The organism is Neisseria basseii, assembly GCF_962707005.1.
GTDB classification, from domain to species: Bacteria; Pseudomonadota; Gammaproteobacteria; order Burkholderiales; family Neisseriaceae; genus Neisseria; species Neisseria bergeri.
Genome location: NZ_CAUIXH010000013.1, coordinates 1 through 55,832, shown reverse-complemented (window position 1 = coordinate 55,832; position 55,832 = coordinate 1). Strand labels below are relative to the sequence as shown.

Here is a 55,832-nt window from a genome sequence, read left to right as displayed (position 1 = left end):
TACTTTCTTTTTATATTCATTAACTTGTTAAATTGTTGGCTGCCGAGTGTCAGTTTTTCCGACAAAATCCGTCTAATGGGGTATCAACAGAACCAAAATAGGAATACTTATGAAAATCGGAACAACTTGGCAGACGGCATCCGCTATGCTGGTTTTGCGTCTGTTTGCCGCATATGAATTTTTGGAATCGGGTTTGCAAAAATGGAACGGGGAGAATTGGTTTTCCGAAATCAACGATCAATTTCCATTCCCGTTCAACTTGCTGCCGGACGCGTTAAACTGGAATCTTGCGATGTATGCGGAGCTTTTGCTGCCCGTACTGTTGCTTTTGGGTTTGGCAACGCGCCTGTCGGCATTGGGGCTGATGGTCGTTACCGCCGTCGCCTGGGCTGCGGTTCACGCCGGTTCGGGTTACAATGTCTGCGACAACGGTTATAAAATGGCTTTAATTTATATCGTGGTATTAATCCCGCTGCTTTTGCAGGGTGCGGGCGGATGGTCGCTGGATACGCTGCTGAAAAAACGGTTTTGCCCCCGATGCCGTCTGAAACAAGATTGATTCAGTCGTGGAATCTGACTTTAAACATTCCAACCTTATCTCGTTAACTTGATATTCTGAAAAGGAAATAGAAATGAACAAAAACATTGCTGCCGCACTCGCCGGTGCTTTATCCCTGTCTTTGGCCGCCGGTGCCGTTGCCGCCGACAAACCTGCAAGCAACGCAACAGGCGTTCAAAAATCCACCCAAGGCTCTTGCGGCGCGTCCAAATCTGCCGAAGGTTCGTGCGGCGCGGCTGCTTCTAAAGCAGGAGAAGGCAAATGCGGCGAGGGCAAATGCGGTGCAACCGTAAAAAAAGCCCACAAACACACCAAAGCATCTAAAGCCAAAGCCAAATCTGCCGAAGGCAAATGCGGCGAAGGCAAATGCGGTTCTAAATAATCCCGTCCCTTCAAACCAAGCCGCGTTTTTCAGTAAAATGCGGCTTTTTTAACGGCAAACAAAGATTTTTTTAAACCAGCACATTATTCTTTTGTGCCATCCGAACCGGGTAAAAATATGATTCAACACGCAGGCTTAGGCTACCGCCGCGACTTGGCGGAAGACTTTCTTTCACTTTCAGACGACAGCCCGATATGCTTTATCGAAGCCGCACCGGAAAACTGGCTGAAAATGGGCGGCAGGGCGCGCAAACAGTTTGACCGCGTGGCGGAACGGCTGACACTGGCGTTGCACGGATTGTCTATGTCGCTGGGCGGGCAAGCCCCGCTGGATACTGATTTGATAGACGGCATCAAAGAAATGATGCGCCGTTACGATTGCACGTTTTTCTCCGATCATTTGAGCTACTGCCACGACGGCGGTCATCTTTACGATTTGTTGCCGCTGCCCTTCACTGAAGAAATGGTGCATCATACGGCGCGGCGTATCCGCGAAGTGCAAGACCGTTTGGGCTGCCGCATCGCCGTGGAAAACACGTCCTACTACCTGCATTCTCCGCTTGCCGAGATGAACGAGGTCGAGTTTCTCAACGCGGTTGCCCGTGAAGCCGACTGCGGCATTCATCTGGACGTGAACAATATCTACGTCAACGCCGTCAATCACGGTCTGCTGTCGCCTGAAGCCTTTTTAGAAAATGTGGATGCAGGGAGCGTGTGCTATATTCATATTGCCGGGCATGACGTGGAAACGCCGGAATTGTTGATTGATACCCACGGTGCCGCGGTTTTGCCGACTGTTTGGGACTTGCTCGAACTTGCCTATGCCAAGCTGCCGACGATTCCGCCCACCCTGTTGGAACGCGATTTTAATTTCCCGCCTTTTGCCGAACTCGAAGCCGAAGTTGCCAAAATCGCCGATTATCAAACGCGTGCCGGAAAGGAATACCGCCGTGCAGCCTGAAACCTCCGCCCAATACCAGCACCGTTTCGCCCAAGCCATACGCGGGGGCGAAGCCGCAGACGGCCTGCCGCAAGAGCGGTTGAATGTCTATATCCGCCTGATACGCAACAATATCTACAGCTTTATCGACCGCTGCTATACCGAAACGCTGCAATACTTTGACAGCGAAGAATGGGGCCATCTGAAAGAAGGTTTCGTCCGCGACGCGCGCGCCCAAACGCCTTATTTTCAAGAAATCCCCGGCGAGTTCCTACAATATTGCCGAAGCCTGCCGCTTTCAGACGGCATTTTGGCACTGATGGATTTTGAATATACCCAATTGCTGGCAGAAGTTGCACAAATTCCGGATATTCCCGACATTCATTATTCAAATGACAGCAAATACACGCCCTCCCCTGCGGCCTTTATCCGGCAATATCGATACGATGTTACCGATGATTTGCAGGAAGCGGAAACAGCCTTGTTAATATGGCGAAACGCCGAAGATGATGTGATGTACCAAACATTGGACGGCTTCGATATGATGCTGCTGGAGATAATGGGTTCCTCCGCGCTTTCATTTGACACCCTCGCCCAAACCCTTGTCGAATTTATGCCTAAAGCCGATAATTGGAAAAATATTTTGCTTGGGAAATGGTCAGGCTGGATTGAACAAAGGATTATCATCCCCTCTTTATCCGCCATATCCGAAAATATGGAAGGCAATTCCCCGGGCCAAAACCATCTATCCGCATAAAATTACCTTGTTCCCGATACTATGCCGCTACCCGACCTGACCGATGCCGAATTAATGGAGTCGCGCAAACTGCTTCTGCATTTTGCGCGGCTCCAATTGCCCGACCACCCTGATTTGGCTGAAGATTTAGTGCAGGAAACATTGCTGTCCGCATACAGCGCAGGCGACAGTTTTCAAGGCAGGGCACTTGTCAACAGCTGGCTTTTTGCCATATTGAAAAACAAAATTATTGACGCATTACGTCAAATCGGGAGACAAAGGAAAGTCTTTACCGCACTGGATGACGAGCTGCTGGATGAAGCATTTGAAAGCCATTTTTCCAAAAACGGGCATTGGACGCCGGAAGGGCAGCCTCAACATTGGAACACTCCGGAAAAATCATTAAATAACAACGAATTCCAAAAAATTCTGCAAAGCTGCCTATACAACCTGCCTGAAAACACCGCACGGGTATTTACCCTGAAGGAAATACTCGGTTTTTCATCCGACGAAATACAACAAATGTGCGGTATCAGCACGGCCAACTACCACACCATTATGCACCGCGCCCGAGAATCATTGCGCCAATGCCTGCAAATCAAATGGTTCAACCAAGAAAACCCGAAGTAACGTTATGAAAAAATGCCGCGATATTGCCCTGCTTCTTTCCAAACATCAGGAACAGGAAACCACCCTGGGCGAGAAGATTTCTATATATATGCACCTGCTGTTCTGCCCGCATTGCCGGGAATATAAAAGACAGCTTCAAACCATCAAAATATCACTGGCAAAAACAACCCGAACTTCAAAATAAATGCCGTCTGAAAGGGCTTCAGACGGCATAAGCTGACGGAAACAAATCAAACCGATTTACTGTTATCGGCAGTTCATCCATAATACACGCTTCAAAAGCAGCATATTCCTCCATACGGAATGTATAAATACGCAAAACACGAAGGCTGCATCAATTTGCCATATTTGCCTTATTTCACAGACGGCACTACCCCTCCCGCCCAACCCGTTCTTTCTGAATGAGCGGATTTCAATGATTAAGGAAACCCTAATGCGCCCAATCTTCCTATCTTTCGTTTTACTCCCTATATTGCTAACCGCCTGCAGCACACCGGACAAGTCTGCCCGATGGGAAAATACCGGCACGATCTCAAACGGCAATATTCATACATATATCAATAAAGACAGCGTGAGAAAAAACGGAAATCTGATGATTTTCCAAGATAAAAAAGTTGTTACCAATCTAAAACAAGAACGTTTTGCCAACACCCCCGCATACAAGACTGCCATTGCAGAGTGGGAAATCCACTGCAACAACAAAACATACCGCTTAAGTTCGCTACAGTTGTTTGATACAAAAAACACAGAAATTTCCACACAAAGCTACACAGCCTCTTCCCTCCGCCCGATGAGCATCCTGTCCGGGACATTAACCGAAAAACAATATGAAACCGTATGCGGAAAAAAACTCTGATTGTAACTTATACACAAACTTATCCACAAGCCTTATCATAAAAATGCCGTCTGAAATACTGAAATATCAGCATTTCAGACGGCATTTTGCCATTTCCCTGAAAAGTTATCCCTGAAATTATCCACATTATTTTTTTAAACCGGCTTTCATCCGAAATATAAACCCGCTATACAACTTCATTATCCAAACGTAAATTGTTCCATTGATACACAAAACTGCTTGCCCCCATAATTTTGATAAAGCATTTTTTGCATTTCCGGCTCCGTCCCGTAACCAACACAGCCTCTAAAAAATAATCGCTTGTTTTGACACCGATACACTCATACAGATACAGAAATTCAAGAAAATAACCTTGTGTATTGACCATCTCAAGCAATTCAGAAAAATCAAGAAATTTTCTGACCGTAAACAAACGTTTCCCTAAAAAGACGATGTCTTCAAAAATATCGACCAAATAATCGTCTTCGGCGTTTCCATTTTCATGGGTTAAAACAACACGGGAAAAATCTGTTTTTAGATGCTTGCCCGCTTGATTGTTTGGATTGTTGTTCAGAACGATAAAACCGTCCTCAAAATCAAAGCAGACGTTGTGTCCTTCTACCTTTATCTCTGTGCAATAACAATCATGTAGAGAAATACCATCCGAAAAATTTTTTCTTTGTGTATGCAAAAAAGTTTTCATTCAAGCACCCATATCTAACGCAAACGTTTACCTGTTTCCCCGTCAATAATCTGACTCGGCAATTTCTGCCTGCCGATTCTCCCACCAACAATCCACACATCGCGTCCGAATTGCCTTCTGACTTCCCTCTCCGTCCGACACGCGCGTTTGCCTGCGCGGTTGCACGAAGTCGAGACCAAAGGCGTTTGCAAAGCCTGACACAAGCGGCGCGCACCTACATGGGCGGGAACCCTGACCGCCAACTTGCTGCGCTGTTTCCCGCGTAACTCAGGTAATACGCAGGATTTGGCAGATAATAGGAACGTTTTAGGGGCGGGCCATTCTTTTCTAAGCATAGCCTGCAGATTTTCAGACGGCATTTGAAGTAAAGGCTGCAACTGTTCAAATTGATTCCCGATGACAATCATACCCTTGTGTTGCGGCCTTTTTTTCAAATGAGCCAACTTACCGAGTGCTTTGGCTAATGTCGGAAGACACCCCAAACCATAACAAGATTCGGTCGGATAAGCGACCAAACCGCCTTTTTTCAAATAAACGCTTAACTTACGTTGCGCTGATGCTGCGATAATTCTCGGAAATAACATAATATCAAATGCCGTCTGAAGCGTATCAGTCACTTGGCTTCAGACGGCATCATCCTCTTTCTAATTAACGGTTAATCGCTTTATCGGCAATGTCTTTACGGTATTGCATCCCGTCGAAGCTGATTTTTTCCAACGCGCCATATGCCTTGGCTTTCGCTTGCGCCACATCATCGCCCAATCCTACGACACACAATACGCGTCCGCCGTTGGTCAATACGTCGCCTTTCCCGTTTGCCGTTGTGCCAGCATGGAAAACTTTGCCTACTTGGTTGGCAGCATCCAGACCGGAAATAACATCGCCTTTTTTAGGCGTTTCGGGGTAATTTTGCGCCGCCAGCACCACGCCTACGGCAGTTTGCGGATTCCATTCTGCGGCTACACTATCGAGTTTGCCGTCTATTGCTGCTTCGACCAAATCCGCCAAGTCGCTGTTCAAACGACTCATAATCGGCTGGGTTTCTGGATCGCCGAAACGGCAGTTAAACTCAATCGTATAGGGTGCGCCGTTTTTATCAATCATCAAACCTGCGTACAGGAAGCCGGTGAACTCGTGCCCTTCCGCTTTCATACCCGCTACGGTCGGCAAAATAATCTCGTTCATCGCGCGCTCGTACACGGCAGGCGTTACCACAGGCGCGGGGCTGTACGCACCCATACCGCCCGTATTCGGGCCTTTGTCGCCATCTAAAAGACGCTTGTGATCTTGGCTGGTCGCCATAGGCAATACATGATTACCATCAACCATAACGATAAAGCTCGCTTCTTCGCCTTGCAGAAAATCTTCAATCACAACGCGTGCGCCTGCATTGCCCATTTTATTGCCCAACAACATATCATCAATTGCAGCATGCGCTTCATCCAAAGTCATTGCCACAATCACGCCTTTACCTGCCGCCAAACCATCGGCTTTGATGACGATGGGCGCACCTTTCTGATTGACGTAATCGTGTGCAGCATCGGTATTTTTAAAGGTTTGATATTGCGCGGTTGGAATGTTGTATTTCGCCATAAATGCTTTGGCGAAATCTTTAGAACTTTCCAACTGCGCCGCATATTGTGTCGGACCAAATATTTTCAGCCCTGCGGCACGAAAATCATCCACAATACCTGCCGCCAAAGGCGCTTCAGGGCCAACGACGGTAAAAGTAATATTTTCTTTACGACAAAATTCAATTAAATCCTGATGCGCAGTCAAGGCGATGTTTTGCAACTTGGGTTCAATCGCCGTACCGGCATTACCGGGCGCAACAAATACTGTTTCCACTTTGGGCGACTGCGCCAATTTCCAAGCCAGCGCGTGTTCGCGACCACCATTACCGATAACCAGCAGTTTCATGCCATCTCCTTGACAAATATGTACTTTTAACGAAAACTCAATACAAAGGGACTTTTGTCCCGTTTAAAGAAATTTTGGTGAAATTAAACAAAAAACCGTTTCATTCCACTCTGCAACCTATTCAACTTATTCACAAATTAAAAAAGGACAAGCAAACATACAAAAACGTATTGATGAAATCCAAAGCAAATACCGCGAATGGTGTTATTTACTACCGCAATTAGAAGAAAACATCCGCCGTTGGAAATATGCCGTCGCTTTAATTCGCGATATGGCTAATTTCTACACCCACGAATATCAGGCGTGTCATCAGGCTATTGAAGACGGGGCGGAACTGGATTTAAGTACGGAAGGCGAATACAGCATTATGAGTGAAGATGCACTATGGAACGCGCTTGGCGAATTCCATCAATTGGCTTGGCTATATTTGCGCTCCAGCGTCGATGCCTTGGACAGATATACGCAAGAAGATTAATCAGCGAAGAGGTCGTCTAAAAACCCTAAGATGTGGATTTTCAGACGACCTTTTCATTCAAAAGGCTTTTCCGTATTTACTTTAATCTGCCGTGTATTCTTCCAAGCCGCAACACAGGCCTCATAATTTGCCAACGACAAACTTACCGTCAATCGGCAATCCAACTGCAAATCCTGCTCCAATATATCCGCCTGATATTGTTTGGCAATGCGTATCGCTTCATTCAAAAACGGATATTCACATTTCAGCCAAACGGTTTTTTCAATATTCTTTTCAACCACTTCTGCAACTGCCAACACTTGAGCCGTCGCCTCTTTGTACGCATGTATCAGACCTGGAACGCCCAATAAAGTACCGCCGAAATAGCGGACGACCACAACCAAAACATCGGTGATACCCACCGAATCAATCTGTCCCAAAATTGGTCGTCCAGCACTTCCTGATGGCTCTCCATCATCGTTGGCACGAAATTGCATACCATCTACACCCAAACGATAGGCATAGCACCAATGCCGCGCTTTATGATGTTCTTCCTTTAACGGATCGAGGTATTTTTTCACATCAGACAATATCCGAATCGGATAGGCAAATGCAATAAAACGGCTGCCTTTATCTTTAAACTCAGCCTGCGTCGGGGAAGTAATGGTTTTATAAGTCGTAATCATGCTGAAATGTTTTCAGACGACCTCATTAATAACGATGTCGTCTGAAAGTTTCACGTGAAACATTAATTTTTCAATGCTTCTGTTAATTGTGGAACGATTTCAAATAAATCACCTACTAATCCATAATCGGCTACATTGAAAATCGGCGCATCAGCATCTTTATTGATTGCAACAATCACCTTACTGTCTTGCATACCGGCAACGTGTTGAATCGCACCTGAAATACCGATTGCAAAATACAGCTGTGGCGCAACCACCTTACCGGTTTGTCCAACTTGAGCATCGTTTGGCGCATACTCAGCATCTACTGCTGCACGGGATGCACCGATTGCCGCACCCAACGCATCCGCCAAAGGAGTTAACACTTCATTGAATTTTTCAGCACTACCCAACGCACGACCACCGGAAACAATCACTTTTGCCTGAGTCAACTCAGGACGATCGGAATGAGAAAGCTTGCGGTTCACAAAACGGCTCAGGTTTTGAGCAGGGGTTGCTTCAACATTAATTGCCTCGGCATGACCACCTTGTGCAGGAGCTGCATTAAAAGCCGTTGCTCGGAAGGTCAGCACCAACTTTTCTAAATCAGCTTGCACGGTTTCAAATGCATTACCTGCATAAATCGGACGTACAAAAGTCGTGTTATCTACAATCTCGGTTAAATCAGAAATTTGCGGTACGTCTAATAAGGCGGCTACGCGGGGCAGAAGGTTTTTACCGAATGTGGTTGCCGTTGCTGCAACATATCGGTAATCCGCCGCCAATTTAACAACCAGCGGAGCCAACTCTTCAGCCAAACCTTCAGCATAATGAGTAGCATCTGCAACCAAAACTTTTTCCACTCCCGCTACTTGCTTCGCGAATTCCACGACGGACGATGCGCCGTTTCCGACAACCAATAAATCGACTTTGCCCAGTTTGGCGGCAGCGGTAACAGCATGCAAAGTAGCAGGATTCAACTGTTTGTTGTCGTGTTCGGCAATAATCAATACACTCATTTCAGTCTCCTCAAATCACTTTGGCTTCGTTTTTCAATTTTTCAACCAATTCGGCAACGCTTGCTACTTTTACACCTGCCTGACGCGCCTTAGGTTCGGCAAATTTCACCGTTTTCAGACGAGGGGAAATATCGGCAACTAAATCGGCAGGAGCCAGTTTTTCCAAAGGTTTTTTCTTTGCCGCCATAATATTGGGGAGTTTGACAAAGCGCGGTTCGTTCAAACGCAAATCTGCGCTGATGACTGCAGGCAGTTTCAACGCAATCGTTTCTTCGCCGCCATCAATTTCGCGCACAATCTGCACTTCGTTGCCTTCAATCTGTACTTTGGAGGCGAACGTACCTTGCGCCGCATTCAGCAAAGCTGCTAGCATTTGCGCCACTTGGTTGGCATCATCATCGGTTGCCTGCTTGCCCAAAAAGAAAATTTGCGGATTTTCTTTGTCCGCAACAGCTTTCAGCAGCTTAGCAACGGCCAGCGGCTCCAATTTCGCATCGGTTTCAACATGAATTGCACGGTCGGCACCCATCGCCAAAGCAGTACGCAACGTTTCTTCGCATTTTTTCTCGCCCAAAGAAACCGCTACGATTTCGCTTACTTTTCCGGCTTCTTTTAGTCGGACGACTTCTTCCACAGCGATTTCGTCAAATGGGTTCATCGACATTTTGACATTACCGATATCCACATCCGAACCATCGGCTTTTACACGAACTTTGACGTTGTAGTCCACTACGCGCTTTACTGCGACCAGTGCTTTCATTGAATTCTCCTAAAAAGAACGTCGCTTTCACTATCAAGCAAAACCAAACCTTCTTCTCTATAAAATCAAATCCGTTTTCCTTAGAAACGAATTCATTCAGAAATCTTTCGGATAATGCTTGCCGATTATACCATTTTTAAAGCATTTACTCAGGCTGGTGGATATACATTCCTACATTCAACGAACTGTAAATACCATGCCGTTATATCAGTTTCAGACAACCCTTTAGCCTTTGTCTGCTGCAACACAATCCATCAGCGTTTGATAAACCAAATCTGCGGTCGGAATCTGCCCGATATTGCCCAAATTTTTTGCAATTAGCGAAACCTGAACGCCTGTTTTAATCGGATCGGTATCGGTATAAATACCGACCACAGGTTTTTCTAAAGCATTTGCCAAATGCAGCAAACCGGTATCCACGCCGACAATTCCGACCGCGTGTTTCAACAGGTATGCCGCCTGTAATAAATTCATTTTAGCGCACACTATGGCAAACGGCAGCCCGTCTGCAATTTGTTCGGCACGCGTTTTTTCAGCTTCATTTCCCCATGGCAGGTAAACATTGCATTGTTGTTTTTCATTCAGCTTTTGCAGCAAGGCCCGCCAGTTTTCCATAGGCCATAACTTACTGTCCCGGCTGGTCGCGTGCAAAACCGCATAATACGGCTGCTCTAAATTTTTCAGACAACCTGCTTCAGGAACAATCAAACCAAATACCTGCGTTTCAGGCATTACATACCCAAACACTTGGGTAAACAGCTCACGGTTGCGCCAAACGGCATTTCTACCTTTCGGTACAGCATACTTTTTATCATACGCCAAAGCAGCCCATCCCTCGCGCGCACTGTTTTTATCTAAACCATAAATAGGGGATTTTGCCATTTTGGCGAAACACGCGCTTTTAATCAGACCTTGACTGTCCAATACAAAATCAAATGCTTCCTGCCGCAAGGCCTGTTTCAGACGACCTATTTCCTGCCAAGTTTCTGCTTGAAAAAGATGTTTGCGCCATTGCCGCCATTTCATCACATGGATTTTTTTTACGAACGGATGCAGGCGCGCAATATCCGCAAATCCGGCTTCACACAACCAATGGAGTTCCACATCAGGGCATTGTCGCACCAAATCTTCGATTGCGGGCAAAGTGTGAATTAAATCGCCCATACTGGACAAGCGGACAAGCAAAATTTTCATATTTAAGAAGTGTGTTTCACGTGAAACAATTTTAACTTATTGATTATTAATATATTTTTTTAATTTCTTCAGCGTTTTTTAAGATAATTGCACCGGCAGAACGCATTTCCTGCCATGCCGTTTCGATGGTATCCGGCGCAATACCCTGACAAGCCGCTTCATTGACGATAACCTGCCAATTGCCGCCTTTTAACAACTGCAAAACCGTTGTTTTCACACAATAATCCGTAGCCAACCCGCCAACAATGACCGTATCCGTATTTTGACAACGCAGCCATTCGATCAACCCTGTGCTCAGTTTTTCCTCAAGATCGTGAAAACACGCGCCGTAAGGATGCAATTCAGGATCAACGCCTTTCCAAACGCAATAATCGTATTCCTTGGCAGAAGGCAGTCCGTCCAACAATTCATAGCCGCGAGTACCGACCATCGCATGAGCCACCCAAGTCAAATCCGCATCGGGCAAACCTGTCGGCTTTAACATATCAACAGGATTATCCACAAGCCATTTCGCTGCCGCATGATGCGCATCTTTCGTCATCACGCGCAAATCCGCCAAAGCGGCTTGGGCATTCAACTCTTCGACAATCAAATGCCCCTCGTTTACAGGCAGCTCTTTAGGACACAAAGGCGTAAAAGTTTTTTGTGCATCAACATCAATGGAAACAATCATCTCATTACTTCTTCACTTAAGATCGTCATTCTCTATTTTACGAATAACAAAACTCTTACCTTCTTTATTTAAGGAGTACAATTCATCTAGGTGAATATGATATGTCATATCCACCTCCTCCATTTTAGCTATACCTAAGATGCTCCTTGCTAGAAGCTGTAATCCGATTTTATTACCCAAAATTTCAATCTCACCTCCTATAGGTGAGATATGAAAGGAAAGATAACAACCTGACTTGGGTGCAATATACGGGATTCCCTCTTCGTTATAGCGAACCGTTATGCTTCTTTTTTTTATCAATGCTCCAATGCCTTTTTAAGAGTGTCTTGGACACAAGGATTCTGTGCTACTTTATTTCAACGCGATTAAAATGCCCTGTATTATAACAAATTACTGCCCGAAAGCGGTAAAACCGGCTGTGATAAGATAGCGTTTTTCCAAAAAACTTATCCACAACCTTATGACTTATACCATTACCCCCATCGGCACCGCCCGCTCGCCCTACAAACAGAAATTCGGCATCGCCCGCCAGCCCGGTTTGGTCTCCGCCGCAGAAGTATGCATCGAGCTGAATCCCGAATTTACCGCAGACAGCGTGCGCGGACTAGAACACTTCGACTATGTGTGGATAAGTTTTATTTTTCACGGCGTATTAGATGAAGGCTGGGTACAAATGGTGCGTCCGCCACGGCTCGGCGGCAAACAAAAAATGGGCGTATTCGCCACGCGCAGCCCCCACCGCCCCAACCATCTCGGACTCTCGCTCCTGAAACTCGAACGCATCGAAACCGACAAACCCGTCCGCCTCTATTGCAGCGGCGCAGACCTGCTGGACGGCACACCGATTGTGGACATTAAGCCCTACATCCCCTTTGTCGAATCCAAACCCGATGCCGTATCCGGCTTTGTCAGCGGCAAACCCGAAGAGTTGGAAGTCGTTTGGCAGGAAAACATCGGCGCGGAAAATTTATCTGAAAGCACCAAAAATCTCATCAGCCAAAGTATTGCCCAAGACCCGCGCCCCGCCTATCAGGATATTCCCGAACGGATTTATGTGATGAATATTGCGGATTACGAAGTCAAGTTTCAAATCGAGGAAAACCGCGCAACCGTTATTGATCTTTCCCCAACCCCGCTTTAAATCGGGCAAAAATCCGGTTTTGCCGCATAGCAGATGAACAAACGGCTGTTGTTTGTTCGCCATAAGCCGCAATATCAAGTTACAGACAAACAATGCCGTCTGAACGCAATGTGTTCAGACGGCATTTACTTATCCACAGGTTTGTTCAAGCCTTAGATTTTGCCTGCAAAGTATTCCAAAGTGCGGACGAGTTGGCAGGTGTAGGACATTTCGTTGTCGTACCAAGCGACGGTTTTCACCAGTTGTTTGTCGCCTACGGTCATCACGCGGGTTTGGGTGGCGTCAAAAAGCGAGCCGTATTCGATGCCGACGACGTCGGAAGAAACGATTTGATCTTCGGTGTAGCCGTAAGATTCGTTGGCGGCAGCTTTCATCGCGGCGTTGATTTCTTCTTTGGTTACAGGGCGTTCGAGGACGGAAACCAATTCGGTCAGCGAGCCGGTGGCAACGGGAACGCGTTGGGCGGAGCCGTCGAGTTTGCCGTTCAATTCGGGGATAACCAGACCGATGGCTTTGGCGGCGCCGGTGCTGTTGGGCACGATGTTGAGTGCGGCGGCGCGGGCGCGGCGCAAATCGCCTTTGCGGTGCGGCGCGTCAAGGGTGTTTTGGTCGCCGGTGTAGGCGTGGATGGTGGTCATCAGGCCTTCGACTACGCCGAATTCCTTTTGCAGGACTGCCGCCATCGGGGCAAGGCAGTTGGTGGTGCAGGAAGCAGCGGAAATGACGGTTTCGCTGCCGTCCAAAATGTCTTGGTTTACGCCATATACGACGGTTTTCACATCATTGCCGCCAGGTGCGGAAATCACGACTTTGCGCGCGCCGGCACGGATGTGTGCTTCGGATTTGGTTTTGCTGGTAAAGAAACCGGTACATTCAAGGACGACATCCACACCCAACTCGCCCCAAGGCAATTCTTCGGGATTCGGATTGGCGAAAACTTTGATTTCTTTGCCATTTACTACGATGGCATCGTCTTTCAATTCGGCAGTACCTTGGAAACGGCCTTGTGTGCTGTCGTATTTGAAAAGGTGCAGCAGCATTTCGGCAGGGGTCAGGTCGTTGACGGCGACGACTTCGATGCCGTGGGCTTTTTCAATTTGACGCAATGCGAGGCGGCCGATGCGGCCGAAACCGTTAATCGCTACTTTAATGCTCATGTTTATACTCCAAGCTATGAAACGAAATTTCAATGCCTGCATTGTATTCTGAAATAAAGTTACATTCTACTATTACACCCAACTACTTGACGCTTATTTGATATAGATGAATTTTGCTGTTTTCACAGATTTCCAAAACTTTTATTATCAATATTTGAATTTAAAATTTTAATGATGATTTTGATGATTGCCGACCTGCTTGTGTATAAGTAGCAAATATCCAATATTTTCATTAACTTTTTGTCAAATAAGTTTGAGTTTAAGGCTTGCCGTATAAGACAGATAAGCGTGGATGTTTTTTGACTTAATAATATTCTTGTGGATAACTTTGCTGTTTTCCTATTTGTCTCCACAACTTTATTGACAGGCTTACGGTCAGTCTCATTCCGTCGAAGACAAAACCTTTTGCTACAATACCGTTTTTCTAATGATAAGGCAGCCCCATGTCCAAATCCTCCGTTTCCCCGATGATGCAGCAGTATCTCGCCATCAAATCGCAGCACGCCGACAAGTTGGTGTTTTACCGTATGGGCGATTTTTACGAGCTGTTTTTGGATGACGCAGTGGAAGCGGCGAAGCTGTTGGATATCACCCTGACCACGCGCGGGCAGATGGACGGCGTGCCGATTAAGATGGCGGGCGTGCCGTTTCACGCGGCGGAGCAGTATCTGGCGCGGCTGGTGAAGATGGGCAAAAGCGTGGCGGTGTGCGAGCAGGTGGGCGAAGTTGGCGCGGGCAAAGGGCCGGTAGAGCGCAAAGTCGTGCGCATCGTTACACCCGGCACGCTGACCGACGCGGCGTTTTTGGAAGATAAGGAAACCAACCGCATCGCGGCGGTGAATGCGGATAAAAAACACATCGCCATCGCGTGGGCATCTTTGCAAAGCGGCGAATTCAAAACCAAGCTGACGACGGCGGAGAAACTCGCCGACGAGCTGGCGCGTTTGCAGGCGGCAGAAATCCTGTTGCCCGAAGGCAAAAGCCTGCCTGATGGTTTTCAGGCAACCGCCGCCAACATCACGCGCCTGAACTCATGGCAGTTTGCCGCCGACGCGGGCGCGAAATTATTGACCGAATACTTCGGCTGCCAAGACCTGCACGGCTTTGGTTTGGACGGCAAGGAACACGAAGCCGCCGTCGGCGCGGCGGGCGCGCTGTTGAACTACATCCGCCTGACGCAGAACCTGATGCCGCAACACCTCGACGGCATTTCGCTCGAAACCGACAGCCAATATATCGGCATGGACGCCGCCACGCGCCGCAATCTCGAAATCACGCAAACCCTCTCCGGCAAAAAATCGCCGACCCTGTTTTCCATACTCGACGGCTGCGCCACCCACATGGGCAGCCGCCTCTTGGCACTCTGGCTGCACCACCCCTTACGCAGCCGCGCCCACATCCGCGCCCGCCAAGAAGCCGTTGCCGCGTTGGATTCGCAATACGAAACCCTGCAAGGCCGTCTGAAAAACATCGCGGACATCGAACGCATCGCCGCCCGCATCGCCGTCGGCAACGCCCGCCCGCGCGACCTCGCTGCCCTGCGCGACAGCCTGTTTGCCCTGTCTGAAATCGAATTGTTCGCCGAGGGCAGTAGTCTCTTAGAAACCCTCAAAGCCGTTTTCCCTGAAACCCTGCCCGTTGCCGAAACCCTCAAAGCCGCCGTGATGCCCGAGCCTGCCGTCTGGCTCAAAGACGGCGGCGTTATCAACCAAGGCTATTGCGCAGAACTCGACGAGTTGCGCCACATCCAAAACCACGGCGACGAATTTCTGCTTGAGCTTGAAGCGCGCGAACGCGAACGCACCGGCCTTTCCACCCTCAAAGTCGAGTTCAACCGCGTCCACGGCTTCTACATCGAGTTATCCAAAGTCCAGGCTGAACAAGCCCCCGCCGACTACCAACGCCGCCAGACCCTGAAAAACGCCGAACGCTTCATCACCCCCGAACTCAAAACCTTCGAAGACAAAGTCCTGACCGCGCAAGAGCAAGCATTGGCATTGGAAAAACGCCTGTTTGAAGCCCTCATCAAAGACATTCAGACGGCCTTGCCGCAGCTTCAAAAAGCAGCCAAAGCCGCCGCCGCCCTCGACGTACTCTCCACCTTCGCCGCCACCGCCGCCGAACGCGGCTTCGTCTGCCCCGAGTTCGCCGACTACCCCGTCATCCATATTGAAAACGGCCGCCATCCCGTCGTCGAGCAACAAGTGCGCCACTTCACCGCCAACCACACCCGCCTCGACCACAAACACCGCCTCATGCTCCTGACCGGCCCCAACATGGGCGGTAAATCCACCTATATGCGCCAAGTCGCCCACATCGTCCTCATTGCACACACCGGCAGCTTCGTCCCCGCCGATGCCGCCCAAATCGGACCCATCGACCAAATCTTCACCCGCATCGGCGCCTCCGACGACCTCGCCTCCAACCGCTCCACCTTCATGGTCGAAATGAGCGAAACCGCCTACATCCTCCACCACGCCACCGAGCAATCCCTCGTTCTCATGGACGAAGTCGGTCGCGGAACTTCGACTTTTGACGGCCTCGCCCTCGCGCACGCCATCGCCGAACATTTGCTGCAAAAAAACAAATCCTTCAGCCTCTTTGCCACCCACTATTTCGAACTGACCAAACTACCCGAAGCCCACGCAACGGCGGTCAATATGCACCTCTCCGCACTCGAACAAGGACAAGACATCGTCTTCCTCCACCACATCGAACCCGGCCCTGCCAGCAAAAGCTACGGCATCGCCGTCGCCAAACTTGCCGGCCTGCCCAACCGCGCCCTCAAAGCCGCCCAAAAATATCTGGACGAACTCGAAGCCCAAGCCGCCGACGCACAACCGCAGCTCGATATTTTCAACTTTGCGCCGGAAGGCCGGGCGGGTTCGGATACCGGTGCTCCGGCAGACGACGATGCAGGCAGCCGTTCAGACGGCATCCTGACCGAAACATTAAACCGGCTCGATCCGGACAAACTGACCCCGCTGGAAGCCTTGTCCGAGTTGTACAGATTGAAAGAATTGGCCGGATCCTCCTCATAAGGTTTGCTTCCAAACCGGTTTGCCCGCCCCGAAATAAACGCAGGGCTTCCCGGGAAGAAGGTTTGCCCTTTTCCGTACGGCGGGAATACTGTTGTTTTATGTCCGACGTGCCGTCCGTTTATTGGCAAAAATCATCTTCCGAAGGGTAAAAAAGCTGTGTTTTAATATGCCGTCGATACCTGCCTGCCGGTCGGACAAAACGCCTTTTATTCCGCGAAACCGTTTTTTACCCAAACGGAAATAGCCGGCTTTCCTCTTTTAAACGTGTGAAACCAATAGATTATTCAAATATATACGAAAAATCCGCCCGCTTCCGCAGACGGCGTCCGCCATGCAGCCCGAAAAGATATGAAGGGCATTTTATCCACAATATTGCCCACACGCGCAAAACCGCAGCGATTCGATTCTCCGTTTGCCGTTGTGGAAAACTTTATCTGCCGTGTTCCATTAAAAAAGGGCGCATTGCTTTTCGCAACCATCCTTTTGACAGTCGGAAAAAAGTGAGGGCAACATCGGCAAGAACGTAATATTTTCTTGTTTTTATGGATTTTTCAAAAAATAAAATTGCTCTATTTTGCGCTTTTACCCAATCGGACAAAGAAGGGCGCACCTTCCCAGGATTTTTTTGCCGCAGTATTTCAAACCGTCCGAACGCGTACCGAATGTCGGGGCGAATGACCGGATTATCCGTTTAAACCTACCGGACATTCGGACTTTGCGGATAACTTTTCAGCGGCCAAAACCCTCATTTCCAACATCGCCGCCGCAATGCCCGCATATTTTATCCACAAGTACGGCGTTAAACCGCGCCCGATTCGGATTGGCAATCTCCGCGTGTTCCGCCTCCGAAGCCGCTCCACCATTGTTTTCCACAAAATCAGGATGCTGCGGTTAATTTCCCGCCGCTTTTGTCCCGCCCGCGCCGTAAACCGCATTCCAAGCCTTGTTCAAGCGCAATCCCGCCTGCCTCAATTCCTCTTCCTGACGCGCTTTCACCGCCATCGCCTTGGGGATTTCCGCTTCCAAACGGGCGATGTCTGCCTGAGCCGTCTGCAACCGGCGGCGCGCATCTTCCAAATCCGACTGCATCCCGATGATTTTTCCGTCCAGATTGTTTTGTTTTTGCAGTAAGGCACGATAGCCGGATTGGATGCTGAGCAGATTGTCTTCCGCATCCCCCGCCCATACGCTTGTAGAAAAAGCAAGCATCAGAAAATACAATATTTTTTTCATATTCAACTTCCGTTTGAATGCCGTCTGAAGCCGTATTCCGACATCAGACGGCATTGCCCGCACCTGTGGATAATTTAAGCGCGGATGCGTTTCAACACTTCCTCTTTGCCAATCAATGCCAATACGGCATCGACGCTCGGGGTTTTTGCCGTACCGCAGACAGCAAGGCGCAGGGGCATACCGAGTTTGCCCATTTTGATGCCTTCTTCGTCGCAGAAGGGTTTGAACAGGTCGTGGATGGCTTCGGCGTTCCAATCTTCCAACCCTTCGAGGCGTTCGGCAAAGCGCAACATACGGGCGGCGGCCTCGTCGTCCCAGTGTTTCTGCACGTCCGCTTCGGCAGGCGTTTGTTTGACGTAGAAGTAGAGGCACTCGTCGGCGAGGGTGTTCAGGTCTTGGGCGCGGTCTTTGACCAGTGCCAACACGTCTTCCAACGCAGGTTTTTCGGTTTCATGAATATCGCGCAGCGCAAGGCGGGGTTTGACGAGTTCGGCGAGTTTTTCGTTGGGCGTGATTTTGATGTGTTCGCCGTTGATCCAATAGAGCTTTTTCAAGTCCATACGGCTTGGGGACGGGGAAACGTCTTTCAAATCAAACCATTCGATGAATTGTTCCATCGTGAAAAATTCGTCGTCGCCGTGCGCCCAGCCCAAACGCGCCAAATAGTTGAGCATCGCTTCGGGCAGGATGCCCATCGCGCCGAAATCGGTGATGGCGACGGTATCGCCGCTGCGTTTGGAGATTTTTTTGCCTTGTTCGTTGAGAATCATCGGCAGGTGGCCGTATTCGGGCAGGTTCGCGCCGATGGCTTTCAAGATGTTGATTTGCTTGGGGGTATTGTTTACATGATCGTCGCCCCTGATAACGTGGGTAACGCCCATATCGAAGTCGTCCACCACGACGCAGAAGTTGTAGGTCGGCGTGCCGTCGGCGCGGGCGATAATCAGGTCGTCGAGGGCTTCGTTGGGAATGGAAATTTCGCCTTTGACCAAGTCAGTCCACTTGGTTACGCCGTCCAAAGGCGTTTTGAAGCGGACGACGGGTTGCACGCCGGCAGGGATTTCAGGCAGGGTTTTGCCTGCTTCCGGCCGCCAGCGGCGGTCGTAAGTCGCCGCGCCTTCCTTTTCGGCTTTCTCGCGCATCGCTTCCAATTCTTCTTTGCTGCAATAGCAGTAGTAGGCAGCGCCTTTTGCCAATAGTTCGGCGATGACTTCTTTATAACGGTCGAAGCGGCGGGTTTGGTACACTACATTGTCGGCGTTGTCGTAATCGAGACCGACCCATTTCATACCGTCGAGGATGATGTTGACGGATTCGGCGGTGGAACGCGCCAAATCGGTGTCTTCGATACGCAATAAAAACTCGCCTTTATGATGGCGGGCAAACGCCCACGAAAACAAGGCGGTGCGAACGCCGCCGATGTGCAGGTAGCCGGTGGGGCTGGGGGCGAAACGGGTTTTGACGGTCATGATGGCTCCGAAATCTTTGAAAGCGTTTATTTTACTGGTTTTACCGTGCTTGGGCATCAAAAATGCCGTCTGAACCCTGCCTGCGGATAAAGTTTCAGACGGCATTTTCCTTGTTTTCAATGCTTCGGCACGCGGAACAGTGTATCACGCGCCGCCGACCGGATTCCTTCGGGATTGCGTCCAAAAAAAGGGGCAACGAAACAGCTAATTGAAAAAATCTCGCCCCCATTTTTCCAAACGGTAGAGGGATAACGCATACCCCTCTTGCAGCATAAAGATTTTTTTCTTATTTCCCGCATCAAACCGCGTGGTCGGCGTGGCAGACATATAAACGCGGACACCCAAATCCTCCGCCATTTCCGCCGCCCGTGCCAAATGGTAGGGATCGCTGACAATCACCACACTGGCAATACCATTGGCACGCAAAACCGGACGGATGTTGTTCAGGTTTTCATAAGTGTTGCGCGAAGTGTTTTCAAACAGGATGTTGCGCGCCGGAACCCCCTGCTTGAGCGCGTACCGCCGCCCGACCTCGGCTTCGGTCATATAGCCTTTTTTGGTCCGGCCTCCCGTAAACACGATTTTGCCTACCCTGCGGCTTTGGTAAAGCGCGATGGCGTGGTTGATGCGTTCCCGAAAAACCGGGGAAGGGCGTTTGTCCCATGCGGCGGCACCCAACACCAGCGCGGCATCCGCCCGGACATACGGCGGCAAAACCTGCCCGCCCGTCCGATAAACCGCCCAAACGGATGAGGCAAACACCAGCAAAAGCGGAAAAACACTCAAACAGAAACCGCCCAACAGGTAATAGCGCAAGCCGTTGCGGCTGCAAAACAGCCGTTTGTTCACAATACCGCTTCGATATTTTCCAACGGCCTGCCGACAGCCGCCTTACCGTTTGCCAAAACAATCGGACGCTCCAACAGGGCGGGATGATCGGCGATGGCACGCAGCAGTGCGTCATTGTCCAAATTGGGGTTGTCCAAACCCAATTCCTTATACAAATCATCTTTCACGCGCATCATCCCGCGCGCCGATGCCAAGCCCAATTTGTTGAAAATATCCTTCAATTCGGACAAGTCGGGCGGCGTATCCAAATATTTGACCACTTCGGCAGCAATGCCGCGTTCTTCCAATAGGGACAAGGCGGCACGCGATTTGCTGCAACGCGGATTGTGGAAAATTTTGATTTCAGACATGACATTTCCTTACTTCTCGACAATCCCCTTATTATCGGCTTACGCAGGGTTTTACTCAATATCCCGCCTACAACCGTACCAAACGGTTTACAATACCCGAATCGACATACAAAGGACAAAACGATGAAATACTTGAATCTTGCCGCAATCACCCTTGCCGCCACATTTGCCGCACATACCGCCTCGGCAGACGAACTGGCCGGATGGAAAGACGGTGCCGCGCAAAGCCTGCAATCGCTCAAAGCCCCCGTACGCATCGTCAACCTTTGGGCGACTTGGTGCGGCCCGTGCCGAAAAGAGATGCCCGCCATGTCCAAATGGTACAAAGCGCAGAAAAAAGGCAGCGTCGATATGGTCGGCATCGCGCTCGACACATCCGACAATATCGGCAACTTCCTCAAACAAACTCCTGTTTCCTACCCGATTTGGCGTTACACCGGGGCGAACAGCCGAAATTTTATGAAATCCTACGGAAACACTGTCGGCGTACTGCCCTTTACCGTCGTCGAAGCACCGAAATGCGGATACAGGCAGACCATTACAGGGGAGGCAAACGAAAAAAGCCTGACCGAAGCCGTCAAACTCGCCCATTCAAAATGCCGTTAAACGCCGGATGCCGTCTGAAGCCGCTTCAGACGGCATTTTTCCAGCCCGACCTTCGGTATCCGCCAAACTTATCCACTATCTAAAAACAGGCGGAGTCTTTATAATCGGCACTGTCTTACCTATTGTTCAGACGGCATATCCCTGCGGACGCAACCGCCCGAAACGATATGCCGCCCTTCCTTACAGGACCTCCTATGATCCGTTTCGAACAAGTTTCCAAAACCTATCCCGGCGGTTTTGAAGCCCTGAAAAACGTCAGCTTCCAAATCAACAAAGGCGAGATGATTTTTATCGCAGGACACTCCGGTTCAGGCAAATCCACCGTCCTCAAGCTGATTTCGGGCATTACCAAACCAAGCAGGGGCAAAGTCCACTTCAACAACCAAGACCTCGGCACACTGACCGACAACCAAATCGGCTTTATGCGCCAACATATCGGCATCGTGTTCCAAGACCACAAAATCCTCTACGACCGCAACGTCCTGCAAAACGTCATCCTCCCACTGCGGATTATCGGTTATCCGCCGCGCAAAGCCGAAGAACGCGCCCGCATCGCCATTGAAAAAGTCGGCTTGAAAGGGCGAGAATTGGACGATCCCGTAACCCTCTCGGGCGGTGAACAACAACGCCTGTGCATTGCCCGAGCTGTCGTTCACCAGCCCAGCCTGCTGATTGCCGACGAACCCTCCGCCAACCTCGACCGCGCCTACGCGCTCGACATCATGGAATTGTTCAAAACCTTCCACGAAGCAGGAACAACCGTCATCGTCGCTGCACATGACGAAACCCTGATGGCGGACTACGGACACCGCATCCTGCGCCTCTCGAAAGGACGACTCGCATGAGCATCATTCACTACGTCTCGCTGCACGTCGAATCTGCACGCACCGCACTCAAACAACTCATGCGCCAACCTGTCGGCACGATACTGACCCTCCTGATGCTCGCCGTCGCCATGACGCTGCCGCTGTTTATGTATTTGGGCATCCAAAGCGGACAAAGCGTTTTAGGCAAACTCAACGAGTCGCCGCAAATCACAATCTATATGGAAACCGCTGCCGCACAAAGCGACAGCGAGACCGTGCGCAGCCTGCTGACGCGCGACAAACGACTCGACAATATCCGCTTTATCAGCAAAGAAGACGGTTTGGAAGAATTACAGTCCAATCTCGACCAAAATCTGATTTCCATGCTTGACGGCAACCCCCTGCCGGATGTCTTTATCGTTACCCCCGACCCGGCAACCACTCCCGATCAAATGCAGGCAATCTACCGAGACATTACCAAACTGCCTATGGTCGAATCCGCCAACATGGATACGGAATGGGTACAGACTCTGTACCAAATCAACGAATTCATCCGTAAAATTTTATGGTTTCTTTCACTGACGCTGGGGATGGCGTTCGTCCTTGTCGCACACAACACCATCCGCCTGCAAATCCTCAGCCGCAAAGAAGAAATCGAAATCACCAAGCTGCTCGGCGCGCCCGCATCGTTTATCCGCCGCCCCTTCCTTTATCAGGCAATGTGGCAGAGCATTCTTTCCGCCACCGTCAGCTTGGGGCTTTGCGGCTGGCTACTCTCCGCCGTGCGCCCCTTGGTTGATGCCATCTTCAAACCCTACGGGCTTAATATCGGCTGGCGTTTCTTCTACACGGGAGAAATCTCGCTGGTGTTCGGCTTCGTCGTCGCACTGGGGATATTAGGGGCATGGCTTGCCACCACCCAACACCTGCTCGGTTTTAAAGCCCGAAAATAATCCCGATAAAATGCCGTCTGAAGCCGTTTTCAGACGGCATTTCAATTTGCCAGTATAATGGCGCATTTTTCCAACAAGGAACCTACCATGCTGACCCCGGAACAAGTCAAAGCCATGATTGAAGGCGTGACAAAATGCGAACATATCGAAGTAGAAGGCGACGGACACCATTTTTTCGCCGTCATCGTTTCATCAGAATTTGAAGGCAAAGCACGCCTTGCACGCCACCGCCTGATTAAAGACGGGCTTAAAGCCCAACTGGAAAGCAACGAACTGCACGCACTTTCCATTTCGGTAGCCGCCACACCGGCAGAATGGAATGCCAAAGCACAATAACCGCCACACAAAAATGCCGTCTGAAACAGCACAACGTTTCAGACGGCATTTTGTATATCAAACCGCTTACGCGCCGCGTTTTTCCAAAGCGGCTACGGCTGGCAGCTCTTTGCCTTCCAAGAACTCCAAGAACGCGCCGCCGCCGGTGGAGATGTAGCCGATTTGGTCGGTAACGCCGAATTTGGCAATCGCCGCCAGCGTGTCGCCGCCGCCAGCAATCGAGAACGCTTTGCTTTGGGCAATGGCTTCGGCAAGGGCTTTCGTGCCGCCTGCGAATTGGTCAAACTCGAACACGCCGACCGGACCGTTCCATACCACCGTACCGGCAGCTTTGAGCAAATCGGCAAGCGCGGCGGCGGATTTCGGGCCGATGTCCAAAATCATCTCGTCTTTGGCAACGTCGACAATGTCTTTTACCACCGCTTCAGCATCGGCGGCAAAGGCTTTGGCAACGACAACATCGGTCGGCAGCGGTACGGAGCCGCCTTTGGCCGCCATTTTCGCCATGATTTTTTTGGATTCTTCCACCAAATCATGCTCCGCCAAAGATTTGCCGATGGCTTTGCCCTCCGCCAACAGGAAGGTGTTGGCGATGCCGCCTCCGACGATGAGTTGATCGACTTTGTCCGCCAGCGATTCGAGGATGGTCAGTTTAGTAGACACTTTGCTGCCGGCAACAATCGCCACCATCGGGCGCGCAGGCTCTTTCAGGGCTTTACCCAAAGCGTCGAGTTCGCCCGCCATCAATACGCCAGCGCAGGCAACGGGCGCGGCTTGGGCGACGGCTTCGGTCGAGGCTTGGGCGCGGTGGGCGGTGCCGAACGCGTCGTTGACGAATACGTCGCACAAGGCGGCATAGGCTTTGCCCAGCTCCAAGTCGTTTTTCTTCTCGCCTTTGTTGATGCGCACGTTTTGCAGCATGACGACATCGCCCGCGTTCAGGGCGGGTTTGTTTTCACGCCAGTCATTCAATACTTTCACGTCTTTGCCCAACAGGCTGCCTAAGTGTGCAGCAACGGGCGCGACATCGTCTTCAGGATGGAACTCGCCTTCGGTCGGGCGGCCCAAGTGGGTCATCACGATAACGGACGCGCCGTTGTCCAAGCAATATTGGATGGACGCGAGCGAGGCGCGGATACGGGTGTCGTCGCTGATTTTGCCGTCTTTGAACGGCACGTTCATATCGGCGCGGATGAGGACGGTTTTGCCTTGCACGTCTTGTTCGGTCAATTTTAAAAATGCCATCATAAGTCCTTTTTTCCAAATAGGTTTTGTTATAGGGGAACGAATCATGCCGTCTGAATCGTTTCAGACGGCATGAGGAACCATTTATCCGGAGATGCGCTCGATTGTCGCACCGACTTTACCGAGCTTTTTCTCAATATTTTCATAACCGCGATCCAAGTGGTAAATCTGTTCGACCACAGTTTCACCCCGTGCTACCAAACCGGCGATAACAAGGCTGGCGGAAGCGCGCAAGTCCGTCGCCTTGACGACTGCGCCGGAAAGCTGTTCCACCCCCTGCACAAATGCCGTATTGCCCTCGGTTGTGATGTTCGCCCCCATCCGGTTCAACTCGGGGACGTGCATAAAGCGGTTTTCAAAAATCGTTTCCACCACGCGGCAGCTTCCCTCCGCCACGGCATTCAATGCCATAAACTGCGCCTGCATATCCGTTGGGAAGCCGGGATGGACGACCGTGCGGATGTCCACCGCCTTCGGACGCTGCCGCATATCGATGGCGATCCAATCGTCGCCCGCCTCGATCACCGCACCTGACTCAACCAGTTTGTCCAACACCACTTCCATCGTTTTCGGCGCGGCATTCCGCAAAACCACCCTGCCGCCGGTTATCGCCACCGCGCACAGGAACGTCCCCGCTTCAATCCGGTCGGGGACGACGCTGTGTTCGCAGCCGTGCAGCTCGTCCACCCCTTCCACAATCATGGTTGAGGTTCCTATACCGCTGATTTTCGCGCCCATTTTGACCAGGCATTCCGCCAAATCGACCACCTCGGGCTCGATGGCGCAGTTTTCCAAAACCGTCGTACCTTCCGCCAGCGTCGCCGCCATCAGCAGGTTTTCCGTACCGCCGACGGTAACGACATCCATCGCCACACGCGCACCTTTAAGTTTGCCCTTGGCTTTGACGTAACCGTGTTCGATGACGATTTCCGCACCCATCGCTTCCAAGCCCTTCAAATGCTGATCGACGGGGCGCGAACCGATGGCGCAACCGCCCGGCAAACTGACTTGCGCCTCGCCGAAACGCGCCAGCGTCGGACCAAGCACCAAAATCGAAGCGCGCATCGTCCGGACCAACTCGTAAGGGGCGCAGGTGTTGTTGACTGTACCGCCGTTGATTTCAAATTCGCTGATATTGTCGGTCAGAACACGCGCGCCCATTCCTTGAAGCAGTTTTTGCGTGGTTTTCACATCTGCCAGCATAGGCACGTTTTTCAGGCGCAGCGTACCCGATGTCAGCAAACCCGCGCACATCAGCGGCAATGCCGCGTTTTTCGCGCCCGAGACCGTTATTTCCCCGTTGAGCGGGCCGTTTGCGGAGATTTTCAGTTTGTCCACGTTTGTTCTTTCCTGGTGGGTACTTGTATAGTGAATTAAATTTAAATCAGGATAAGGCGACGAAGCCGCAGACAGTACAAATAGTACGGAACCGATTCACTTGGTGCTTCAGCACCTTAGAGAATCGTTCTCTTTGAGCTAAGGCGAGGCAACGCCGTACTGGTTTAAATTTAACCCGCTATAATATTTCAATACTTGGGACAACGCATAAAGCATCACCCGATGAAGGTTGCAGAGAAGGAATTATAAGGGATTTTCGGGAAAAATACGGAAGCCGCACCAAAGAATTTGACGAAATGCCGCGCTTTCCGAACAAGGATTGTCGGAAGACAAAAAAAGCCAAGTTTTGAAAACTCGGCTTTTTTTATTTTATCTGGTGGGTCGTGAGCGATTCGAACGCTCGACCAACGGATTAAAAGTCCGCTGCTCTACCGACTGAGCTAACGACCCGATAAGCTCGAAATTTTATATATCAAGCCTGATGCTGTCAACCATTTTGTCGGCGTTCAGACGGCATTTTATTTATCAGGCTGTTTTTTCGTATAAATTAACGAGGTCAGTATCGATGCGCCCAACGCGCCGAACACAACCGACAGCGAAACGGAAATCGGGATATGCACCCAATGCATTACCAGCATTTTCACACCGATAAAACTCAACACGAATGCCAAGCCGTATTTCAGGAAGATAAAGCGTTCCGCCACATCCGCCAGCAGGAAATACATCGCCCGCAAGCCCAGAATCGCGAAAATATTGGAAGTCAGCACGATAAACGGATCGGTGGTAACGGCAAAGACGGCGGGGATGCTGTCCACGGCAAACACGACATCGCTCAATTCAATCATGACCAGCACCAAAAACAGCGGCGTGGCGATTTTTTTGCCGTTTTCGACGGTAAAAAATTTCTCGCCGTGAAACGCCGTGCCGACCGGAACGACTTTCTTGACGGCATTCAGCAGCCTGCTGTTTGCCAAATCCTCTTCCTCATCGCCTTCGGGCTTCATCATGTGTATGCCGGTATAGAGCAGGAACGCGCCGAACAGATACAGAATCCACTCGAACTGCCGAACCAGTGCCGCGCCGACGAAAATCATGACGGTGCGCAATACCAATGCGCCCAATACGCCGTACAGCAGCACGCGGTGCTGAAACTGCGGTGCAACTTTGAAGTAGCCGAATATCATCAGGAACACGAAAATATTGTCGACAGCCAACGATTTTTCCAAAATGTAGCCGGTAAAGAATTCCAATACTTTTTCTTTTGCGACTGCCGCGCCGTAGCCGGGATTGCCGGCGAGTTCGAAATACAGCCAGCCCGCGAACAGGCAGGATACGGCAACCCACAAGCCGCTCCATGCCAAGGCTTCTTTGATGCTGACTTTATGGCTGCCGTTTTTCTTCAGCGAAAACATATCCAAGGCAATCATGACCAGCACTGCCGTAAAAAAAACGCCGTAAAACAACGGCGACCCGATGCCGGGATATTCTGTCATGGTTCAATCTCCTGATTTGAAATGTAGTTGTGTTACCAACCGATATAAAACATCGCTTTTGCCAAAAAGACAATCAGCAGCATATGGGTAAAGACGACGGCGTGTATGTATTTCGACCAGCCGACCGTCAGTGTGGAACGCGCCATTTTGACGACGGCGATGGCGAAATGCGCCAACACGCTGAACGCCAACAGGATTTTCAGCGTCAGCATCGTACCAAAGGAAGTGGCAAACGGTTCGCCCAATATAGGAAGGTAGCGGTTTGCCGCCATCACGATGCCGCTGGCGAACAGCAGTCCGACCACAAACGGCATCACCCTGACGGCGCGGTAAGACATTGCCTTTTCCACTTCGCGCCGCGCCTCGCGCGACACCCGTCCCGTGTGCAGGACGGACAAAACCAGCACTTCAAAAAACACGCCGCCGACAAAGGCAATGGCGCAATACAGATGGACGATGTGCGCGACGGCATAAATACTCATACGATGCTCCAACCGGAAAACTCGGATACGGATTGTATCACTATCGCCCCCGATGTCCGCATACCGCTTCCCATACCGCCTCGGCGATTCTCGTGCCCGCTCCGCGATGTTGTGCGATAAAGCCGTCCACGCGTGCCTGCATCTGCATTCCCCCCCCCTCGGACGATAAGGCTTTTTCAACGGCTTCCCGCCACGCATCCGCCGATTCAACTTGAACCGCCGCACCCGATGCCAAGGCGTGCCGGCAGGCTTCGGAAAAATTGTAGGTCGAAAAGCCGAATATCGTCGGAACGCCGCAGGAAAGCGGTTCGATGATGTTCTGACAGCCCGAATCGACCAGACTGCCGCCGACAAAAGCGACATCAGCGCACAGGTAATACGCATACAGCTCGCCCATACTGTCGCCTATCCACACCTGCGTATCGGGTTCGACCGGCAAACCGTCGCTGCGCCGCTGAACCTTAAACCCGAAGCGTTTTGCCGTTTCAAATGCCGTCTGAAAATGCTCGGGATGGCGCGGCACGACGACCAGCAGGGCATCGCCGCGATATTGTTGCCACGCCGCCAGCAGTTTTTCCGCCTCGTCTTCGCCCCGATAAACGCGCGTGCTGCCGCACACAACAACCGGCCGGCCTCCGATGCGTTTTTTAAACTGCCCCGACAGCGTTTTCATCTGTTCAGACGGCATCAGGTCGTATTTGGTATTGCCGCACACCTGCACGGATGCTGCGCCCAATTTCGCCAACCGCGCCGCATCCGCCTCCGTCTGCGCCAAACAGCCCGTCAGCGAAGCGGCGGCAGGACGGATCAGGCGGCGGACTTTCAGATAACCGTTCAGCGATTTTTCCGACAGCCGCGCATTCGCCAAAAACAGCGGCACCCCCGCGCGCCGGCATTCCTTCATCAGATTGGGCCAGATTTCGGTTTCCATCAAAATGCCGAACATCGGGCGGTGTTCGTGCAAAAACTGCCGCACCCACGTTTTTTTGTCATACGGAAGATAGCGGCATTGCGCATCGGGAAACAGAACTTGCGCGGTTTCCCGTCCCGTCGGGGTCATCTGCGTCATCAGCAGCGGCGCATCGGGAAAACGCTGCCGCAACTCGCGTATCAAGGGCTGGGCGGCACGCGTTTCCCCGACCGAAACGGCGTGTATCCAAACCGCGCCGGTAACGGGATTCGGATACGGCTTGCCGAAACGCTCGTCCCGATGCGCCCGATATGCAGGGGCACTTCCGGAGCGTTTGTCCAAATAACGCCGTATCCATATCGGCGCAAGCAGCCACAATACATCATAAAGCCATTGGAACATCTTTCTATTTCCTGCAAAACAAATGCCGTCTGAACGGTTCAGACGGCATTTCGGCAACGGAATCAAATATCGTAGGTTGTCGAAGCGGTATCTCCGCCCTTGCCCGTCCAGTTGGTATGGAAAAACTCGCCGCGCGGTTTGTCGGTGCGTTCGTAAGTGTGCGCGCCGAAGTAGTCGCGCTGTGCCTGCAAGAGGTTGGCAGGCAGACGTTCGGTCGTGTAACCGTCCAAGAACGTAATCGCCGATGCCGTGCAGGGCATAGGGATGCCGCATTCGACCGCCTTGGCAACCACCTTGCGCCACGCCGGCAGGCAGTTTTCCAAAATATTTTTGAAATACGGATCCGTACCCAAGAACACCAAATCGGGATTGTTTTCATACGCGTCGCGGATATTGCCCAAAAACGCGCTGCGGATGATGCAACCTTCGCGCCACAGCAGCGCAGTGTTGCCGTAGTCCAAATCCCAGCCGTAGCTTTCGCCCGCTTCGCGGATCAGCATAAAGCCTTGTGCGTAGGAAATGATTTTGGATGCAAGCAGGGCCTGTCTCAACGCCTCGACCCATTCTTGTTTGCCGCCTTCGACGGGCGTAACGGTTCGGGCGAACAGCTTGCCGGTCTGTACGCGCTGTTCTTTGAACGACGAAACGCAGCGGGCGAATACCGCTTCGGAAATCAGCGTCAGCGGAATGCCCAAATCCAAGGCATTGATGCCCGTCCACTTGCCCGTGCCTTTTTGCCCTGCCGTATCGAGGATTTTCTCGACCAGCGGTTCGCCGCCTTCGTCTTTATAGCCCAAAATTGCCGCTGTGATTTCAATCAGATAAGAATCCAGCTCGGTTTTATTCCACTCGGCAAACACGCGGTGCATTTCGTCGTAGGACAGTCCCAAACCGTCTTTCATAAACTGGTAAGCCTCGCAAATCAACTGCATATCGCCGTATTCGATGCCGTTGTGCACCATTTTGACAAAATGTCCCGCGCCGTCCTTGCCGACCCAGTCGCAACACGGTTCTCCATGCGGCGTTTTGGCGGCAATCGCCTGAAAAATCGGTTTGACGGCTTCCCAAGCGCGCTTATCCCCGCCCTGCATGATGGACGGGCCGCGCCGCGCGCCTTCCTCGCCGCCGGATACGCCCGCGCCGACAAACAAAATCCCTTTTCCGGCAAGGTAATGTGTCCGCCGTGTCGTGTCGGGGTAATTGGCATTGCCGCCGTCGATAATGATGTCGCCTTCTTCCAACAGCGGAAGCAGTTGTTCGATAAAGTTGTCAACCACCGAACCTGCGCGAACCATCATCATGATTTTTCTTGGTTTTGCCAGCTTATCGACCAAGTCGTGCAGGGAGTACGCGCCGATAATACCCGTCCCTTTTGCCGCGCCGTTTAAAAACTCGTCCACTTTATTGGTTGTCCGGTTGTAGGCAACCACCTTAAATCCGCAATCGTTCATATTCAGAATCAGGTTTTGCCCCATAACCGCCAAACCGATTACGCCAATATCGCCTTTCATTGCAGGAAGCTCCGTTATAGATTTAATTTATCGACCGCAACTCTACCCGATTTACACTTGTCTAACAATCCTTAACTTTTTAATTTTTTGAAAAGATGCCTTTACGCTTTGCTGTGCCGTTTTACTGAAAGGTTATAAATAAAATATAAAATTTAAATAATAAACCGATGATTATATTGATATGGGAAGTTTTCTGTGGGTAACTTTTTTTTTATTTTTAAAATCATCGGGATTGCCGTTTTTAAAGGGTGTCGGTAAGGCGGTTTTCCTTTTGTGCATCCCTGTGGATTGTTTTTCGTGGGGAATAGGCTTTGTGGATAGTTTGCTTGTTGTGCAGATGACATCCCGCTTTTCTTTACTGAATGGCTGCCGGTGCCTTTAAGGACGGGAATGCTGTGGAGATTTGAGCAGGAAGTGTGTTTGGAACTTGTGGGAATAAGAAAGTGTCGGCACGGATGTCTTTTTTTCTGCATATTGGCAGAGTGTGCATCCGAGTTTGTGTATAAGTGGTGGAGAAAATGAGATTTGCGGGTAAATCTCGTAATATTTCAAAAAGATAACTTTTGGCGGGTTGTGTATAAGTAAAGTTTCTGATGGGGATACGTATATAAAAATGCCGTCTGAGGCGGGTATTTTATCGATTCAGACGGCATTTGTTTGGAAAAGGGAGCGTTATCCACATTTTTTAATGTTCAGCTCGTGAAATGCGTCGGGCAAATCATCGCTGTCGGCAAATTCCACCCATTCGTAAGCCGTTTCGTCTGCCAAAACCGCGCGCAAAAGGGCGTTGTTGATGGCGTGTCCTGATTTGTAGCCTTCGAATGCGCCGATGAGCGGATGTCCGACGATATACAAATCGCCGATGGCATCAAGGATTTTGTGGCGGACAAACTCATCGGGATAGCGTAAACCTTCGGGATTCAGGACATCCGTGTCGTCAATCACGATGGCGTTGTTTAGATTGCCGCCTAAGCCGAGATTGTGGGCACGCATCATTTCCACTTCGTGCATAAAGCCGAAAGTGCGCGCGCGTGCGATTTCATCGATGTAGGATTTGCCAGCAAAATCGATTTCAAAAGTGGGCGAACTGCGGTTGAAAACCGGATGGTCGAATTCGATGGTTAGGGTAACTTTAAATCCGTCATACGGTGTAAAGCGCACCCATTTTCCCGCTTCTTTGACTTCGACGGGTTTGAGGATTTTCAAAAAACGCTTTTGCGCCTTTTGGTCGACAACGCCCGCATCTTGCAGGAGGTAAATAAACGGCAGGCTGGAGCCGTCCATAATCGGGATTTCGGGCGCGTTCAACTCAATCAGCGCATTGTCGATACCGTAGGCGGACAGCGCGGACATAATGTGTTCGATGGTGCCGACGCGCACGCCTTTGTCGGTAACGATGGTGGAGGAAAGGCGGGTATCGTTGATCAAATAAGGGGTCAGCTTGATTTGTTCGCCCATTTCGCCGTCCAAATCGGTGCGGCGGAAGGAAATCCCGCTGTTTTCAGGTGCGGGGTGCAGGGTCAGTGCGACGCGTTCGCCCGAATGCAGCCCGACTCCGGTAACGCTGATGGATTTCGCCAAGGTTCTTTGCAGCATAAACCGCTTCCTTAAAAATTGCTTATGGTCGGGATAATACGATAAAAGGGAAAAAACAATCCATCAAATTTAATAGTATTTGCCAATACGGATATTTTTTTTGAAAACAAAATGCCGTCTGAAACCGCAATCTGCATTTCAGACGGCATCAGGTGTGCTGTCTTATTCGTACACTTTCAGCAGCTCGACTTCAAATATCAAAGTGGCGTGCGGGGGAATCACGCCGCCCGCGCCGCGTGCGCCGTAGCCCATTTCCGAAGGGATGGTCAGCTTGCGTTTGCCGCCTTCCTTCATTCCGCCGAAGCCTTCGTCCCAACCTTTGATAACTTGTCCGACACCGAGCGTGATGGTCAGCGGCTGGCGGCGGTCGAGGCTGGAGTCGAATTTCGTGCCGTCTTCCAGCCAACCCGTGTAATGCACGGTAATCTCTTTGCCTTTAACTGCTTCTTTTCCGAAGCCTTCCTGCAAATCTTCAATAATCAGGTCACCCATATTTGTCCTTTCGCGTATCTGTTAAAAGAAACAAGGGTAACATACAGGGCAGGGAAATCAAATGCCGCTCAAACGTCAGCCGCACCGGTGCAATGGGAACAGCGGTTGTTGTTTGGCCGTTTTGTTTTTTTCGTAACGGTTCCAGACTTTTTCATGGAAATAGAAAACGACGGTGTTGATTAGGGGTTCGACCAGCGCGACCGCCCCCGATACGCCTATACTGCCCGTCAGTATAGCGGGAGATAGATTTGGCGGGGCTCCAAAGTTGGATAATCTGGTATCCCAGCTTAGCGGAGTTAATTTAAGCAATTATAAAATTCTAGAAAATGAATGGGCAAATGCATTAATGGAAAAGAAACGCGTAACGGTAAATGTCGATATACAATACAAGGGAAATAGTTTAAGGCCAGATCATTTTGTTATTCAATATGAAATTGATGGCATTAAAAAAGTTGAAAAGATTTACAACACAGGAAAGTAAAAATGAAATTTGAAGATAAGATATCAGAAATACAAAAACGTATGCTTAGCTTGGCACTTGAATTTTCAGGAGAGGGGGTTACCGCTGTCTATATATATGGTGCAAGGGAAAGAAACGTATTGTCTTTTGATGCTTTTTTTAAAGTGGATAATAAAATTATGAGAAAGGAGTCTTTTAATACAAAAGAGATTCAATGGCAGTTTCTTAATCTTGGAATGGAAGATTATTCGGAACTATGCTCTGTCTTTGCCGAGAATCATCAGGAAATTCCAACTCAGTTGAAACTCATATATGACAATGTAAATCAGAAAGCATCCGCTAATTATTCATATGAAAAATTTTTCTCGCATAGAGATGATTTAACACCGGGTAATATTTTTGAACAATGGTTTAAAGAAGAAAAGCAAAAAACAGAAAACCCGTATGGCTAATCATGATTCCATAATGCAGATTAAAGGCAGCCCGAAACCCCATTCAGGCTGTCGTTTGCATTTGGGCACGCTGGCTTTCAGCCTGCTGCTCGGTTTCGGTTCGGCTCTGATTGTGCCCGCAGCCGCAGCACGCAGGTGCAGGATGGCAGCAGCGCCGAAGCCGTCGGCAGCTCGCTGACAGCCGGCCGCCATCTCAGCATCCGTGCCACCGAAGGCAACATCGAAGCCAAAGGCGCACAAATCTCCGCCGAAGGCGATGCCCTTAAGCATCATCCTCTCTCGGATTGGACATTGACGGAGGGATGATAAAGATTATCATAAGGCTGTGCGGTTTAAATTTGCTATTCGCTGTTAGTGTAAATAAATCGTTTTTTAAATAAGGATAGAAATTATGAATCATAAAAAGATAGTCGTATTGGATGCGGATACTTTGCCCGGTCGGGTTTTTCATTTTGATTTTCCGCACGAGCTTGCGGTTTACGGTACGACAGGTGCGGATGAAACGGCAGAACGGGTGCGCGACGCACATATTGTCATTACTAACAAAGTGATGATTTCAGAGGATATTATTGCAAACACGCCGCAGCTTGAATTGATTGCCGTCAGCGCGACCGGCGTGAACAATGTCGATATTGAGGCTGCGAAGGCAGCAGGCATTGCCGTATGCAATGTCCGCGCATACGGAAACGAATCGGTTGCGGAACACGCCTTTATGCTGATGATTGCCTTGATGCGGAATTTGCCCGCCTATCAGCGTGATGTTGCGGCAGGATTATGGGAGAAGTCGCCGTTTTTCTGCCATTACGGCGCGCCGATTCGGGATTTGAACGGCAAAACGCTGGCGGTTTTCGGACGCGGCAATATCGGGCGGACGCTTGCCCGATACGCGCAGGCATTCGGTATGGGGGTGGTGTTTGCCGAACACAAACACGCGCCCGACGTGCGCGAAGGCTATGTTTCCTTTGAAGATGCGGTACAGGCTGCCGACGTGTTGTCGCTGCACTGTCCGCTAAACGCCCAAACTGAAAATATGATAGGCGAAAACGAATTGCGGCAGATGAAGCCCGGTGCGGTTTTGATTAATTGCGGACGCGGCGGGCTGGTGGATGAAAACGCGCTGCTTGCCGCACTCAAATACGGGCAGATCGGCGGGGCGGGTGTCGATGTTTTGACGAATGAGCCGCCGAGGGGCGGCAATCCCTTGCTGAATGCACGATTACCCAATCTGATTGTTACGCCGCATACCGCGTGGGCGAGCCGCGAGGCTTTGGATAGGTTGTTTGAAATATTGTTGGCGAACATTCACGCCTTTGTGAAAGGCGAGGCGCAAAACCGAGTGGTTTGAGCTTTGTCGGGATAACGAAAAACAATGCCGTCTGAAGGCCTCAAGGGTTCAGACGGCATTGTTTGAGATTTCTGCCTAGCCGACTTTGTCGCCCGGCTGCGCGCCCGCATCCACATCCAAGAGCCTCAGTTTGCCTTCTGCCGTGGCGGCACTCAAAATCATACCTTCGGATACGCCGAATTTCGCCATTTTGCGCGGGGCAAAGTTGGCGACGGCGATGACCATGCGGCCGTTCAATTCGGCAGGATTTGGGTAAGACGCGGCGATGCCGGAGAAGATGATGCGTTTTTCAAAACCGAAATCGAGGTCGAATTTTAAGAGTTTGGTGCTGCCTTCGACGGCTTCGCAGTTCAATACTTTGGCGACGCGCATGTCGATTTTCATAAAGTCGTCAAAGCTTGCCTGTTCGGCGACTTTTTCGTATTTGCTCTCTTCGGCGGCTGGCGCGGCGGCGGCGATGCTTTGTTTGTTGGCTTCGATCAAATCGTCCACTTGTTTTTGCTCCACTCGTTGCATGAGATGTTCGTATTTGTTGATGGCGTGTTCGCCCAAGGTTTCGCGTGTATTTGCCCAAGTGATGGCTTCCAAATTCAGGAATTTGGCGGCGTTTTCGGCCACTTTCGGCAATACGGGAGCGAGGTAGGCGGTCAACATGGTAAAGGCGTTGATGAGCTCGCTGCATACTTCGTGCAGGCGTTCGTCTTGGCCTTCTTGTTTGGCGAGTTCCCAAGGTTTGTTGGCATCAACGTATTCGTTGACAATGTCCGCCAATGCCATGATGTCGCGCAGGGCGCGGGCGTATTCGCGGTTTTCGTATTGCTCGGCGATGGTGTCGCTTTCGGCGGCGAGTTTTGCCAGCAATGCGCTGCCTGAAACGTCTTTCAGACGGCCTTCAAAGCGTTTGGCGATGAAACCTGAGGCGCGGGCGGCGATGTTGACGTATTTGCCGACGAGGTCGCTGTTGACGCGGCTGATAAAGTCTTGCAGGTTTAAATCGATGTCTTCGATTTTGCTGTTGAGCTTGGCGGCGATGTAGTAGCGCATCCACTCAGGGTTCAGGCCTTGTTCCAAATAGGATTTGGCTGTGATGAACGTGCCGCGCGATTTGGACATTTTTTGTCCGTCCACGGTCAAAAAGCCGTGTGCGTACACGCCGGTCGGGGCGCGGTGGCCGGAGAAATGCAGCATGGCGGGCCAGAACAGGGCGTGGAAATAGAGAATATCTTTGCCGATGAAGTGGTACATCTCGGTTTGGCTGTCGGCTTTGAAGTATTCGTCAAAATCGATACCGATGCGGTCGCACAGGTTTTTAAACGACGCCATGTAGCCGACGGGCGCGTCCAGCCAGACGTAGAAGTATTTGCCTGGCGCGTCAGGGATTTCAAAACCGAAATACGGCGCGTCGCGGGAAATGTCCCAGTCGGACAGGGTGGTTTCTTCGCCTTCTCCCAGCCACTCTTTCATTTTGTTGAGGGCTTCAGGTTGCAGATGGGGCTTGCCGTCGTGCGGGTTGTTGCCGGAAGTCCATGCTTTGAGGAAGTCGGCGCATTCGCCCAGTTTGAAGAAGAAGTGTTCGGATTCGCGTAATTCTGGTTTCGCGCCGGAAACGGCGGAATACGGGTTGATCAGTTCGGTCGGGGAGTAGGTCGTGCCGCAGACTTCGCAGTTGTCGCCGTATTGGTCTTGGGCGTGGCATTTCGGGCATTCGCCTTTGACGAAGCGGTCGGGCAGGAACATTTGTTTTTCGGGGTCGAAAAGCTGCTCGATGACACGGCTTTCGATTTTGCCGTTGGCTTTCAGCGCGCGGTAAATATCTTGAGAAAACTGTTTGTTTTCAGGGGAATGGGTGCTGTAATAATTGTCGTAGCCGATGAAAAAGCCGGTGAAGTCGGCGAGGTGCTCTTCGCGTACTTTGGCAATCATGTCTTCAGGCGCGATGCCTTGTTTTTGCGCGGCAAGCATCACGGGCGTGCCATGGGTATCGTCAGCACAGCAGTAGTGGCATTCGTGGCCGCGCAGTTTTTGGAAGCGCACCCAAACGTCGGTTTGGATGTGTTCGACCATGTGGCCGAGGTGGATGCTGCCGTTGGCATAGGGCAGGGCGGAGGTAACTAAGATTTTGCGTGTCATATTGTGCTTTGCAAACAATGGGTAAAGGCGGATTATACCGCAAATCAAACGGGAAAATGCCGTCTGAAGCCTGAAAAATCGGGCTTCAGACGGCATTTTTGCAAAACGGCGGGCGTTATTCGACGGTTACGGATTTCGCCAGATTGCGCGGCTTGTCCACATCCGTGCCGCGTGCGAGGGCGGTGTGGTAGGCGAGGAGCTGCACGGGGACGGTATGCACGACGGGGGACAATTCGCCGACGTGGCGCGGCGCACGGATGACGTGCACGCCTTCGGTGGCATTAAAATTGCTGTCGAGGTCGGCAAAGACGAAAAGTTCGCCGCCGCGTGCGCCGACTTCCTGCATATTGGCTTTGACTTTGTCCAACAGGCTGTCGTTAGGCGCGATGACGACGACGGGCATGTTTTCGTCTACCAATGCGAGCGGCCCGTGCTTCAGCTCGCCGGCAGGATAGGCTTCGGCGTGGATGTAGGTGATTTCCTTCAGCTTCAACGCGCCTTCGAGGGCAATCGGGTAATGGATGCCGCGCCCTAAAAACAGCGCGCTGGTTTTCTTGGCAAACTGTTGCGCCCAAGCGGCGATTTGCGGTTCGAGGTTCAAAGCGTGCTGCACGCTGCCGGGAAGCTGTCGGAGTTCTTCGGTGTAACGCGCCTCGTCTTCTTCGGAAACCAAGCCGCGTACCTTCGCCAGCGTTACCGCCAAACCGAACAGTGCAACCAGTTGCGTGGTAAATGCTTTGGTCGAGGCGACGCCGATTTCCGCACCGGCACGGGTATAAAGCACGAGGCTGCTTTCGCGCGGCAGGGCGGATTCCATCACGTTGCAGATGGAGAGGCTGTGGCGGTGTCCCAAGGATTTGGCGTATTTCAAAGCTTCCATCGTGTCCAGCGTTTCGCCGGATTGGGAAATGGTAATGACCAGTTGGTCAGGATCGGCAATCACGCTGCGGTACCGGTATTCGCTGGCGATTTCGACGTCGGCCGGGATTTTGGCGATAGATTCCAACCAATATTTGGCGGTCAGTGCGGCGTAATAGGAAGTGCCGCAGGCAAGGATTTTGACGCTGCGGATGCTTTCAAATACGCTTTTGGCGTCTTTGCCGAAGTTTTCGGGGATGAAGCCGCCGTCGAGGAAAACCTCCGCCGTGTCCGCAATCGCGCGGGGTTGCTCGTGGATTTCCTTTTGCATAAAGTGGCTGTACGGGCCTAGTTCCAAAGAAGCAAGGGAGAGTTCGGATACCTTGACTTTGCGTTCGGCGGGCAGGCCGTTTTTATCGGTCAGCCTTTTGATGCCGTCTGAAGCCAGTAGTGCGATGTCGCCGTCTTCGAGGTACGCCACGCGGCGCGTAAAGGCGATGACGGCGGATAAGTCCGAAGCGATAAAGGTTTCATCATCTCCCAAAGCGACCAAAAGCGGGCAGCCCATACGCGCCACCACCATCTCGCCCGGGTTGTCCTGAGCCATGACGGCAATCGCATATGCGCCGTGGAAACGGGCGGATGCGGATTGCACGGCTTCAAACAGCCTGCCGCCGTTTTGCGCGTATTCGTGATTGATGCTGTGTGCGATGACCTCGGTATCTGTTTGAGATTCAAACCGGTATCCCAAACCTTCCAAACGTTCGCGTTCGCTTTCAAAGTTTTCGATGATGCCGTTGTGTACGACGGCAATCATACCGCCGCTGATGTGCGGGTGAGCGTTCGGCTCGGTAACGCCGCCGTGTGTCGCCCAACGCGTATGTCCGATGCCGATGCTGCCTGCTATTCCTTTTTCACGGGCCGCGTCCTCCATCAACTGAACCCGGCCGACACGTCGCACGCGTTTGATTTTGCCGTCGGTGTTGACGGCAATACCTGATGAATCATAACCCCGGTATTCGAGGCGTTTGAGGCCGTCGGTCAGAAAATCGACGACGTTGTGATGGGCGCGGATGGCGCCGACGATACCGCACATAACTGTTCCTTAGTATCCGGTTGAAAAAAAACAGATGCGGACGGCTCCCGTGCCGCACCTTCCGCTTCGGATTATAAACCGCCTAGTGTCGGAAAACAGCAAAATGCCGTCTGAAGGCTTGGGCTTGCTCAAAAAAGGAGGGATTTCCCTGTTTATCTGGGATGGGTGTTCAGACGGCATTACCTGCCGTCGGTTTATAGTTTTTGCAAATCAATATTGACAAGTTGAAAAAAAAAAACAATATACTCACCCGGTCTTAATGTTAACGGAGTATGGAAATGAAACAAATGCTTTTGGCCGTCGGCGTGGCGGCGGTGTTGGCGGGCTGCGGTAAGGATGCCGGCGGTTACGAGGGTTATTGGCGCGAAAAGTCGGACCAAAAAGAGGGTATGATTGCCATCAAAAAAGAAAAAGGCAATTACTTCCTTAATAAAATCCACGTGGTTACAGGCGAGGAAGAGTCTTTGCTTTTGTCTGAAAAAGACGGCGCGCTTTCGATAAACACAGGGATAGGGGAAATCCCGATCAAACTTTCCGACGACGGGAAAGAGCTGTATGTTGAACGCAGGCAGTATGTGAAAACCGATGCGGCGATGAAGGACAAAATCATCGCCCATCAGAAAAAGTGCGGACAAACGATACAGGCATACCTCGACGCACGAAAGGCGTTGCCGTCAAACCAAACGTATCAGCAGCATCAGGCGGCACTCAAGCAATTAAAACAGCAGTTTGAAGCCGAGTTCGACGAATTGGAAAAAGAAATCAAATGCAACGGCAGACCCTCGGCATTGTTGCTTTAGCAGAGGACAACCGGGAGGATGCCGCCGTCCGAATCAGATGTGTGGTTTCCGTACCGGTATGGGCGGGCGGGAATGTCCGCCTTTTTTTTGTTCGGACGCGTTTGAATACCCGTCCGATTCCGACCGTTTGCAAGGGGGTATTTCCGTTCGGGCGGAAATTATAGTGGATTAACAAAAACCAGTACAGCGTTGCCTCGCCTTAGCTCAAAGAGAACGATTCTCTAAGGTGCTGAAGCACCAAGTGAATCGGTTCCGTACTATTTGTACTGTCTGAGGCTTCGTCGCCTTATCCTGATTTTTGTTAATCCACTATAATTCCGTCAAATAAGAAAAAAGGCATTTTGTCCAGTCGGCTTGTGCCTGCGGTATCGCAAAACTTCGCCTTAATGCGCCCGATTGGCCGTGATGGGCTTCAGACGGCATTGTTTTGCCGGTTTACGGCCGGTATTCGGGTTTCATGCCGTTGGGCAGGAGCTGCCAGACGTAACCCGGTTCTTTCATTTTACCTGCCGTTTCCCCTGCTTCGTCGCCGTAGCCCCAAAAATAATCCACGCGCACCGCGCCTTTAATCGCGCTGCCGGTATCCTGCGCCATAATCAGGCGGTTGAGTGCTTTACGGGTAACCGGGTGGGCGGTGGCGACAAATAAGGGCGCGCCCAAGGTAATGTAGTGCCGGTCTACTGCGCCGGCATATTCCCCCATCAGCGGAGTGCCCAGTGCGCCGACGGGGCCGTCATTGCTGCTTCCTGCAAGCTCGCGGAAAAAGACATAGCTGGGGTTTTGCCCCAAAACTTCGGCGAGGCGTTGCGGATTTTGCCGCATATAGGCTTTGATGCCCTGCATCGAGGTCTGCCCGAGCTTGAGGTAGCCTTTGTCTGCCATATAGCGTCCGATGGAAACATACGGATGCTCGTTTTTGTCGGCATAGCCGATGCGGATGTATTTGCCGGACGGGGTTTTCAGACGGCCGGAGCCTTGGATGTGCATAAAAAAGAGTTCGACGGGGTCTTCGGCGTAGCCGAGAATGGGGGCTTTGCCGTTAAGCGCACCGCCGTTGATTTGGTTTCGCGTGTGGTAAGGAAGGAAGCGGCTTCCTTCAAACCTGCCCTTGATTGCCGTTGTGCGCGCGGTGATGGGGAATTGGGAGAGGTCGGCGGTATGTGTGCCGCCGGTATTGTCGATTGTGCCGCTGTTTTTTCCCGTCTGTCTGATGCGGACAAGGGCTTTTCCGCTCCGCAAACCGGCAGGCAGGGGGACGGAGATAAAATCATCGGGAATACCGTAAATCGGGAAGCGGGCCTGTTCCGTCCGCCTGTCGTCGCCCTTCAGCACCGGCTCGTAATAGCCGGTAACCGTACCGGCAAGGCTTCCGTTGCCTGCAACCTGCCACGGCGTGAAATAGCGTTCAAAAAACTGCTTTGCCTGAAAGGAATGCACGGGGGTTTGAAAGGCTTGGGCGCACACATCCTGCCAGCCTTGGCGGTTTTTCAAATTGGCGCAGCCGAGGCGGAAGGATTGCAGGCTTTTGGCAAAATCCTGCGCCGCCCAGTGGGGCAGGGACAGGTGCGGCACAACGGTATAGACGGCCCCGCCGCCGGAAACCGTCGTTCCGGCGGGGTCGGGGATGCCGGCCGGCCGGTCCGGGCCGTTGATGACGGATGTGTCGGGTTGCGGAAAGGTTTGGATGCTCCTGCTTTGGCAGGCGGCGAGGATGGCGGCGGCGATGCCGTACAGGGCGGCGCGGAACAGGTGTTTTTTCATAATGGACAATGTTGCCGACAGTAATAAGAAAGATGGTTTCGGGCGGCGTTGCGGCAGCCCGGGAGGGGTGGGATTTTAACACAGGGCGCGGCCGCAGCCTGCGGAACTTTCCGCTGCATGATGCTTTAGATAAAAATAGCTTGCATTTGTATTTACAGACAATAAAAATATTCCGATAATATATTATTCATCATCCTTGTTCGTTTGTGTTTATGTTGGTCGCTTTTTTAATTATGTTGCGCGAGGGCATTGAAGCCGCGCTGATTGTCGGTATCGTTGCGGGTTTTTTGAAACAGTCCGGACATTCCAAACTGATGCCTAAGGTTTGGTTCGGGGTCGTCCTTGCTTCTTTGATGTGTTTTGGGGTGGGGTACGGCATCCATTCGGCAACAGGCGAAATTCCTCAGAAGCAGCAGGAGTTTGTCGTCGGCATTATCGGTTTGGTTGCCGTCGCAATGCTGACTTATATGATTTTATGGATGAAAAAGGCGGCGCGTTCGATGAAGCAGCAGCTTCAGGACTCCGTGCAGGCGGCTTTGAACCGTGGTAGCGGTCAAGGATGGGCCTTGGTTGGTATGGCGTTTCTTGCTGTGGCGCGCGAAGGTTTGGAGAGCGTTTTTTTCCTGCTTGCCGTATTCAAACAGAGCCCGACTTGGCAGATGCCGGCCGGCGCGGTAGCGGGGGTTTTGGCTGCCGCCGTGATTGGCGCGTTGATTTATCAGGGCGGGATGCGCCTGAATCTGGCGAAGTTTTTCCGTTGGACGGGGGTGTTTCTGATTGTCGTTGCCGCCGGCCTGCTTGCTGGTTCGCTGCGTGCGCTGCATGAGGCAGGTATTTGGAACGCGCTTCAGGACATTGTGTTCGACTCATCAAAATATTTGCACGAAGACAGTCCGTTAGGTGTACTGCTCGGCGGATTTTTCGGCTATACCGACCATCCGACGCAGGGCGAGGCCTTGGTTTGGCTGCTGTATCTTATTCCCGTTATGACTTGGTTTTTACGCGGCAGTAGGCCGTCTGAAACTTTAACCCGTAAAGAGGAGCTGAAATGAGAAAACTCAATTTGACCGCATTGTCCGTGATGCTTGCCTTAGGTTTGACTGCTTGCCAGCCGCCGGAAGCGGAGAAAGCCGCGCCGGCCGCGTCCGGTGAAGCCCAATCCGCCAACGAAGGTGGTTCGGTCAGTATCGCCGTAAACGACAACGCTTGCGAACCGATGAATCTGACCGTACCGAGCGGACAGGTCGTGTTCAATATTAAAAACAACAGCGGCCGCAAGCTCGAATGGGAAATCCTGAAAGGCGTGATGGTGGTGGACGAGCGCGAAAACATCGCCCCCGGACTTTCCGACAAAATGACCGTAACCCTGCTGCCGGGCGAATACGAAATGACTTGCGGCCTTTTGACCAATCCGCGCGGCAAGCTGGTGGTAACCGACAGCGGCTTTAAGGACACCGCCAATGAAGCGGATTTGGAAAAACTGTCCCAACCGCTCGCCGACTATAAAGCCTACGTTCAAGGCGAGGTTAAAGAGCTGGTGGCGAAAACCAAAACCTTTACCGAAGCCGTCAAAGCAGGCGACATTGAAAAGGCGAAATCCCTGTTTGCCGCCACCCGCGTCCACTATGAACGCATCGAACCGATTGCCGAGCTTTTCAGCGAACTCGACCCCGTCATCGATGCGCGTGAAGACGACTTCAAAGACGGCGCGAAAGATGCCGGATTTACCGGCTTCCACCGTATCGAACACGCTCTTTGGGTGGAAAAAGACGTGTCCGGCGTGAAGGAAACCGCAGCCAAACTGATGACCGATGTCGAAGCCCTGCAAAAAGAAATCGACGCATTGGCATTCCCTCCGGGCAAGGTGGTCGGCGGTGCATCCGAACTGATTGAAGAAGTGGCGGGCAGTAAAATCAGCGGCGAAGAAGACCGTTACAGCCACACCGATTTGAGCGACTTCCAAGCCAATGTGGACGGATCTAAAAAAATCGTCGATTTGTTCCGTCCGCTGATTGAGGCCAAAAACAAAGCCTTGTTGGAAAAAACCGACACCAACTTCAAACAGGTCAACGAAATTCTGGCGAAATACCGCACCAAAGACGGTTTTGAAACCTACGACAAGCTGAGCGAGGCCGACCGCAAAGCGTTACAAGCCCCCGTTAACGCGCTTGCCGAAGACCTTGCCCAACTTCGCGGCATACTCGGTTTGAAATAAGCCTTAAGCGTTCAGACGGCATTTGGCGACAGATGCCGTCTGAAATTTTATCTGCAAAACCGGAAAGGTATTGAAAAAGGCGGAGGTTTCCGTTCCCTACGTTCCGCCGTATCGGATATCGAGTTTAAACAAAGGATAAAACATGAGTACGAACAACCCGACACAACCGACCAGGCGCACCCTCTTTAAAACCGCCCTTGCCGCCGGAGCAGTCGGCGCAATCAGCGGCTGGTTCGGCGGCAAAAAACAGGGCGAAACCGCCGAACGCATCTCCGAAAGCCAACACTCGCCCCAAGCCTATCCCTGCTACGGCGAACATCAGGCAGGCATCGTTACGCCGCAACAGGCGTTTTCCATCATGTGCGCCTTCGACGTAACCGCGCAAAGTGCCAAGCAGCTGGAAAACCTGTTCCGCACACTGACCGCCCGCATCGAGTTTCTCACCCAAGGCGGCGAATACCAAGACGGCGACGACAAACTTCCGCCCGCCGGAAGCGGCATTTTGGGCAAAGCCTTCAACCCGGACGGATTGACCGTTACCGTGGGGGTGGGCAGCAGCCTGTTTGACGGCCGGTTCGGACTCAAAGACAAAAAACCGGTTCATTTGCAGGAAATGCGCGACTTCCCCAACGACAAGCTGCAAAAAAGCTGGTGCGACGGCGATTTGAGCCTGCAAATCTGCTCCTTTACCCCCGAAACCTGCCAAGCCGCCCTGCGCGACATCATCAAACACACCGCCCAAACCGCCGTTATCCGCTGGAGTATCGACGGGTGGCAGCCCAAATCCGAACCCGGCGCGATGGCGGCGCGCAACCTGTTGGGCTTCCGCGACGGCACGGGCAACCCCAAAGTTTCCGACCCCAAAACCGCCGACGAGGTTTTGTGGACGGGTGTGGCCGCCAACAGCCTCGACGAACCGGAGTGGGCGAAAAACGGCAGCTATCAGGCAGTCCGCCTTATCCGCCACTTTGTCGAGTTTTGGGACAGGACGCCGCTTCAAGAGCAAACCGACATTTTCGGGCGGCGCAAATACAGCGGCGCGCCGATGGACGGCAAAAAAGAAGCCGACCAACCGGATTTTGCCAAAGACCCCGAGGGGAATACCACGCCCAAAGACAGCCATATACGCCTGGCGAATCCGCGCGATCCCGAATTCCTCAAAAAACACCGCCTCTTCCGCCGCGCCTACAGCTATTCGCGCGGACTCGCCTCAAGCGGACAGCTTGATGTCGGGCTGGTGTTCGTCTGCTATCAGGCAAACCTTGCCGACGGATTCATCTTCGTGCAAAACCTCCTCAACGGCGAACCGCTGGAAGAATACATCAGCCCCTTCGGCGGCGGCTATTTCTTCGTCTTGCCCGGCGTGGAAAAAGGCGGCTTCTTGGGACAAGGGCTGTTGGGCGTATAAATCCGCCATATAAAAAACGCCGTCTGAATCCGATAAGGGGTTCAGACGGCATTTTACTGTTTGGGCGGTCAGGCTTTTTTGACGAATTCGGATTTTATAGTGGATTAAATTTAAATCAGGACAAGGCGACGAAGCCGCAGACAGTACAAATAGTACGGCAAGGCGAGGCAACGCCGTACTGGTTTAAATTTAATCCACTATAAATTCATCGCGCTGCCGTCGATTTTACAGCCGATGTTGTGATCGCCTTCCTGCAGGCGTATGCCTTTGACCTTCGTACCTTGTTTGATCACCATCGAGCTGCCTTTTACCTTGAGATCTTTAATGAGGATGACGGTATCGCCGTTTTGCAGCACCGCGCCGTTGGCATCGCGCACTTCTTCGGCGGCTTCGGCTGCGGCGGATTCGGTTTTATTCCATTCGTGGGCGCATTCGGGGCAGATGTATTGTCCGCCGTCTTCATAGGTGTATTCGGAGGCGCATTGAGGGCAAGGGGGTAATGACATAGTTTGCCGTCCTTATCGGAGAAGTTACTTCGGCTTGGGAAAGTAGAATAATGCTTAAGGATAATAAATGGCAGGGTACAAGTAAATCGGGTATTAAAATAGAAGGATTTACCGAACCTAATAGAACAGCATATCCCATTTATGAATAGTAATATTTATGAAAAATTAGGAGATTAATGATGAAAAGAATTAAGTGCTTTTGTGATAAATTTCCATCAGGAGATACATTTAGAATGTGTATCATTCTGGATGACTATGATAATAGGGTTGATTATTATGTAGGAATATATGATTACATTACGTCTACCTTAATGAGCGATATTTACTATCGATCCACGATTGATGAGCATTTCAAGATTATAGAATTAATAGAAAATAATCCAAATGAAATTTATGATGATGGCGGTGGTCAACAATTTTGCCTAGAATTTCATCATGATAAGGTCATTTTTTACCACAATGAATTTGATGAAGAAGATGGTTATCCAGTATTAAGCTGTTCGCTGCATACTTTTAAAACTGCTTTAATTGCTTGGAATGCTTTTTTGCAATTGCCTAAAAGTATTCATTCGGTGGTGGAGACTGTGATTGAGGAATAAGCATAATTAGCTTAATGAATAGAATCTGTTTGTTTTTGGGATGCCGTCTGAAACCTGAAACCGGCTTCAGACGGCATAGCTTTATCGCTTGTCTTTTTCAGGCCGCATCCAGCCTTCGATGACGGTTTGGCGGGGGCGGGCGAGGGCGAGTTTGCCGTCTTCGACATTGCGGGTAATCGCGCTGCCTGCGCCTGTGGTTACTTTGTTGCCCAGTGTTACAGGGGCAACCAGTACGCAGTTTGAACCGATGCGCACTTCGTCGCCGATGACGGTTTTGTGTTTGTGCACGCCGTCGTAGTTGGCAATAATCGTGCCTGCGCCGAAGTTGGTTTTGCTGCCGACTTCGGCGTCGCCTATGTAGGTGAGGTGGTTGGCTTTGGTGCCTTTGCCGATGGCGGCGTTTTTGATTTCGACGAAGTTGCCGACGTGTACGTCGTCTGAAAGGCGGGCTTGCGGACGCAAACGGGCGTATGGACCGATCCGGTTGTTTTCGCCGACTTCGCAGTCTTCGAGCTGGGAGAAGGGGGCGATTTTGCTGTTTGCACCGATTTTGGCGTTTTTGATGACGCAGTTTGCGCCGATTTCGACGTTGTCGCCGAGCTCGATTTCGCCTTCAAAGATACAGTTCACATCAATTACGACATCCTGTCCGTGTTTCAGACGGCCTCGTAAATCGAAACGCGCCGGATCGCGCAGGGTAACGCCTGCTTTGAGCAATTCTTGCGCCTGTTCGGTTTGGAAGATGCGTTCGAGTTCGGCGAGCTGGAGTTTGTTGTTCACGCCGGCGGCGAGGTAGGAGGCGCGCACTTGGACGGGATGAACTTTAATACCGTCGGCAACGGCTTTTGCGATGAGGTCGGTCAGATAATATTCGCCTTGGGCATTGTTGCTGGAAAGGCTGTTCAGCCATTTTTCCAGTTTGGCGTTGGGCAGGACGAGGATGCCGGTGTTGGTTTCTTTCACGGCTTTTTGGGCGGCGTCAGCGTCTTTTTCTTCGACGATGGCGGTTACGCTTCCGTTGCTGTCGCGGATGATGCGGCCCAAGCCTGTCGGGTCGGCGGGCACGTCGGTCAACAGGCCGACTTCGTCACCTGCGGCTTCGAGCAGGGTTTCGAGGGTGGCTGCGTCAATTAGGGGAACGTCGCCGTACAACACCAGCGTGCGGCCTTCGGCGGAAAGGTGGGGTAGGGCGGTTTTGACGGCGTGGCCGGTGCCGAGCTGTTCGGTTTGTTCGACCCAGACGACATCGCGTTTGACAGTATTTAAAACTTGCTCTTTGCCGTGGCCGACGACGACGCAGATGTTTTGCGGATTCAGTGCAGCGGCGGTGCCGATCACGCGCCCGAGCATTGTTTCGCCGCCGATTTCGTGCAAAACCTTGGGCTTTTGCGAATACATACGCGTGCCTTTGCCTGCGGCGAGGATGACGATGTTTAAAGTGTTGTGCGACATAGCGTTTTCCTGTGCAATGCCGTCTGAAGCAGCTTCAGACGGCATGGAGGGGATTTATCGGTTTTGAAATTTGGGCTTTTGCCAGTTCTGTCCGCGTACGCCTTGTTCGGAACCGTCGGTTTGGTCGGGCAACACGGCATGGCGTTCGGGGCGGTATTGGTTGTAGTTCATATTTTTCGAGTAGCTGCCGTCTTGGTAATAAACGGGTGTACCGGCGGGATATTTTTGACGGACGGCGGTTTTGCCGTTGCCGTCTTGATAAGTTTCCCACGCGCAGCCCGACAAAAGGGCGGCGGCGGTGGTCAGGAAGAGGAAGGTTTTACGCATAACATTCTTTCGTATTTTCGGGGGTTGTGAGGGTATTGTAATGATTTTGGCGGTGTTCTGACAAAGTTTCTGCATACCGAGCCAGTTGCGCCATATCGCTTACGGAGGTGTCGATAAAGGGCAGCGCGTGGGATTTTGCACCGAACCAGACAGTCTTCATGCCCAGCGCCTTTGCCTGATACAGGTTGTCCGCGCTGTCGTCTACCATCACGCAGCGTTCGGGCGGTACGTCCAGCAGGCGGCAGACGTTGAGGTAGGCTTGCGGATTAGGTTTGTAGAGCAGCCCGAAATCATCCGTGCCGAACAGTGCGTCGAAACGGTTTTCCAAACCGAGTGCGCCGACAACGGCACGGACGTAAAACGACGGGCCGTTGGAAAAAACCGCCTTGCGCCCGTTCAGACGGCATAGGGTGTTTTCCGTATCCGCCATGCCGTGCAGCCTGGTCAGGATTGCATCGATCGGATGGCTTTCGCGCAAAAATTCGGCGATGTCGATTTCGGGATGGTGGATTTGCAGTCCGGCGAGCGTTGCGCCGTAGCGGTGCCAATAGTCTTGACGCAGGTCGGACGCGGCGGATTCAGAGAGTTTGAGGCGGCGTGCCATATAGCGTGTCATAGCGCGGTTGATGAGTGTGAAGATGCCTGCGTCGGCATCGTGCAGCGTGTTGTCGAGGTCGAACAGCCACACGGTCGGGTTTTCTTGCATTTTGAACCGTGAAAATTTGTTAGAATGTTATTTTACAGCGAATAGAGGAGGACTCGGAATGAAACGGAAAATTTGGCTGCTGCCGCTGCTGGCGGTTTCGGCATACCTGCAGGCGCAGACGGAAGTCAGGCTGGCGGTGCATAAGTCGTTCAGCCTGCCCAAAGGGCTGATTGCTCGCTTCGAGCGGGCAAACGATGCGAAGGTGTCGATTATTCAGGCGGGCGGCGCGAACGAAATGCTCAACAAGCTGATTTTGAGCCGCGCCAACCCGATCGCCGACGCGGTGTACGGCTTGGACAACGCCAATATCGGCAAGGCGCGGGAAATGGGTATTTTGGCGGCGGCGCAACCCGGATCCGCCCCCGTCGCGGTCGGGCTGCCTTCGGCTTTGGCGGTCGATTACGGCTATGTGTCCATCAATTACGACAAAAAATGGTTTGAAGGCAAAAAGCTGCCCCTGCCGCAAACCCTGCAGGATTTGACCCGCCCCGAATATAAAAACCTATTGGTCGTACCGTCCCCCGCCACGTCTTCCCCCGGGCTGGGCTTCCTGATGGCGAACATCAGCGGGATGGGCGAAGAAGGCGCGTTCAAATGGTGGGCACAGATGCGGCAGAACGGCGTGAAGGTTGCCAAAGGCTGGAGCGAGGCGTATTACACCGACTTTTCGCACAACGGCGGCGCGTATCCGCTGGTGGTCGGCTATGCCGCCAGCACGGCGGCGGAAGTGTATTTTTCCAAAGGCAAATACAGCGAGCCGCCGACGGGCAACCTGTTTTTGAAAGGCGGCGTATTCCGTCAGGTCGAAGGCGCGGCGGTCTTGAAGGGCGCGAAACAGCCGCAGTTGGCGGCAAAACTGGTGCAATGGCTGCAAAGCGGCGAAGTGCAGCGCGCTGTTCCATCCGAAATGTGGGTTTACCCCGCCGTCAAAAACACGCGCCTGCCCGACGTGTTCCGCTTCGCCCAAGCCCCGACGCACACTACCGCCCCCGCGCAGCGCGATATTGATGCGAACCAGCGCGGATGGGTTTCCCGTTGGATCAGGACGGTTTTGAAATAAAACAAGCATGCCGCCCCGCAGGGCTTCAGACGGCATTTTTACACCGGTGCCGATTCCGCAGCACAGGGCGGATGTTCGATTGAGAGGAAAAACAATGGACTTCAAACAATTTGATTTTTTACACCTGATGAGTGTTTCCGGCTGGGAGCATCTGGCTGAAAAGGCGTGGGCGTTCGGGCTGAACCTTGCCGCCGCGCTGCTTATTTTCCTGATTGGGAAATGGGCGGCGAAACGCATTGTCGCCGTGATGAGGGCAGCGATGACGCGCGCCAAGGTCGATGCCACGCTGATTAGTTTTTTGTGTAATGTTGCCAATATCGGCTTATTGATTTTGGTGATTATTGCCGCATTGGGCAGATTGGGCGTTTCCACAACATCCGTAACCGCCTTAATCGGCGGCGCGGGTTTGGCGGTGGCGTTGTCCCTGAAAGACCAACTGTCCAATTTTGCCGCCGGCGCGCTGATTATCCTGTTCCGCCCGTTCAAAGTCGGCGACTTTATCCGCGTCGGCGGTTTTGAAGGGTTTGTCCGGGAAATCAAAATGGTGCAGACTTCTTTGCGGACGACCGACAACGAAGAAGTCGTGCTGCCCAACAGCGTGGTGATGGGCAACAGCATCGTCAACCGTTCCACACTGCCGCTGTGCCGCACCCAAGTGGTTGTCGGCGTCGATTACGACTGCGATTTGAAAGTGGCGAAAGAGGCGGTGTTGAAAGCTGCCACCGAACACCCCTTGAGCATTCAAAACGAAGAGCGGCAGGCCGCCGCCTACATCACCGCCTTGGGCGACAATGCCATCGAAATCACACTGTGGGCCTGGGCACACGAGTCGGACCGCTGGACGCTGCAATGCGACTTGCACGAACAAGTGGTCGAAAACCTCCGCAAAGTCAATATCAACATCCCGTTCCCGCAACGCGACATACACATCATCAATTCTTAAACGCCGTCTGAAAGGGGAGTGGGAAATGGACGCGTTGCACACCATCGCCCGAAACCTGACGAAAAAACGTCAAACCGTAAGCTGTGCCGAATCCTGCACGGGCGGAATGCTTGCCGCCGCATTCACAAGCGTTGCAGGCAGTTCGCAATGGTTCGACCAGAGTTTTGTAACATACAGCAACAAAGCCAAAGAAGACCGCTTGGGCGTGTTGCCCGAAACCCTGCTCGAACACGGCGCGGTCAGCCGCCAAACCGTCTATGAGATGGCGCGCGGCGCGAAAGCCGTGGCGCAGGCGGATTACGCCGTCGGTATTTCCGGCATCGCCGGTCCGTGCGGCGGCAGCGAAAGCAAACCCGTCGGCACGGTTTGGTTCGGGTTTGCCTTTCCGGGCGGAAGTTGCGAAGCAATGCGCCGTTTTGACGGCAACCGCGAATCTGTCCGCGCGCAGGCCGTCGCTTTTGCTTTGGAAAGGTTGGCTGGGCTGATTGAAAACGGTGGCGATGCCGTCTGAACAAAATCCCCATCGGATAAAAAATGCCGTCTGAAACGTTTCGGGTTTCAGACGGCATTTTATCGGGTTAGGCGGCGACGAGGATTATTTCACTTTGCCTTTCAACGCGCCGTAGCCTGCCGCGTCCATTTGTTCCAGCGGGATGAATTTCAAACTTGCGCCGTTGATGCAGTAGCGCAGTCCGCCTTTGTCTTGCGGGCCGTCGGCGAAGACGTGCCCCAAGTGCGAATCGGCGGCATGGCTGCGTACTTCGGTGCGGCGCATGTTGTAAGTGAAATCGTCGTGTTCGGTAACGGCGGCGGCGTTAATCGGGCGGGTGAAGCTCGGCCAGCCGCAGCCGGAATCGAATTTGTCGGCGGAGCTGAACAGTGGTTCGCCGCTGACAACGTCCACATAAATGCCGGGTTTGAACAGATGGTCGTATTCGTGGCTGAAGGCGTATTCGGTCGCGCTGTGTTGGGTAACTTGGTATTGCTCTTCGGTTAGGATGCGTTTGAGTTCGGCATCATTGGGTTTTTTATACGTCGCCGCGTCGAAGCCTTTGCCTTGCGGAGCGGCTTTGCTTTTGCCCGGCAGCGGTTCGTCGGCTTTGCGGATGTCGATGTGGCAGTAGCCGTTGGGGTTTTTAATCAGGTAGTCCTGATGGTATTCTTCAGCATCGTAGAAGTTTTTCAGCGGCTCGTTTTCGACGACGAGGGGCAGTTGGTATTTTTGCTGCTCGCGTTTGAGTGCGGCGGCGATGACGGCTTTTTCGGCAGGGTCGGTGTAGTACACGCCGCTGCGGTATTGCGTGCCGGTGTCGTTTCCCTGTTTGTTGAGGCTGGTCGGATCAACGACGCGGAAGAAATATTGCAGGATGTCGTCTAGGCTGAGTTTGTCGGCATCGTAGGTTACTTTGACGGTTTCGGCGTGGCCCGTATGTCGGTAGGACACGTCTTCATAGCTCGGATTTTTCGTGTTGCCGTTGGCGTAGCCGGATACCGCGTCAACCACGCCGTCGATGCGTTGGAAATAGGCTTCCAAGCCCCAGAAGCAGCCGCCGGCGAGGTAGATGGTGCGCGTATTCATGATTGCTGAATCCTTTTTCTGTGTGTCGGGTTTGTAGAACGAATGTTTCAAACTGCCCAAATCGGCATTCGGATCGCTGATTAACGCTAACGCCTGCGCTTCGTTAATACTGCCTTTGACGATGCGCTGCACGTCGCCGTCTTTACCGATTAACGCCCACGAGGGGTAAACGCTGATATTCAGGCTTTGGGCGATGGTGCCGCCGTTGTCGGTAACGACGGGCAGCTTGGGATAGTTCAAACTGGCATACCATTTTTGGAAGTCGCCGTCTTTTTTCTCGTGCAAAAAGCCGGGGGAGGCGACGGTAATCAGGTTGGCGGAACCGAATTTTGCATCTTGCGCCCATTTTTCGGTTTGCCCCAATTCGGACAAACACAAAGGACACCAGCTCGCCCAAAATTTAATCAGCGTCGGTTTGTCTTTTTTCAAATAAACATCGGCGGGGCGGTTGTCCGCGGTTTTTAAAGTGGATAAAGTGTGCGGCACGGTCGCGGCTCCGGCATCGGCGATTTTGGGCGAACAAGCGCCCAGCGCAAACAGGCAGCCGAACTTGGCGCAAAGGGAAAAGAAAGTACGAGGTTTCATTTTGATGTTTCCTGTGTGGACGGTTTGTATGATTAGACGTTTGACGTGCCGAAACCTTACAGCCCGGATTTTCAGACAACCTTGCCGCGTAAAATACGCTACAATACTCCCTATTTCAAGTTTCTAAAATTAAAAGGAAAATTCAATGTTCAGCTTCTTCCGTCGCAAGAAAAAACAGGAAACTCCGGCTCCAGAGGAGGCTCAAATTCAGGAAACCGCAGCAAAAGTAGAATCTGAAGTTGCTCAAATAGTTGAAAATATTAAAGAAGATGCCGAATCTTTAGCAGAAAGCGTCAAAGGCCAGGTCGAATCGGCTGTTGAAACCGTCAGTAGTGCGGTTGAACAGGTAAAGGAAACTGTTGCCGAGATGCCATCTGAAGCGGCTGAGGTTGCAGAAAAAGCAGCGGAACAAGTCAAAGCGGCAAAAGAAGCCGTTGCCGAAACCGTCAGCGGTGCAGTTGAACAGGTAAAGGAAACCGTTACTGAGATGCCGTCTGAAGCAGAGGAAGCGGCTGAAAAAGCAGCGGAACAAGTCGAAGCGGCAAAAGAAGCTGTTGCCGAAACCGTCAGCGAGGCTGTCGAGCAAGTTCAAGAAGCCGTTGCGACAACTGAAGAACACAAGCTCAGTTGGGCTGCGCGTTTGAAACAAGGCTTGACCAAATCGCGCGACAAAATGGCGAAATCGCTGGCGGGCGTGTTCGGCGGCGGGCAAATCGACGAAGATTTGTATGAAGAGCTGGAAACCGTGTTGATTACCAGCGATATGGGCATGGAAGCGACGGAATACCTGATGAAAGACGTGCGCAACCGCGTCAGCCTCAAAGGCCTCAAAGACGGCAACGAATTGCGCGGCGCGCTGAAGGATGCGCTGTACGACCTGATTAAGCCGTTGGAAAAACCGCTGGTCTTGCCCGAAACCAAAGAGCCTTTCGTGATTATGCTTGCAGGTATCAACGGCGCGGGCAAAACCACGTCTATCGGCAAACTCGCCAAATATTTCCAAACGCATGGAAAATCCGTATTGCTGGCGGCAGGCGATACTTTCCGTGCCGCCGCGCGTGAGCAGCTTCAAGCTTGGGGCGAGCGCAACAACGTAACCGTGATTTCGCAAACCACGGGCGATTCCTCAGCCGTTTGTTTTGATGCCGTCCAAGCCGCCAAAGCGCGCGGCATCGACATTGTGCTTGCCGACACCGCCGGCCGCCTGCCCACGCAGCTTCATTTGATGGAAGAAATCAAAAAAGTGAAGCGCGTGCTGCAAAAAGCCATGCCCGACGCGCCGCACGAAATCATCGTCGTCCTCGATGCCAACATCGGGCAAAACGCCGTCAACCAAGTTAAAGCCTTTGACGACGCATTGGGGCTGACCGGTTTAATCGTTACCAAGCTAGACGGCACGGCAAAAGGCGGCATCCTCGCCGCGCTTGCCTCCGACCGCCCCGTCCCCGTCCGCTACATCGGTGTAGGCGAAGGCATAGACGATTTGCGCCCGTTTGACGCGCGCGCGTTTGTGGATGCGTTGTTGGATTGAGCCGAAATGCCGTCTGAAAACGGCGGATTGGTGTTTTCGGGAGATAGTGGGGATTGGCGGAATCGGTGGGCTTCAGCCCACCGATTCCATTGGCCCTATCAATTCACACCAACTCCCAAAAAATGCGAACGCCCCCACGCACGCCCGACGCATTTACCGTATCAAACTACCGAAACCGCCTCATACGGCATTTCACAAACCTTAACACCCGCGCGTAAAAACCGTATAAACCCGAAACTGCCGTTGCCGCATCCCCTATAATTTCATCCAATAAAAAAACGAGGCACATATCATGGCAAAAAAATTCCCCATATTCCCAAAAAATCCGGAGCGCATCTGCTGGGGGTGCGACAAATATTGCCGTGAAGACGATTTACAGTGCGGCAACGGCTGCGAGCGCATCCAACACCCCATTGAGTTGGACGGGCGCGAGTGGTACAAAAAAGGCGACTGGAGCAACCTCTTGAGCGAAGCCCAGCAAATCGAACTCGGTTTGAAAGAAGCCCCGAAACCCGCCAAACCCCATGTCAAACTCCCCCTCAAAAACAAAACCGGGTTGTAACGGCAGACCGTTTCCGGCAGCTTGCAGGGTTGCGCCGATTATTTTTAGTTTCGGTAAAAACATAAATCCGCAGGACATTTTCGTAAGGCGGGTTTTATCCCTCCGATTCCACCAATCCGCACCATCCTTATTAATGCAAAAAACACAAACGGCAGAACGGCATTCCCGCTTAAGGATGACAGTCATCCTGCCGATTTATGTCCGCAACCTGATGCGTTTTTAAGGATGCGGCGGGCCGAATCTCATCGTTCCATACCGCTTTTACCAATTCAAATCCAAATTCCCCGCCGATTCCAAATACACATCCGCAACGTACAGGGCGTTCGCAAACCCGAATGGCGGGCTTCGTTCCGCCAATCTGCACTGTTTCACTTTAACCCGCAAAAAATACCCGCTACCCTATCCCTAAAACCGCAAATACACGGTCAATGGCGGAATGATTTTGTCGGTTTGAGACCTTTGCAAAATTCCTTTCTTTCCGACAGCCGAAATCTAACACAGGTTTTCGGCTGTTTTCGCCACCAATCACTCCCTAACTCTACCCAAATACCCCCTTAATCCTCCCCAGACACCCGATA

The 55,832-nt window shown here is 51.8% G+C and carries 58 protein-coding genes, 1 tRNA gene and 3 pseudogenes; 29 read left to right on the top strand and 33 right to left on the bottom strand.

The genetic code is table 11. The features are described from left to right. Positions 1-109: 109 nt before the first annotated feature. The 7 genes from Q9I99_RS07855 to Q9I99_RS07825 all read left to right on the top strand — a co-directional run bounded on the left by Q9I99_RS07855 (position 110) and on the right by Q9I99_RS07825 (position 4,102). The gene (locus Q9I99_RS07855; RefSeq protein WP_003710760.1) at positions 110-559 is read left to right on the top strand and encodes an HvfX family Cu-binding RiPP maturation protein; all 450 of its coding nucleotides are present in this window, start codon (positions 110-112) and stop codon (positions 557-559) included. A 73-nt stretch (positions 560-632) separates the two neighbouring features. Then, positions 633-941 (top strand): HvfA family oxazolone/thioamide-modified RiPP metallophore, encoded by a 309-nt coding sequence (locus Q9I99_RS07850; RefSeq protein WP_301667593.1) that lies wholly within the window; start codon positions 633-635, stop codon positions 939-941. Positions 942-1,058: 117 nt separating this feature from the next. Beyond that, entirely contained in the window at positions 1,059-1,901 is an 843-nt protein-coding gene (locus Q9I99_RS07845) for an HvfB family MNIO-type RiPP peptide maturase (RefSeq protein ID WP_301667594.1), read from the top strand. Next, positions 1,891-2,637 (top strand): HvfC family RiPP maturation protein, encoded by a 747-nt coding sequence (locus Q9I99_RS07840; protein ID WP_301667595.1) that lies wholly within the window; start codon positions 1,891-1,893, stop codon positions 2,635-2,637. Before Q9I99_RS07845 ends, Q9I99_RS07840 begins: the two co-directional genes overlap by 11 nt. Positions 2,638-2,658: 21 nt before the next feature. Then, a complete protein-coding gene (locus tag Q9I99_RS07835; protein WP_301667596.1) occupies positions 2,659-3,246 on the top strand; it encodes a sigma-70 family RNA polymerase sigma factor in 588 nt (195 codons plus the stop codon). 4 nt (positions 3,247-3,250) lie between these two features. Next, positions 3,251-3,430, top strand: a complete 180-nt coding sequence (locus tag Q9I99_RS07830; RefSeq protein WP_301667597.1) for a zf-HC2 domain-containing protein — start codon at positions 3,251-3,253, stop codon at positions 3,428-3,430. A gap of 231 nt (positions 3,431-3,661) precedes the next feature. Further along, a complete protein-coding gene (locus Q9I99_RS07825) occupies positions 3,662-4,102 on the top strand; it encodes a surface-adhesin E family protein (protein ID WP_301667598.1) in 441 nt (146 codons plus the stop codon). A gap of 166 nt (positions 4,103-4,268) precedes the next feature. Here Q9I99_RS07825 and Q9I99_RS07820 read toward each other — a convergent pair whose 3' ends face one another. From Q9I99_RS07820 to purD, 3 genes are read right to left on the bottom strand one after another with little or no spacing between them, the layout of a single operon-like run. Beyond that, positions 4,269-4,784: a hypothetical protein gene (locus Q9I99_RS07820; protein ID WP_301667600.1), complete on the bottom strand. Its 516-nt coding sequence runs from the start codon at positions 4,782-4,784 to the stop codon at positions 4,269-4,271. A gap of 14 nt (positions 4,785-4,798) precedes the next feature. After that, positions 4,799-5,401 (bottom strand): L-threonylcarbamoyladenylate synthase, encoded by a 603-nt coding sequence (locus Q9I99_RS07815; protein ID WP_301667601.1) that lies wholly within the window; start codon positions 5,399-5,401, stop codon positions 4,799-4,801. Positions 5,402-5,432: 31 nt separating this feature from the next. Further along, positions 5,433-6,704 carry a phosphoribosylamine--glycine ligase gene (gene purD, locus Q9I99_RS07810; RefSeq protein WP_301667602.1) on the bottom strand — a complete coding sequence of 424 codons (1,272 nt, stop codon included), beginning with the start codon at positions 6,702-6,704 and terminating at the stop codon, positions 5,433-5,435. A 157-nt stretch (positions 6,705-6,861) separates the two neighbouring features. On the opposite strand from purD, the gene Q9I99_RS07805 reads away from it, so the two are divergent. After that, positions 6,862-7,179, top strand: a complete 318-nt coding sequence (locus Q9I99_RS07805) for a DUF4298 domain-containing protein (RefSeq protein WP_301667627.1) — start codon at positions 6,862-6,864, stop codon at positions 7,177-7,179. 53 nt (positions 7,180-7,232) lie between these two features. Here Q9I99_RS07805 and Q9I99_RS07800 read toward each other — a convergent pair whose 3' ends face one another. From Q9I99_RS07800 to Q9I99_RS07775, 6 genes and pseudogenes are all read right to left on the bottom strand, one after another. Continuing rightward, complete coding sequence (locus Q9I99_RS07800) at positions 7,233-7,844, bottom strand: IMPACT family protein (RefSeq protein WP_301667603.1); 612 nt, start codon at positions 7,842-7,844, stop codon at positions 7,233-7,235. Positions 7,845-7,906: 62 nt separating this feature from the next. Then, positions 7,907-8,842 (bottom strand): electron transfer flavoprotein subunit alpha/FixB family protein, encoded by a 936-nt coding sequence (locus Q9I99_RS07795; RefSeq protein ID WP_301667604.1) that lies wholly within the window; start codon positions 8,840-8,842, stop codon positions 7,907-7,909. Positions 8,843-8,852: 10 nt separating this feature from the next. Further along, entirely contained in the window at positions 8,853-9,602 is a 750-nt protein-coding gene (locus Q9I99_RS07790) for an electron transfer flavoprotein subunit beta/FixA family protein (protein ID WP_301667605.1), read from the bottom strand. Between the two features lie 225 nt (positions 9,603-9,827). Continuing rightward, positions 9,828-10,796, bottom strand: a complete 969-nt coding sequence (gene waaC / locus Q9I99_RS07785; RefSeq protein WP_301667606.1) for a lipopolysaccharide heptosyltransferase I — start codon at positions 10,794-10,796, stop codon at positions 9,828-9,830. A 36-nt stretch (positions 10,797-10,832) separates the two neighbouring features. Next, positions 10,833-11,469 (bottom strand): annotated as a pseudogene (locus Q9I99_RS07780) (nicotinamidase). Positions 11,470-11,481: 12 nt separating this feature from the next. Next, positions 11,482-11,769 carry an Imm32 family immunity protein gene (locus tag Q9I99_RS07775; RefSeq protein ID WP_301667607.1) on the bottom strand — a complete coding sequence of 96 codons (288 nt, stop codon included), beginning with the start codon at positions 11,767-11,769 and terminating at the stop codon, positions 11,482-11,484. Positions 11,770-11,929: 160 nt separating this feature from the next. Between Q9I99_RS07775 and tsaA the strand changes: the two genes are divergently transcribed. Continuing rightward, positions 11,930-12,610, top strand: a complete 681-nt coding sequence (tsaA, locus tag Q9I99_RS07770; RefSeq protein WP_301667608.1) for a tRNA (N6-threonylcarbamoyladenosine(37)-N6)-methyltransferase TrmO — start codon at positions 11,930-11,932, stop codon at positions 12,608-12,610. A 152-nt stretch (positions 12,611-12,762) separates the two neighbouring features. Here tsaA and gap read toward each other — a convergent pair whose 3' ends face one another. Next, positions 12,763-13,767: a type I glyceraldehyde-3-phosphate dehydrogenase gene (gene gap / locus Q9I99_RS07765; protein WP_301667609.1), complete on the bottom strand. Its 1,005-nt coding sequence runs from the start codon at positions 13,765-13,767 to the stop codon at positions 12,763-12,765. Between the two features lie 443 nt (positions 13,768-14,210). Between gap and mutS the strand changes: the two genes are divergently transcribed. Next, positions 14,211-16,808 carry a DNA mismatch repair protein MutS gene (gene mutS / locus Q9I99_RS07760; RefSeq protein ID WP_301667610.1) on the top strand — a complete coding sequence of 866 codons (2,598 nt, stop codon included), beginning with the start codon at positions 14,211-14,213 and terminating at the stop codon, positions 16,806-16,808. 430 nt (positions 16,809-17,238) lie between these two features. Here mutS and Q9I99_RS07755 read toward each other — a convergent pair whose 3' ends face one another. The 5 genes from Q9I99_RS07755 to arsC all read right to left on the bottom strand — a co-directional run bounded on the left by Q9I99_RS07755 (position 17,239) and on the right by arsC (position 20,709). Further along, positions 17,239-17,406: a hypothetical protein gene (locus tag Q9I99_RS07755; RefSeq protein ID WP_301667611.1), complete on the bottom strand. Its 168-nt coding sequence runs from the start codon at positions 17,404-17,406 to the stop codon at positions 17,239-17,241. 293 nt (positions 17,407-17,699) lie between these two features. After that, positions 17,700-18,095, bottom strand: coding sequence for a coiled-coil domain-containing protein (locus tag Q9I99_RS07750; RefSeq protein ID WP_301667612.1), 396 nt, complete (start codon positions 18,093-18,095; stop codon positions 17,700-17,702). Between the two features lie 20 nt (positions 18,096-18,115). Continuing rightward, on the bottom strand, positions 18,116-19,510 hold the full coding sequence (gene gltX, locus Q9I99_RS07745) for a glutamate--tRNA ligase (RefSeq protein WP_301667628.1): 1,395 nt from the start codon (positions 19,508-19,510) through the stop codon (positions 18,116-18,118). 204 nt (positions 19,511-19,714) lie between these two features. Beyond that, positions 19,715-20,359 carry a YdcF family protein gene (locus Q9I99_RS07740; protein ID WP_002220030.1) on the bottom strand — a complete coding sequence of 215 codons (645 nt, stop codon included), beginning with the start codon at positions 20,357-20,359 and terminating at the stop codon, positions 19,715-19,717. After that, positions 20,356-20,709, bottom strand: a complete 354-nt coding sequence (gene arsC, locus Q9I99_RS07735; RefSeq protein ID WP_002224210.1) for an arsenate reductase (glutaredoxin) — start codon at positions 20,707-20,709, stop codon at positions 20,356-20,358. The genes Q9I99_RS07740 and arsC overlap by 4 nt, the downstream gene beginning before the upstream one ends. 123 nt (positions 20,710-20,832) lie before the next feature. On the opposite strand from arsC, the gene Q9I99_RS07730 reads away from it, so the two are divergent. The 4 genes from Q9I99_RS07730 (at position 20,833) to Q9I99_RS07715 (ending at position 23,410) form a co-directional block, all read left to right on the top strand. After that, positions 20,833-21,315: a TlpA disulfide reductase family protein gene (locus Q9I99_RS07730; RefSeq protein ID WP_301667614.1), complete on the top strand. Its 483-nt coding sequence runs from the start codon at positions 20,833-20,835 to the stop codon at positions 21,313-21,315. A gap of 194 nt (positions 21,316-21,509) precedes the next feature. Then, entirely contained in the window at positions 21,510-22,160 is a 651-nt protein-coding gene (gene ftsE / locus Q9I99_RS07725; protein WP_025458129.1) for a cell division ATP-binding protein FtsE, read from the top strand. After that, positions 22,157-23,074: a permease-like cell division protein FtsX gene (gene ftsX / locus Q9I99_RS07720; RefSeq protein ID WP_301667615.1), complete on the top strand. Its 918-nt coding sequence runs from the start codon at positions 22,157-22,159 to the stop codon at positions 23,072-23,074. Before ftsE ends, ftsX begins: the two co-directional genes overlap by 4 nt. An 87-nt stretch (positions 23,075-23,161) precedes the next feature. Continuing rightward, positions 23,162-23,410, top strand: a complete 249-nt coding sequence (locus Q9I99_RS07715) for a BolA family protein (RefSeq protein WP_301667616.1) — start codon at positions 23,162-23,164, stop codon at positions 23,408-23,410. A gap of 66 nt (positions 23,411-23,476) precedes the next feature. Here the strand turns inward: Q9I99_RS07715 and Q9I99_RS07710 are convergent, their stop codons facing one another. From Q9I99_RS07710 to Q9I99_RS07665, 10 genes and pseudogenes are all read right to left on the bottom strand, one after another. Beyond that, entirely contained in the window at positions 23,477-24,655 is a 1,179-nt protein-coding gene (locus Q9I99_RS07710) for a phosphoglycerate kinase (RefSeq protein WP_301667629.1), read from the bottom strand. 84 nt (positions 24,656-24,739) lie between these two features. Next, positions 24,740-25,993: a UDP-N-acetylglucosamine 1-carboxyvinyltransferase gene (gene murA, locus Q9I99_RS07705; protein ID WP_301667617.1), complete on the bottom strand. Its 1,254-nt coding sequence runs from the start codon at positions 25,991-25,993 to the stop codon at positions 24,740-24,742. Between the two features lie 374 nt (positions 25,994-26,367). Beyond that, a tRNA-Lys gene (locus Q9I99_RS07700) sits at positions 26,368-26,443 on the bottom strand. Between the two features lie 68 nt (positions 26,444-26,511). Beyond that, entirely contained in the window at positions 26,512-27,486 is a 975-nt protein-coding gene (locus tag Q9I99_RS07695) for a TerC family protein (RefSeq protein ID WP_301667618.1), read from the bottom strand. A 32-nt stretch (positions 27,487-27,518) separates the two neighbouring features. Beyond that, entirely contained in the window at positions 27,519-27,968 is a 450-nt protein-coding gene (locus Q9I99_RS07690) for a CopD family copper resistance protein (RefSeq protein ID WP_107819869.1), read from the bottom strand. Between the two features lie 40 nt (positions 27,969-28,008). Further along, complete coding sequence (gene waaA, locus Q9I99_RS07685) at positions 28,009-29,280, bottom strand: lipid IV(A) 3-deoxy-D-manno-octulosonic acid transferase (RefSeq protein ID WP_301667619.1); 1,272 nt, start codon at positions 29,278-29,280, stop codon at positions 28,009-28,011. Between the two features lie 62 nt (positions 29,281-29,342). Next, positions 29,343-30,791, bottom strand: coding sequence for a decarboxylating NADP(+)-dependent phosphogluconate dehydrogenase (gnd, locus tag Q9I99_RS07680; RefSeq protein WP_301667620.1), 1,449 nt, complete (start codon positions 30,789-30,791; stop codon positions 29,343-29,345). A gap of 672 nt (positions 30,792-31,463) precedes the next feature. Further along, a complete protein-coding gene (gene lpxC / locus Q9I99_RS07675) occupies positions 31,464-32,387 on the bottom strand; it encodes a UDP-3-O-acyl-N-acetylglucosamine deacetylase (RefSeq protein WP_301667621.1) in 924 nt (307 codons plus the stop codon). Between the two features lie 162 nt (positions 32,388-32,549). Further along, positions 32,550-32,879, bottom strand: a complete 330-nt coding sequence (locus Q9I99_RS07670) for an FKBP-type peptidyl-prolyl cis-trans isomerase (RefSeq protein WP_301667622.1) — start codon at positions 32,877-32,879, stop codon at positions 32,550-32,552. Between the two features lie 75 nt (positions 32,880-32,954). Further along, a pseudogene (locus Q9I99_RS07665) lies at positions 32,955-33,113 on the bottom strand (DUF2061 domain-containing protein); the annotation flags it as partial. On the opposite strand from Q9I99_RS07665, the gene Q9I99_RS07660 reads away from it, so the two are divergent. The 4 genes from Q9I99_RS07660 (at position 33,052) to Q9I99_RS07645 (ending at position 35,136) form a co-directional block, all read left to right on the top strand. After that, a complete protein-coding gene (locus tag Q9I99_RS07660; RefSeq protein WP_301667623.1) occupies positions 33,052-33,360 on the top strand; it encodes a DNA/RNA non-specific endonuclease in 309 nt (102 codons plus the stop codon). The pseudogene Q9I99_RS07665 and the gene Q9I99_RS07660 overlap by 62 nt on opposite strands. A gap of 2 nt (positions 33,361-33,362) precedes the next feature. Further along, positions 33,363-33,791 carry a hypothetical protein gene (locus Q9I99_RS07655; RefSeq protein ID WP_002233344.1) on the top strand — a complete coding sequence of 143 codons (429 nt, stop codon included), beginning with the start codon at positions 33,363-33,365 and terminating at the stop codon, positions 33,789-33,791. Between the two features lie 48 nt (positions 33,792-33,839). Then, positions 33,840-34,097 carry a hemagglutinin repeat-containing protein gene (locus tag Q9I99_RS07650; protein WP_304666200.1) on the top strand — a complete coding sequence of 86 codons (258 nt, stop codon included), beginning with the start codon at positions 33,840-33,842 and terminating at the stop codon, positions 34,095-34,097. An 85-nt stretch (positions 34,098-34,182) separates the two neighbouring features. After that, on the top strand, positions 34,183-35,136 hold the full coding sequence (locus tag Q9I99_RS07645) for a D-2-hydroxyacid dehydrogenase (protein ID WP_301667625.1): 954 nt from the start codon (positions 34,183-34,185) through the stop codon (positions 35,134-35,136). A gap of 75 nt (positions 35,137-35,211) precedes the next feature. Here Q9I99_RS07645 and metG read toward each other — a convergent pair whose 3' ends face one another. Further along, positions 35,212-37,266 carry a methionine--tRNA ligase gene (gene metG / locus Q9I99_RS07640; RefSeq protein ID WP_301667630.1) on the bottom strand — a complete coding sequence of 685 codons (2,055 nt, stop codon included), beginning with the start codon at positions 37,264-37,266 and terminating at the stop codon, positions 35,212-35,214. A gap of 115 nt (positions 37,267-37,381) precedes the next feature. Beyond that, positions 37,382-39,220 carry a glutamine--fructose-6-phosphate transaminase (isomerizing) gene (gene glmS, locus Q9I99_RS07635; protein ID WP_301667626.1) on the bottom strand — a complete coding sequence of 613 codons (1,839 nt, stop codon included), beginning with the start codon at positions 39,218-39,220 and terminating at the stop codon, positions 37,382-37,384. 278 nt (positions 39,221-39,498) lie between these two features. On the opposite strand from glmS, the gene Q9I99_RS07630 reads away from it, so the two are divergent. Continuing rightward, the gene (locus Q9I99_RS07630) at positions 39,499-40,020 is read left to right on the top strand and encodes a hypothetical protein (protein ID WP_301667633.1); all 522 of its coding nucleotides are present in this window, start codon (positions 39,499-39,501) and stop codon (positions 40,018-40,020) included. 435 nt (positions 40,021-40,455) lie between these two features. Here the strand turns inward: Q9I99_RS07630 and mltA are convergent, their stop codons facing one another. After that, positions 40,456-41,781 carry a murein transglycosylase A gene (gene mltA / locus Q9I99_RS07625; protein ID WP_301667634.1) on the bottom strand — a complete coding sequence of 442 codons (1,326 nt, stop codon included), beginning with the start codon at positions 41,779-41,781 and terminating at the stop codon, positions 40,456-40,458. Between the two features lie 212 nt (positions 41,782-41,993). Here mltA and efeU point away from each other — a divergent pair, with 212 nt between their 5' ends. The 3 genes from efeU (at position 41,994) to efeB (ending at position 45,404) form a co-directional block, all read left to right on the top strand. After that, entirely contained in the window at positions 41,994-42,833 is an 840-nt protein-coding gene (gene efeU / locus Q9I99_RS07620) for an iron uptake transporter permease EfeU (protein ID WP_301667635.1), read from the top strand. Further along, positions 42,830-43,996: an iron uptake system protein EfeO gene (efeO, locus tag Q9I99_RS07615; protein ID WP_301667636.1), complete on the top strand. Its 1,167-nt coding sequence runs from the start codon at positions 42,830-42,832 to the stop codon at positions 43,994-43,996. The genes efeU and efeO overlap by 4 nt, the downstream gene beginning before the upstream one ends. A gap of 142 nt (positions 43,997-44,138) precedes the next feature. Then, the gene (gene efeB, locus Q9I99_RS07610) at positions 44,139-45,404 is read left to right on the top strand and encodes an iron uptake transporter deferrochelatase/peroxidase subunit (protein ID WP_301667637.1); all 1,266 of its coding nucleotides are present in this window, start codon (positions 44,139-44,141) and stop codon (positions 45,402-45,404) included. 197 nt (positions 45,405-45,601) lie between these two features. Here efeB and Q9I99_RS07600 read toward each other — a convergent pair whose 3' ends face one another. Then, positions 45,602-45,910, bottom strand: a complete 309-nt coding sequence (locus tag Q9I99_RS07600) for a zinc ribbon domain-containing protein YjdM (protein ID WP_101112796.1) — start codon at positions 45,908-45,910, stop codon at positions 45,602-45,604. Positions 45,911-45,930: 20 nt separating this feature from the next. Here Q9I99_RS07600 and Q9I99_RS11460 point away from each other — a divergent pair. Together Q9I99_RS11460 and Q9I99_RS07595 are read left to right on the top strand one after the other, a co-directional pair. Beyond that, a pseudogene (locus Q9I99_RS11460) lies at positions 45,931-46,059 on the top strand (EndoU domain-containing protein); the annotation flags it as partial. Between the two features lie 30 nt (positions 46,060-46,089). Beyond that, positions 46,090-46,509 carry a hypothetical protein gene (locus Q9I99_RS07595; protein WP_002232153.1) on the top strand — a complete coding sequence of 140 codons (420 nt, stop codon included), beginning with the start codon at positions 46,090-46,092 and terminating at the stop codon, positions 46,507-46,509. An 81-nt stretch (positions 46,510-46,590) separates the two neighbouring features. On the opposite strand, the gene glmU is transcribed toward Q9I99_RS07595, so the two are convergent. The 3 genes from glmU to Q9I99_RS07580 are packed head-to-tail and all read right to left on the bottom strand — an operon-like array spanning position 46,591 to position 48,994. Beyond that, positions 46,591-47,961: a bifunctional UDP-N-acetylglucosamine diphosphorylase/glucosamine-1-phosphate N-acetyltransferase GlmU gene (gene glmU / locus Q9I99_RS07590; protein ID WP_301667649.1), complete on the bottom strand. Its 1,371-nt coding sequence runs from the start codon at positions 47,959-47,961 to the stop codon at positions 46,591-46,593. 54 nt (positions 47,962-48,015) lie between these two features. Beyond that, positions 48,016-48,288, bottom strand: coding sequence for a lipoprotein (locus Q9I99_RS07585; protein ID WP_301667638.1), 273 nt, complete (start codon positions 48,286-48,288; stop codon positions 48,016-48,018). Next, on the bottom strand, positions 48,281-48,994 hold the full coding sequence (locus Q9I99_RS07580) for a pyrimidine 5'-nucleotidase (RefSeq protein ID WP_301667640.1): 714 nt from the start codon (positions 48,992-48,994) through the stop codon (positions 48,281-48,283). The genes Q9I99_RS07585 and Q9I99_RS07580 overlap by 8 nt, the downstream gene beginning before the upstream one ends. A gap of 58 nt (positions 48,995-49,052) precedes the next feature. Between Q9I99_RS07580 and Q9I99_RS07575 the strand changes: the two genes are divergently transcribed. From Q9I99_RS07575 to Q9I99_RS07565, 3 genes are all read left to right on the top strand, one after another. Next, positions 49,053-50,054, top strand: coding sequence for a thiamine ABC transporter substrate-binding protein (locus Q9I99_RS07575; protein ID WP_301667641.1), 1,002 nt, complete (start codon positions 49,053-49,055; stop codon positions 50,052-50,054). Between the two features lie 94 nt (positions 50,055-50,148). Further along, positions 50,149-50,997 (top strand): mechanosensitive ion channel family protein, encoded by an 849-nt coding sequence (locus Q9I99_RS07570; RefSeq protein ID WP_301667642.1) that lies wholly within the window; start codon positions 50,149-50,151, stop codon positions 50,995-50,997. Positions 50,998-51,022: 25 nt separating this feature from the next. Further along, positions 51,023-51,508 carry a CinA family protein gene (locus Q9I99_RS07565; protein ID WP_301667644.1) on the top strand — a complete coding sequence of 162 codons (486 nt, stop codon included), beginning with the start codon at positions 51,023-51,025 and terminating at the stop codon, positions 51,506-51,508. Positions 51,509-51,592: 84 nt separating this feature from the next. On the opposite strand, the gene msrAB is transcribed toward Q9I99_RS07565, so the two are convergent. Beyond that, positions 51,593-53,161 carry a bifunctional peptide-methionine (S)-S-oxide reductase MsrA/peptide-methionine (R)-S-oxide reductase MsrB gene (msrAB, locus tag Q9I99_RS07560; RefSeq protein WP_301667645.1) on the bottom strand — a complete coding sequence of 523 codons (1,569 nt, stop codon included), beginning with the start codon at positions 53,159-53,161 and terminating at the stop codon, positions 51,593-51,595. A 145-nt stretch (positions 53,162-53,306) separates the two neighbouring features. Between msrAB and ftsY the strand changes: the two genes are divergently transcribed. Both ftsY and Q9I99_RS07550 read left to right on the top strand, forming a co-directional pair. Next, positions 53,307-54,692, top strand: coding sequence for a signal recognition particle-docking protein FtsY (gene ftsY / locus Q9I99_RS07555; protein ID WP_301667646.1), 1,386 nt, complete (start codon positions 53,307-53,309; stop codon positions 54,690-54,692). A gap of 292 nt (positions 54,693-54,984) precedes the next feature. Beyond that, on the top strand, positions 54,985-55,254 hold the full coding sequence (locus tag Q9I99_RS07550) for a DUF3079 domain-containing protein (protein ID WP_301667647.1): 270 nt from the start codon (positions 54,985-54,987) through the stop codon (positions 55,252-55,254). Positions 55,255-55,832 lie beyond the last annotated feature (578 nt).

What these genes read in the sequence shown, in the direction of transcription:
- Q9I99_RS07855 (WP_003710760.1), top strand. Translation starts at nt 110, where the DNA reads ATGAAAATCGGAACAACTTGGCAGACGGCATCCGCTATGCTGGTTTTG.
- Q9I99_RS07850 (WP_301667593.1), top strand. Translation starts at nt 633, where the DNA reads ATGAACAAAAACATTGCTGCCGCACTCGCCGGTGCTTTATCCCTGTCT.
- Q9I99_RS07845 (WP_301667594.1), top strand. Translation starts at nt 1,059, where the DNA reads ATGATTCAACACGCAGGCTTAGGCTACCGCCGCGACTTGGCGGAAGAC.
- Q9I99_RS07835 (WP_301667596.1), top strand. Translation starts at nt 2,659, where the DNA reads ATGCCGCTACCCGACCTGACCGATGCCGAATTAATGGAGTCGCGCAAA.
- Q9I99_RS07830 (WP_301667597.1), top strand. Translation starts at nt 3,251, where the DNA reads ATGAAAAAATGCCGCGATATTGCCCTGCTTCTTTCCAAACATCAGGAA.
- Q9I99_RS07825 (WP_301667598.1), top strand. Translation starts at nt 3,662, where the DNA reads ATGATTAAGGAAACCCTAATGCGCCCAATCTTCCTATCTTTCGTTTTA.
- Q9I99_RS07820 (WP_301667600.1), bottom strand. Translation starts at nt 4,784, where the DNA reads ATGAAAACTTTTTTGCATACACAAAGAAAAAATTTTTCGGATGGTATT.
- purD (WP_301667602.1), bottom strand. Translation starts at nt 6,704, where the DNA reads ATGAAACTGCTGGTTATCGGTAATGGTGGTCGCGAACACGCGCTGGCT.
- Q9I99_RS07800 (WP_301667603.1), bottom strand. Translation starts at nt 7,844, where the DNA reads ATGATTACGACTTATAAAACCATTACTTCCCCGACGCAGGCTGAGTTT.
- Q9I99_RS07795 (WP_301667604.1), bottom strand. Translation starts at nt 8,842, where the DNA reads ATGAGTGTATTGATTATTGCCGAACACGACAACAAACAGTTGAATCCT.
- Q9I99_RS07790 (WP_301667605.1), bottom strand. Translation starts at nt 9,602, where the DNA reads ATGAAAGCACTGGTCGCAGTAAAGCGCGTAGTGGACTACAACGTCAAA.
- waaC (WP_301667606.1), bottom strand. Translation starts at nt 10,796, where the DNA reads ATGAAAATTTTGCTTGTCCGCTTGTCCAGTATGGGCGATTTAATTCAC.
- tsaA (WP_301667608.1), top strand. Translation starts at nt 11,930, where the DNA reads ATGACTTATACCATTACCCCCATCGGCACCGCCCGCTCGCCCTACAAA.
- gap (WP_301667609.1), bottom strand. Translation starts at nt 13,767, where the DNA reads ATGAGCATTAAAGTAGCGATTAACGGTTTCGGCCGCATCGGCCGCCTC.
- mutS (WP_301667610.1), top strand. Translation starts at nt 14,211, where the DNA reads ATGTCCAAATCCTCCGTTTCCCCGATGATGCAGCAGTATCTCGCCATC.
- Q9I99_RS07750 (WP_301667612.1), bottom strand. Translation starts at nt 18,095, where the DNA reads ATGCCGTCTGATGTCGGAATACGGCTTCAGACGGCATTCAAACGGAAG.
- gltX (WP_301667628.1), bottom strand. Translation starts at nt 19,510, where the DNA reads ATGACCGTCAAAACCCGTTTCGCCCCCAGCCCCACCGGCTACCTGCAC.
- arsC (WP_002224210.1), bottom strand. Translation starts at nt 20,709, where the DNA reads ATGTCTGAAATCAAAATTTTCCACAATCCGCGTTGCAGCAAATCGCGT.
- Q9I99_RS07730 (WP_301667614.1), top strand. Translation starts at nt 20,833, where the DNA reads ATGAAATACTTGAATCTTGCCGCAATCACCCTTGCCGCCACATTTGCC.
- ftsE (WP_025458129.1), top strand. Translation starts at nt 21,510, where the DNA reads ATGATCCGTTTCGAACAAGTTTCCAAAACCTATCCCGGCGGTTTTGAA.
- ftsX (WP_301667615.1), top strand. Translation starts at nt 22,157, where the DNA reads ATGAGCATCATTCACTACGTCTCGCTGCACGTCGAATCTGCACGCACC.
- Q9I99_RS07715 (WP_301667616.1), top strand. Translation starts at nt 23,162, where the DNA reads ATGCTGACCCCGGAACAAGTCAAAGCCATGATTGAAGGCGTGACAAAA.
- Q9I99_RS07710 (WP_301667629.1), bottom strand. Translation starts at nt 24,655, where the DNA reads ATGGCATTTTTAAAATTGACCGAACAAGACGTGCAAGGCAAAACCGTC.
- Q9I99_RS07695 (WP_301667618.1), bottom strand. Translation starts at nt 27,486, where the DNA reads ATGACAGAATATCCCGGCATCGGGTCGCCGTTGTTTTACGGCGTTTTT.
- Q9I99_RS07690 (WP_107819869.1), bottom strand. Translation starts at nt 27,968, where the DNA reads ATGAGTATTTATGCCGTCGCGCACATCGTCCATCTGTATTGCGCCATT.
- waaA (WP_301667619.1), bottom strand. Translation starts at nt 29,280, where the DNA reads ATGTTCCAATGGCTTTATGATGTATTGTGGCTGCTTGCGCCGATATGG.
- gnd (WP_301667620.1), bottom strand. Translation starts at nt 30,791, where the DNA reads ATGAAAGGCGATATTGGCGTAATCGGTTTGGCGGTTATGGGGCAAAAC.
- lpxC (WP_301667621.1), bottom strand. Translation starts at nt 32,387, where the DNA reads ATGCTGCAAAGAACCTTGGCGAAATCCATCAGCGTTACCGGAGTCGGG.
- Q9I99_RS07670 (WP_301667622.1), bottom strand. Translation starts at nt 32,879, where the DNA reads ATGGGTGACCTGATTATTGAAGATTTGCAGGAAGGCTTCGGAAAAGAA.
- Q9I99_RS07655 (WP_002233344.1), top strand. Translation starts at nt 33,363, where the DNA reads ATGAAATTTGAAGATAAGATATCAGAAATACAAAAACGTATGCTTAGC.
- Q9I99_RS07645 (WP_301667625.1), top strand. Translation starts at nt 34,183, where the DNA reads ATGAATCATAAAAAGATAGTCGTATTGGATGCGGATACTTTGCCCGGT.
- metG (WP_301667630.1), bottom strand. Translation starts at nt 37,266, where the DNA reads ATGACACGCAAAATCTTAGTTACCTCCGCCCTGCCCTATGCCAACGGC.
- glmS (WP_301667626.1), bottom strand. Translation starts at nt 39,220, where the DNA reads ATGTGCGGTATCGTCGGCGCCATCCGCGCCCATCACAACGTCGTCGAT.
- Q9I99_RS07630 (WP_301667633.1), top strand. Translation starts at nt 39,499, where the DNA reads ATGAAACAAATGCTTTTGGCCGTCGGCGTGGCGGCGGTGTTGGCGGGC.
- mltA (WP_301667634.1), bottom strand. Translation starts at nt 41,781, where the DNA reads ATGAAAAAACACCTGTTCCGCGCCGCCCTGTACGGCATCGCCGCCGCC.
- efeU (WP_301667635.1), top strand. Translation starts at nt 41,994, where the DNA reads ATGTTGGTCGCTTTTTTAATTATGTTGCGCGAGGGCATTGAAGCCGCG.
- efeO (WP_301667636.1), top strand. Translation starts at nt 42,830, where the DNA reads ATGAGAAAACTCAATTTGACCGCATTGTCCGTGATGCTTGCCTTAGGT.
- efeB (WP_301667637.1), top strand. Translation starts at nt 44,139, where the DNA reads ATGAGTACGAACAACCCGACACAACCGACCAGGCGCACCCTCTTTAAA.
- Q9I99_RS07600 (WP_101112796.1), bottom strand. Translation starts at nt 45,910, where the DNA reads ATGTCATTACCCCCTTGCCCTCAATGCGCCTCCGAATACACCTATGAA.
- Q9I99_RS07595 (WP_002232153.1), top strand. Translation starts at nt 46,090, where the DNA reads ATGAAAAGAATTAAGTGCTTTTGTGATAAATTTCCATCAGGAGATACA.
- glmU (WP_301667649.1), bottom strand. Translation starts at nt 47,961, where the DNA reads ATGTCGCACAACACTTTAAACATCGTCATCCTCGCCGCAGGCAAAGGC.
- Q9I99_RS07585 (WP_301667638.1), bottom strand. Translation starts at nt 48,288, where the DNA reads ATGCGTAAAACCTTCCTCTTCCTGACCACCGCCGCCGCCCTTTTGTCG.
- Q9I99_RS07580 (WP_301667640.1), bottom strand. Translation starts at nt 48,994, where the DNA reads ATGCAAGAAAACCCGACCGTGTGGCTGTTCGACCTCGACAACACGCTG.
- Q9I99_RS07575 (WP_301667641.1), top strand. Translation starts at nt 49,053, where the DNA reads ATGAAACGGAAAATTTGGCTGCTGCCGCTGCTGGCGGTTTCGGCATAC.
- Q9I99_RS07570 (WP_301667642.1), top strand. Translation starts at nt 50,149, where the DNA reads ATGGACTTCAAACAATTTGATTTTTTACACCTGATGAGTGTTTCCGGC.
- Q9I99_RS07565 (WP_301667644.1), top strand. Translation starts at nt 51,023, where the DNA reads ATGGACGCGTTGCACACCATCGCCCGAAACCTGACGAAAAAACGTCAA.
- msrAB (WP_301667645.1), bottom strand. Translation starts at nt 53,161, where the DNA reads ATGAAACCTCGTACTTTCTTTTCCCTTTGCGCCAAGTTCGGCTGCCTG.
- ftsY (WP_301667646.1), top strand. Translation starts at nt 53,307, where the DNA reads ATGTTCAGCTTCTTCCGTCGCAAGAAAAAACAGGAAACTCCGGCTCCA.
- Q9I99_RS07550 (WP_301667647.1), top strand. Translation starts at nt 54,985, where the DNA reads ATGGCAAAAAAATTCCCCATATTCCCAAAAAATCCGGAGCGCATCTGC.